We start from the raw sequence: 49,902 nt of genomic DNA, 5'->3' as shown, positions 1-49,902 counted from the left end.
CGAAGTAGATCGCGCCAACGACGAGAACGAAGGCACAGAGATACGCCATCGCCCGCCGAACGGCACCGAACCGCGGCGATCCACCCTTCGTCCGGCCGGTGCCCTCAGGGGCCGGGACGGCCCGCGGCCCGTCGGCCTCCGGGTCCTTACTTGGCACCGAGGTCGGCGACATCGATGGTCCAGACCGGGTGGAACTCCAGGCCGGTGACGGAGGCGGTCGTCACGATGTTCTGGCTCGGCTGGATGAGCGGGATGAACGGGCTTGAGGCGTTCAGCTTCGTCTGGACGTCGACGTAGGCCTGCTTGCGGGCGTCGTCGCCGAGCGCGGCGGCGGCCTTGTCACCGGCCGCCTCCAGGTCCTTGTCCGCGCCCGCCTTCCAACCGGCCCGCAGGCCCACGGTCTTGCCCGGCAGGAACACCAGGTAGTCGCTGGGGTCGGGGTAGTCCGGGCCCCACCACCACAGGCCCAGCTCCTCCTTGCCGTTGCGGTAGTTGTCCAGCGCGGTGGTGACCGGCGAGGGGGCCAGATCCACGGTGATGCCGACCTCCTTGAGGTTGGCCTGGATCCGCTCGGCGATCGTCTGCAGGGAAAGGCCGTTGAGGGTCAGCTCGCTGGGGTACTCCAGCTTGACCTTCGGGTCGGCCACGCCGCTCTCCTTGAGGGCGGCCTTCGCGCCCTCGACGTCGCGCTTGGCGGCCTGGTCGGCGGGGAGCGCGCCCAGGAACATCGAGGGGATGACGCCCGGTGACTGCACCGAGCCCTCGCCCGCCAGCTCCAGCAGGCCCGTGTAGTCGATGCCCTTGCGGACGGCCTCGGCGAACTTGGGGTTGGAGCTGATCTTGCTGACCGAGGAGTCCCGGTTGGCGAACAGGAAGACCACGTTGGCCGACGGCGTCTTCTTGACCTGCAGGTTCCCCGGGAGGCCGGAGACCTGGTCGCCGGACAGGTCGAGCGCGACCTGGCTGTCGCCGCGCGAGACGTTGAGCTTCTGCGTCGCGGACTCGACGTTGCGGAGCACGACCTTGTCGTAGACCGGCTTCTTCGGGCCCCAGTACTTGGCGTTGGCCTTGAGCACGACCTGGCTGCTGATGTTCACCGACTCGATGGTGTACGGCCCCGAGCCGAGGGAGGTGGAGTTGAGGTACTGCTCGGCCTTGTCGCCGGAGTCCGTGGTCGCGCCGTGTTCCTTGGCGGCCTTGGAGTTGAGGATGCCCAGCGCGGGGTTGGGCAGGATGTACGGCAGCGCCGGGTTGGCGTTCTTCGACGTCAGGGTGACCGTCGTGTCGTCGGTCTTGTCGACCTTCACCCCGTCGAGCAGGAAGGACGGGGTGCCCTTCATGTCGCGCACGCGGTTGAGCGAGAACACGACGTCGTCGGCGGTGACGGGGGAGCCGTCAGCGAACGTGGCGCCCTGGTGAAGCTTGAGGGTCAGCGTCTTGCCGTCCGCCGACAGCTCGAAGGAGTCGGCGAGGGAGGGCACCGGCTTGGTGACGTCCGAGCCGTCGAACGTGAGCAGCGTGTCGTAGGCGGCCTTGCCGACGATCAGGCCGGTCGGCTCGTAGGTCCGTCCCGGGTCGGCCGTCTTGAGGTTGAAGGACGTGTCGATCACGAGCGTCTTGGCGGCGGTGCCGCCGCCCTGGGACGCCGGGGTGGACGAGCCGCCGCTGGAGCAGGCTGCGAGGGCGAGGGCGCCGGTGAGCATCACCGGCAGCATTGCTGCCTTCGCCCTGGGGCGCCGGGAACGGATCGCCATTTTTGTGTCCTCCGAAAATGGGCCGTGTGGACGTTTGGTGGACGATCGTCCAGGATGAACAGGCAGAAAGTCCAGCTCATGACGCTAAGCTGAGACAAATCTGACCTGAGGGGTATGATCATGACCGAAATGTCAAGGAACTCGGCTCCAGAAGGCAGTCAGCCTGGACGGATCGGTATCGGCCTTGAACTCGACGCGACCCACCTGAAAATCCTGGAGGTCCTGCGGGAGAACGGCAGGATCTCCGTGGCGGCCCTCGCCGAGCGCGTCGGCATCTCCAGGGCGAACGCCTACACTCGCTTCGAGGCGTTGCGGGCCGACGGCGCGATCAAGCGCTTCACCGCGGAGATCGACCACGTCCGCGCGGGTCTCGGCATCACCGCGCTGATCTTCGTCACGGTCAGGCAGCAGATGTGGCGCCAGTTCCGGGCACAGCTCGCCCAGATGCCCGAGGTGGAGTACTGCGCGATCACCACGGGCCAGCACGACGCCATGATCCAGGTCCGGATGGCCGACGTGGCCGCCGTGCACACGATGGTGACCGAACGGCTGGCCAACATTCCCGCGGTCAAGGCCACCGAGACCGTCTTCATCCTGGACGAGGTTCTCAAGCGACCGTATGTCCTGCCGAGCGACCGAAACCCGGCCTGGTCCCCCCGCCGCCCGGCCCCCGACCCGGCGGGAGGCGAGGTTCCCCTGGGCAAGATGCGCTTCGTCGGAGCGGCCGAAGGCCGCGCCCAGCTCCAGCGAGACATCTGACCCCACCGGCCGCCCCTCGCGGCCTCCGCCACCCCGCCGGGCGCGGGGATCCGGTGTCCAGACGTGCCGGGAGCCTCAGGCGACCTCGGCGCAGACGCTCACGTGCAGCGTGTCGTCCCCGGCGAACTGGAACTCCTCGACCAGGCGCAGCCGTCCGTCGGGAAGGGATTCGATGCGGCTGCTGCTCTGTCCGCCCGCGCGCTCCCCGTTCTTGAGCAGGTGCACGTAGGTCAGCTCGATCCGGTCGGCGTTCCGGGTGCCGACGAAGCGTCCGTGGACCACGGTGTCGCCGGTGTAGTCGCCCCAGATGATCCCGTCGGACTCACGGTAGGCGAACTCGGTCGGCCCGGCCGGGTCCACCGCGCTCGCCGTCGAGCTGACCATGATGAATTTGCGGTCGTTGAGAAGATTATTGTCGTTCACGCCTTCGTATCGTGCCGTTCCGCGGGCCGTACGCAACCCGGGCTGGACGTTTCGGTGCGGGGACGCGACGGCGGCGATGATCCGTCCAGCGGGACGTCCGATCGGAAGGGCCCGCTGTACGAGCTGAACGTCCGGGCCGACCGCCGCACCGGCCGGAACACCGCCGGCGGCGCGATCCTGAGGAACGCCTCGAGCGGACCGGAAGGGCGTGTCGTGTTCCTCACACGAGAACTCGATCTCTGGCATCGGGTGAAAGGGGGTGACAAGACCGAGGAAACGGAGACCGAGTTTGATCACGGAGATGGATCCGGACGACGCGGAGGTGATCAGGCGTGCCCGGCGCGACCCCGCCTCCTTCTCGGTGCTGTTCGACCGGCACGCCCCCGCCCTCCACCGTTACGCGACGCGGCGCCTGGGCGAAGGGCCCGATGGGGACAAACGTCATCAAGCCCGACCCGGACGACGACGACCTGACTCCGCGGCAGTACGCGGCCAAGCTGGCCGCTCTGCCCACCGATCCGGACAGGTTGCTCGCCCACGTCAAGGGTGACGGGCACTGGGCGACGAAGCCGGAGGGCGACCCGGGGGAGAGGGAGCACCCGGACGCGAGGGCGTTCCGTGTGCTGTCGGTCTATCTCGACCAGGAGGTTCCCGTGCCGCCCAGACTTGAAGCGGCGATCTTCCGTGCGCTCGCCAAGATCCCCGGAGTGCGGACGGAGACCGGCGTGCGCGACGCGCTGGGCAGGCCGGGCATCGGCGTCGCCTATGAGCCGGGCGCTCCCGGCGCTCCCGGCGTGGGCACGGAGTACGACGGGAAAGGGCAGGTGATCGCGCGATCGTACCTCGTCCTCGACCCCACGACCTACCACTACCTCGGCAGACGCGTGGACTACCTGCGAGACGAGACCTTCCGCGGTGAGGTGATGTTCTCGAAGGGAAACTTCTACGCGAGCGCCGAAGTCGTGGCGGGAGTCGTCGACGAGGCCGGACGGCTGCCCTAGGCGCGGGGCCGGGGGCGCCGGCGAGCGTGTCCTCGGTGCGGTGGCCGCGTCCCCGCCGCCTCGTCCGCCGTTCAGTCGGTTCCCAGGGCGCCTTCGTGGGAGGTGACGCTGAGGATGTCGGGCATCTCGCCGAGCGCGGCGGTGAGCTCGGGAATCGACCCCTTGCCCTCCACGACGAGCGTCACCGCCACGGTGTGCCGCCTGCGTCGCGCTTCGAGGTCGTGGCGGTCACGACGGTCGCCGCGGTCGCGGCCCGGCTCGGTCTCCTCGGGCATTCCGCGCTCGACCGAGACCTCGGCGACCACGAAGTTCCGCTCGGTGCACTCGACCAGGACCCGGCGCAGCGCGCCGGTGGCGTCCCAGTAGACGACCCGCACCTGGCTCGGCGTGCGCCGGGAGAGCGGCAGCCTGCGCCCGAGGGTGTTGAGCACGAAGACGGTGAAGAAGTGCAGGGCGGTCACGGTCACGGCGAGCACCGGCAGCCCTCCTCCGCAGGCCATTCCGACCGCCGCCGTGACCCACACGACCGCGGCGGTGGTCAGTCCCCGTACGGCGTCGCGGCGGACGAAGATCAGGCCGCCCCCGATGAACCCGATGCCCGAGACGATCTGCGCGGCCACCCGAGAGGGGTCGAGGGAGACGTGGGGGCCGGGAACGTCGCTGAAGCCGTACTTGCTGACCAGCATGAACAACGCCGCCCCCAGGCCTACGAGGGTGTGGGTGCGCAGCCCGGCACTCTTGTTACGCGCCTCGCGCTCCAGGCCGATCACGGCCGACAGCACCAGCGCCAGAGCAAGCTCGGCGAGCTGCGGCACCCCCTGACCGGGCGACAACGTGATCACTCGGTTGTCCTACCCCGATCCAGCCGCATCTGCCCTCTGACCTGGAGTTCGTCTCGTCCGGGGTGTTTCACCCAGGGGTTGTGTTCATCGAGATCGCGCGCCGGTCAGCACGGTGTCGGCTGTGGCGGAGCGGGCGCGGATTGCGCGGTGAGCCAGTTCGGCGCAGCCCAGGGCGAGGGCGATGAGCACGGCGCCGAACAGGCCCAGCCGGTACGGCCCGGCCAAGGCCATGCCCGCCGCGCCCACCGCCGCCGCGAGCGAGACACCCACGTACACGGTCGCGGAGGCCAGGCCCGTCAGGAGCGGGGCGGCGGCGGGCAGGGTGGAGATGAGCCTGTGGGTTTGCGCGGGCAGCGCGCCCCAGCCGCACAATCCCCACACGATGAGCGCGATGACCGCGGTGGCCGGGTACCGGCTGGTCCAGGGGAGGAGGGCGAAGTCGAGCGCGGCCACGATGACCACGGTGTTGATGACGCGCCGGTTGCCCAGGCGGTCCGTCAGCACGCCCGCGCCGAGGGTGCCGGCGGTGCCGGCCAGGCCCCACACCAGCAGGAGCACGGCCAGGACGGTGCCGTCGCCGCCGGTCACCCGGTCGAAGCTGAGGCTGATGTAGGAGTAGACGGTGTAGAGACCGGTGTAGACGAGCAGCGTCGTGCCCAGCGTGAGCCCGACGCGTAGGTCGGCGATCGGCGCCAGGCGCTCACGTAGGCTCACCGCGGGTGGGGGCGCGACCTTCGGCATCAGTACGGCGACGCCGAGCATGGCCAGCACGCCGAGTACGACCACGAAATACATCGTGGCTCGCCAGTCCCCGGTGATGCCGCCGAGGGCGGTGCCGATCGGGGCGCCGAGCGCGGTTGAGGCACTGAGTCCGGTCATCACCACGGCGATGGCCCAGCCTCGCCTCTCGGGAGGCGCGAGGGCGGCGGCGGTGGCGGTGGAGGCGGGGGTGACCATCGCGCTGCCTAGCCCGGCGATCACCCGGCTCGCCAGGACCAGGCCGAAGGCCTGCGCGAACACGGTGACGAGGTTTCCCACGACGAAGACGGCCAGCCCCGCCAGCAGCAGTCTCTTACGCGGCCATCTCGCCGTGACCGCGGCCATGATCGGGGACAGGACCGCGTAGGACAGCGCGTAGGCGGTGATGAGCTGTCCCGCGGTGGTGGTGCTCACCCCGAGGGACGTGGTGATCGCGGGCAGGATGCCCGCGATCACGAAGGTGTCGGTGCCGATGGCGAACACCCCGACGGCCAGCGCCGCCAGTGATCTGTACATGAGAACTCCAGTTGTAACCAGATTTGTTACATTGGAAGGGAAAGGAAGGCCGGTTCCGCACTGGAACCGGCGACGGCGCGGTGTGCCCGTCCTCCCGGGCGGCGGGAGTCAGCCCATGGTCTCTCTCAGCACGTCGGCGATGGAGATGCCTGCGAGCTCGTCGCGCACGGCACTCTCGGCCCTGCTGTACGTCTGCCGCAGCACCGGCTGGATGCCGCGCCCCACGGGGCACGCCTGGTTGGGGGTGGCCGCGTGGAGGGAGAACAGCGGGTCGCTCTCCACGGCGGCGCGCACGGCCGCCAGGTCGATCGCCCCCGGTGCGCGGGCCAGCCGCCACCCGGCCCCTTGGCCTCGCTGTGCCGCAACCAGTCCCGCTTCGCGAAGCTGTCCCAGAATCCTGCGGACGACCACGGGGTTGGTGTTGACGCTGTTCGCCAGCTCGTCCGAGGTTATGGCGCCGCCGTCGCGCCCGGGCTCGACCAGCGCCATCCAGGTGAGCACATGGACGGCCACCGTCAGCCGGCTGTTGGAGCTCATTTCGCCCCCTTCGTTGTAACCAACTCTGTTACGTCAAGGGGGGTGGTGTCAAGATCGGGCGCTTGCGGGTGTCATGGGCCGCCGTTCGCGGTGCCGGGGCGTCCCGACAGGGGAAAGTGCCCGGATGTGCCCCGAAGACGGGGAGGCGTGCGGGGCGTGTCCCGGGAGACGGGAAGGGGATCTCGGAGGGGGTCAGTTGGTGTGGGTGTTGGGGAGGTGGTCGCCAACGTGGCCGATCCAGATCTTGCCGGTGTGGCCGCCCGAGTCGTCGTGGAAGTGGATCCTGGGGGCAGGACAGCCGCCTTTGCGGATCTTGATGTGCGCCTCCATCATCACCTTTCCCGAGGGGTGCACCTCCTCGGGGACGGCGAAGGTCCGTCTCATGCTGTACTTGCCGTTGGTGTTGACGGTCCTGGACTCGCTCATGGCGACCATGCCCGCGGGGATCGTGAGCCTGGCGGAGCTCCTGCACCATTCGAAGAATCCACCCGCGAACTCGCCGGAGGACCTGGCCCGCGCGAACGCGTCCAGGGCTCGCAGGGCGTCCCAGGTCTTCGAGGCCCATGCCCTGGCGAGCGTGGGGTAGGTGAGGTCGAGCCTGGCGGCCTCGGCGTCCGTGTCACCGATCTCCACGCGGGTGAGCGTCTCCCTGGCCATGTTCAGGGCGTCCATGAGGCTCGTCGGCTCGAAGACGGGCTCCTTCGACGTCAGCCCGAAGGCGGGCTGGCCCGCCCTGGCCAGCCTCGCCTCCAGCCAGCGGACCCGTTCCTGGAGCTTGCGGGCGCTCGCGACGGCCTCGGCGTACTCCTGCTGGAGGATCTCGTGCTCGGCGTGGAGCCGGTCCATCTCCCCGGCCAGCCTGTCGCTCTCGTCCTCCGCCTCGGCCAGCAGCTGGTCGCCGCTCTGCCGTACGACGACGAGATCGCGCAACCCCTCGACGTGCGCGCCGAGGGTGCGCATCTGACGCAGGATCTCCCCGTTGCCCGAACCGCCCCCCGCCGACGACGCCGCCAGCCCCAGTGCCGCGTCCAGCTCTCCCCGCAGCTCCTTGATCACCACGCCGGCGACCACGCGGGCGAGTTCGCCCGTGTCCAGGGCGGGCCGATCTTCGGCGGGTTCCGGCTGCGCGGCCGTGACGGCCACCGCCTCTTCGGCCTGGACGGTCTCCGCGGGGGCCGTGACGGGCTGCTCCGCCGGCGCGGTCACCGGGTCCGGGCGGGGGGACATCGCCATCATCCAGCGGCGCAGTCCTTCCCGTCCCGAACCCGCGGGGGCAGGGGCGGGCACGGGTGCCATCGCCTTCGCGAGGTCACCCGAAGTGGCCTTGCCCACCAGGATCCTGGAGACGACCCGGTAGGCGCGCTGTACGTCATCGGGCAGGGCACGCCGGGCTGTCTCTCCGACGATGCCGTCTGCCGCCAGGTCGAGGGCCTGCCTGCCCTGCTTGCGGACCATCGCGCCGCCCATCGGGCGATGCCGGTAGGGGTAGTTCTCGATGCTCGGGTCGAACGGCGCCACGTAGGTGCGGATCCCCCCGCCGAACACCCCGAGCTCGGAGCCCATCACGTCGTTGAAGCGCCGCTGGGCGCGCAGATCGGCGAACCGCACGACCACTCCGGCCCCGGCGGTCGCCCCGGCCAGATAGTCGGCCCTCGTCCTGGCCACCCGCGAATCCTGCGGGTCGATGGAGACCACGGCCAGCGGGACGCGGCGCCTGCGTTCCGACAGCGCCGAGACGAGCCGGTGGACATCATCCTCATTGATCTCGTCGGCGGCGTCGGTGAGATGCACCGCCCCATCGGTGATCCGCGCGGTACGCAGGTAGGCCTGGACGAAGATCGGAGCGTGCCCCGCGCGGCTCTCCCCGTCCTCCTCGACCGTGACGACCACCCAGCCCGCCACCCCGCCGACCTGTTCCGCATAGGCGACCCGGGTGCGGAGCAGCCCGTAGGTCCCCTCCTCCTCGACGAGGTAGCGCCCGCAGTCGCCCGCGCGTTCCATACGGACCCGGACGCCGTCCGCCTCGAACTCCTGTGACGCCCTGCCCGACTCGGGAGTGGGGAGCCCTTTGGCGACGAGCCATTCTCCGAAGGTACGCCGCAGCCTAGGAGAGATCGGCGCGGTCTTGTCCCGGAGGACCGCCTGGTACAGGCGACTTACGTTCGAGGACATGCGTGCGTCATCCAGACTCGTGAGGGCCTCGCCGCGCGGACGGGCGACGCCGGGAACGGCCGTGCTGAGCCTCGGCGGGCGCGCGTGACCGGGAGATAGGACGCGGCTCGCCGACGGTGGTGCCTAGAGCGGGAAAGTCATCAGATCACGAACGCGTGGGTGACGGCAGGCAATCATACGATTGCCGACCGGCACGACGGGAGAGTACCGACGAGACCGGCACGTGGAAAGTGTCCGTGCGATGGCCGGGCCCGGCCCCGCGGGCGCCCCACGACTTTGGCTCCTTGGCGAGAGTCATGATCGCGCTCACAATCGGACCCATGAGCGATGATCGGCCGTACGTCGGGGCCAGGACTCCGCGCAGGGAGGACCCGCGCCTGCTGGTGGGGCGGGGCAGGTTCGCCGGGGACATCAGCCTGCCCGGCATGGCTCACGCGGTGATCGTGCGGAGCCCCGTCGCGCACGGGCGCCTGACGCGGTGCGAGACCGGGGCGGCTCGCGCGGCCTCCGGGGTGCTGGACGTCCTGACCCCGGCCGACGCGGCCGGGGTCAGGCTGCCCTGCGTGGCCCTGGCGCCGGGGCAGGCCGGGCACTCCTACCCGGTGCTGGAGGAGACGGTCCGGTACGCGGGCCAGCCGGTCGCCGTCGTCGTCGCCCTGACCGCGCAGGCCGCGGCGGACGCTGCAGGGCTGCTCGACTTCGGGTTCGAGGAGTTTCCCGCCGTGGTCGGGGCCGAGCGGGCGCTGCTCGGCGACGCCCCGCTGCTGTACCCGGAGTGGGGCACCAACCTGGTCACCGACTTCGAGATCGGGGACGCCGACTGCGAGGAGGTCATCGCCGGGGCGGCGCACGTCGTGGAGATGACCTTCAGGATCGGCAGGGCCGCCCCGAGTCCCATGGAGCCGAGGGGGATCACGGCCTCCTGGGACGGTGGGTCGCTGACGATCTGGGCGTCCACCCAGGCCCCTCACCACGTGCGCGACCACGCGGCGCAGGCCCTGGGGCTCGCCCAGCACCGGGTACGCGTCATCGGATGCGACGTCGGGGGAGGATTCGGCGCCAAGGAGCACCTGTATCCCGACGAGACACTGGTCTGCCTGGCCGCGATCCGCTCAGGAAGGCCGGTCAAGTGGGTCGAGCCGCGCGCCGACCATCTCGGCGCGACCCTGCCCGCGCGCGACGCCCTGCACCGGGGACGGCTGGCGCTCGACGCCGAGGGCCGCTTCCTGGCTCTGCACTGCGACATCCTCGGCGACCTGGGCGCCCACCCGTCCAACGTCGGCATCTCCCCGATCGCGGTCTCCGCGGTCATGCTGCCGGGGCCGTACCGCTTCGAGCGGGCAGGGGCGCGGGTGCGCGCCGCCGTCACGACGACCACCCCGACCGGCTCCTACCGGGGGTTCGGCCAGCCCGAGGCGACCTGGACCCGTGAGCGGCTGGTCGACGAGGCGGCGCGGCGCCTGGGACTCGACCCGGTCGAGCTGCGGCTGCGCAACATGATCGGGCCCGAGGAACTGCCCTGCGAAACCCGCACCTGGCAGTCCTACGACTCGGGGGACTACCCCGCCGCCCTGCGCACGCTGCGTGACCTCGTCCGGGTCAGCCCCTCCCACGACGGGCGCAGGCGGGGCGTCGGCTTCTCCTGCCACGTGGAGAGCACGGGGATGGGCCCGTCGGCGGAGATGAAGGCGGCGGGCATCCAGTCGGGCGGCTTCGAGACCTCGGTCGTGCGCATGGAGCCCGACGCCTCGGTCGTCGTCTCCGCCGGGGTCGCCGGAATCGGCCAGGGCATCGAGACGACGCTCGCCCAACTGGCCGCCGACCGGGTCGGGGTGCCGCTGGAGCGGGTCCAGGTGCTGCTGGGAGACACCGCCGCCACGCCGTACTCACCGGTCGGCTCCATCGCGAGCCGCTCGCTCACGGTCGGCGGGGCGGCGTTGATCCGGGCGGCCGCCAGGCTCCGAGACAGGATCGTCGCCATCGCCGCCCATCAGCTTGAGGTGGCGCCCGAGGATCTCGAGGCCGATGGGCAGGCCGTGCGGGTGAAGGGCGATCCGGGCGCGCGGCGGACCCTGGAGGAGATCGCCGCCTCCGCCTGGCGCGGCTGGGACCTGCCAGAGGGGATGCCGCCGGGCCTGGAGGAACGGGCAACCCACGACCCGGCCGCCTATACCTACGCTTACGGCGCGCACGCGGCGGCGGTGGCTGTCGACCCCGAGACCGGGGCCGTCGAGGTCGAGGGGTACTGGGTGGTCGGCGACTCGGGAACGCTGGTCAACCCGGCGATCGTGGAGGGCCAGATCAGGGGCGGGGTGGCCCAGGGGATCGGCATGGCGCTGACGGAGGAGGTCGTCTACTCCCCGGACGGGCAGCCCCTGGCGGAGTATCTTCTGCCGACCACGAGAGAGGTCCCCGCCATCGAGGTCGTCCTGATGGAGACCCCCTCACCGGTCACGCCCGGCGGCATGAAAGGGGCGGGCGAGGCGGGCGTCATCGGGCCGCCCGCGGCGATCGGCAACGCGGTGGCCGCCGCCCTGCCCGAGATCGCCGCCCGGATCACCGCGATCCCACTGACCCCCGAGGTCGTGTGGTCCCTACTCGAGAGGGGCCGCGGGGACGACGGGGGCCACGGCTGAGAGGCGGGGCGATCGGTTTCGGATGAGGCTTCGCCGCCCACCGAATTGCACATAATGCAATTCTTGCATATGGTGCAGACCATGGATGCGGTAGAGGAGCGTCGCAGACGTAACAGGGCGCGGAAGCGACGGCTCATCGGAGACGCGGCGGTGAGCCTGGCCTTGAACAAGGGGCTGGACGGCCTGACCGTCGAGGGGATCGCCGAGGCGGCGGACATCTCCACTCGGACCTTCTTCAACTACTTCTCCACCAAGGAGGAGGCCCTGACGGTCGGCCCCTCCTGGTCGGCGGAGGAACTGGCGGCGCTGGTGGCCGCGCGTCCCGTGGACGAGCCGGTGGTCCGGTCGATGCGGGTCATGGCCAAGGAGATCGCCGAATCCTTCGTGCCCAGCCGTGAGCAGATCACGCTGTGGCGCCGCAACCCCGAACTGCTCACCCGGGTGCGCAGGCCCGCCGACCAAGAACAGATCTTCGTGACCCTCATGCGGGCCGTGGCCGATCGGACGGAGGCCGGCCGGTCGAGTGAGATCTACCCCGGCGTGCTGGTTGTCACGGCGTTCTCCATCATCGAGTGGGCCGTCCGGGCCTCCTGGCAGGAAAGCGTCGGCAAGTCCCTTGAGGAGCTGATCGACGAGGCATTCGACCTGATCGAGCACGGCCTGTAAACCCCGCCTCGCGGGAATCGGAAATCCATAGAACGCGCCCGGGACGGCCAGGAGTGGGCCGGTAGGGCGTCGAATCCAAGCCGGCGCATCGCCGCACCCTCGGGTCGGGGCACAGCCCTGGCCCGCGAGTGCCCTCGCACACCCGTCAGGCGTGGATTTCGTGCTGCCCGAATTCGGGTCCGGCGATGCGCCGGCCATCACAAACGATTAAGGAGTGAGCGAATGCTCGGAACGTCGTCACACCATGACGTCGTCACACCCCTGATCATCCGGGTGGCGACGACGGGTGTGGTCATGATCGCCGGACGGCGGCGGTGAGCGGGCGCGCACCGGCCATCTCATCGTCGTCACCGTCCCACGAGGAGGGCTCCCCGTGACAAGCACGCAAGCACGGCTGACCGCGGTCATGGTCAGGCTGATGGGTGTCAAGCGGCGCATGTACGGCAGCGCGGAGAAGGTGCACAAGACCATCGCCGCCGACCGTAGGAAAGGCCCCGCCCTGCCCGACTTCAAGGACCGGCTCTCCGTAGAGGAGCGGCGAGTGGACGGTCACCGCGTCTACACGGTGAGCCCGAAGGCCGGGCTCACCGGCCGCCACCTGCTGTATCTGCACGGCGGCGGCTGGTCCTTGTCGATCACCTCGCTGCACTGGGACCTCATCGGCACGCTGGCCGAGCGGCTGGGCTGCTCGATCACCGTCCCCCTCTACCCGCTGGCCCCCGAGCACACCGCCCGCGACGTGTGGGCCATGCTCCTGCCGCTGTACCGGCACCTCGTGGAGCGGTTCTCCCCGGAGAGCCTGACCGTGATGGGCGACTCCGCGGGGGGTAACCTGGCCCTGTCCCTGGTCATGCAGGCCAGGCGGGCCGGTCTGCCGCAACCGGCGCACCTGGTGCTGGTCTCGCCGTGCGCCGACATCTCCGTCAGCGATCCGGCCATGGTGGCGCTGGAACGGACCGACCCGATTCTCAGCATCCAGGGCGTGCGTGAGTTCGGCCGCCTGTACGCGGGAGACCTGGGCCCGCGCGATCCGGTGGTCAGCCCCCTGTACGGCTCGCTGCGCGAACTGGCCCCCATCGCGCTCTTCAGCGGCACCCGCGAGATCCTCAACGCCGACGCTCACCGGCTCAGGGACAAGGCGCGCCAGGAGGGCGTGTCCATGGAGTGGTTCGAATACCCCGGCATGATGCACGTCTGGCCCCTGTATCCCCTGCCCGAGTCCAGGCGGGCGGTCGAGGAGATCATCGCGATTGTCGAGGGGCCCCGGGCCTGAAATCACCGGACGCGGTCGGCGCCCGAGGTCTCCGATCGCCGCGGAGACCTGTCCTGATCCCATCGCTGTGACGGCGAATCGACCGCCAGGCCCGCCGTGCCTGGCGGTTCTTCGTCGTGCTGGATTCGTCATGCCGGAGAGGGCACCGGGACCTCTCCTCGCCGGGCTCCGGTTCCCGCCGATGCCCTGGTCCTGGCTCACGGGCCGGGCGAGGGGCGGGCGTGGAGTTCTTCGCGAGCCGGACGGTGCTCGTGTATGGAATGTCAGCCGCCCGTAATTACAGCTATTTCCTATCTGTATAGTATGTTTTGCGCCGTATCCCCGGAAAGGAACCGAGATGACCGTCCCGCCTGCCCAGATCCTGTGGTATCTCACGGCTCCCGACGGGCCCTACCCGTGGGAGGAGCGCGGCCGATGGGCCACCGACTTCGGCCACCTCCGCCACGTCGCGGAGACGATCGACCGGCTCGGCTACTACGGCGCGCTGCTGGGCACGGGACGCGACGACGGGCTGACCGTCGCGGCGGCCATGATCGGCGCGACCCGGCGGATGAGGTTTCTCACCGCCGTCTACCCCGGCCTCTCCTCGCCCGCCAAGCTCGCCCAGATCGCGCACACCATCGACCGCTTCTCCGGCGGACGGCTGCTGTTCAACGTCGTCAACGGCAACGACGCCACCCTCTCCCAGTACGGCCTGCACCTCGAGCACGACGAGCGCTACGACTTCAGCGCCGAGTACTGGGACGCCTTCCAGCGCGTCTACCTCGGCGAGCCGGAGCCGTACGAGGGACGCTACGTCCGCCTCGCGGGCAGGGGCGGCCCCGCCCACCCGCTGTCGCCGTGGGGCACCGCCGAGCGCCCGACGCCGCTGTGGGGCGCGGGCACCTCGCCCGCCGGGGTCGCCCACTCCGTCGGCCTGCTCGACGTCTACCTCAGCTTCGCCGACACCCCCCAGCGCCTCGGTGAGAAGTTCCGCCGCGTCGGCGCCGAGGCGGCCAAGCTGGGCCGCACCCTGACATACGGCACGCGGCTGCAGGTCATCGTGCGCGAGACCGAGGAGGAGGCCTGGGAGTACGCCGCCTCGCTGCTGCGCAGCACCTCGGTCGAGACCGCGCTCGAACTCGCCAAGTGGAACCTGCCGGAGCCGATCGAGACGTATCGGAGCCAAGACCCGCAGGTCACCCGTCGTCTTGAGGCGCTGCGCTCCGGCCGGCTGCCCGACGTGCGGGACCTGGAGATCTACCCCAACGTCTGGACCGGGCCAAGCCTGTTCGGCTTCGACGTGGTCTCGCCCAGCTCAGGGACCTACCTGGTCGGCAGCGCGGAGAACGTCGCCGCCCGGATCAGGGAGTACCAGGAGCATGGCGTCCAGTCCTTCATCCTGTCCGGCTTCCCGCTGATCGCCGAGGCCCACCGGGTCGCCGATCTGCTCTTCCCCCTGCTCGACCTCGACCACGGCTTCGAGATCCCCTCGCTGCGCGCGGCCGAGCGCATCCCCTCCGGCGCGTGACCCCCGCACCGGCGCGACCCCTCAGGAGAGACATCCCATGACCAGCCAGATGACCCGGCGGGGCTTCCTCGGCGGAGCCGTACTCCTCGGCGGGGCAGCCCTCGTCGGATGCGCCCCCCAGCAAAGCGCCGCACAGCCTGGAACGCTCCAGAAGGGTGCCGTGCCCGAGGGCACCCCGCGGCGCGGCGGCAGGCTCAGGCTCGGCGTGATCGACGGCAACAGGGCAGGCACGCTCGACGCGCACAAGCCGCTCACGATGGGCTCGATCATCAGGGGCTTCGCGGTCTACAGCAAGCTGTGGGAGTGGAACGCCGAGATGAACTGGTCCCCGGCCCTGGCTGAGGAGACCGAGGCCAACGCCGACGCGACCGCCTGGACCGTACGGCTCAAGCAGGGGCTGGAGTTCCACAACGGTAAGACCATCACCGCCGACGATGTGATCTTCTCGGCCCGGCGCCTGACCGACCCCTCGCTCGGCTCCCCGTGGGCGGCGCTGCTGTTCGCGCTCGACCGCGAGAAGATCGACAAGCTCGACGAGCGGACCGTGCGGTTCCACTTCAAGGACGGCCAGGGCTTCGTGCCGTTCCCCGACACCTTCACCAACTTCGGCGCCATCGTCCCGGCCGACTACGATCCCGCGAAGCCGGTCGGCGCGGGACCGTACAGGCTCAAAGAGTTCACCCCGGGCCAGCGGTCGCTGTTCACCCGGTTCGAGAACTACTTCAAGGACGGCCAGCCGTACGCCGACGAGCTGGAGATCATCGACTTCCAGGACGAGGCGTCGCGGATCGCCGCGCTGCAGTCGGGCCAGATCTCACTCGCCAACGGCATCGGCGCCGACCAGGTCAAGCTGCTCCAGGGCGACCCGAAGATCAACGTGATCGTGTCCGAGACCAACAACTGGCAGTCCTTCGACCTCAACCTGAGCAAGGAGCCCTTCAAGGACGAGCGGGTGCGCGAGGCGTTCCGGCTGCTGGTCGACCGCCAGGAGCTGGTCGACCGCGCGCTGTCCGGCTACGGGCGGGTCGCCAACGACCTGTACTCGCCACAGGACCCGACCTTCGACAAGAGCATCCCGCAGCGCGCCCACGACCTCGAACGGGCCAAGGCACTGCTGAAGGAGGCGGGCCAGGAGAACCTCGAGGTCGAGCTGGTCTCCGCGGAGGGCGGCGACGCCGCGGCGCTGGTCTTCGCCACCCAGGCCAAGAAGGCCGGGATCACCGTCACGGTGAAGAAGGTCGACGCGGCGACCTTCAACGGCCCGCAGCGCCTCGACTGGACGATCAGCACCGGCGGCCTGCTCACGGAGTCCTTCCTGTCCAGCGCCCTGCACCTGGACGCGCCCGTCTCGGCCGCCAACAAGACCCACTTCTCCGACCCCCGCTTCGCCGAGCTGTTCGAGCAGGCCCTCACCCAGCCGGACGTCGCCAAGCGCGCCGAGCTGGTCCACGAGATGCAGCGCATCCAGCACGCCAAGGGCGGCCTGATCATCTGGGGCTTCAACAACGCCCTCGACGCCGCGTCCTCCGGTGTCGGCGGCGTCGCCCCCGAGCACACCCAGTTCGCGACCTGGCGCTTCGAGAAGCTCTGGGTCAAGGAAACGGCCTGACGATGACCGTACCGACGCCCGCCGCCTCCCCCGAGAAGGCGTCCGGGCCGCAGACGGCGTCCGGCGCGGGACCCGGCCTCGAGGGCCGAACCGCGCCGGGCGCAGGGCCCGGCCCTGGTGGCCCTACCGCCCGCGCGGGCTGGGGGCGGTGGCTGCTGCGCCGGATGGCGTACGGCGTCACGGCGATCTGGGCGACCAGCGCCGTCGTGTTCGCCGCGACCCAGGCGCTGCCCTCCGACCCGGCCATGGCGATCCTCGGCCGGGACGCGACGCCGGAGAGCCTGGCGCGCCTGCGCCTCGAACTGGGGCTCGACCGGCCGCTGTGGCAGCAGTACCTCACCTGGCTGCGCGGCGTCCTCACCGGTGATCTCGGCCGCTCCCTCGACTCCGGGACTGACGTCGGCACGCTGCTCGGCGGGCGGCTCGCCAACTCCCTGGCGCTGCTGGTGTGCGCGCTGACCGTCGCCCTCGCCCTCGCGCTGGCTCTCGGCGTGTTCGCGGCGCTGCGCAGGGGCGGCCCCGCCGACCGCCTCGTCACCTCCGCCGCGGTCTCCTTGCAGGCCGTGCCGGGCTTCGTCGTCGCCATCGCCCTGATCATCCTGCTGGCGACGACCGTCTGGCCGGTGTTCCCCGCCGCCTCGCTGCTCGAACCGGGGATCTCGCCGTTCGCCCAGCCCTGGTACCTCGTGCTGCCCGCGCTGACCCTGGTCGTCGCCGAGACGCCCTACCTGCTCCGCCAGGTGCGCTCCTCGGTGATCGACGCGCTCGAGTCCGACTACGCGACCGCCGCCCGCCTGCGGGGCGTCCCGGAACGCCGGGTGATCTGGCGGCACGCCCTCCCCAACGGGCTCGTGCCCGCGGTACAGGCGACGGCCCTGACCACGAGCGTGCTGCTCGGCGGCTCGCTGGTGGTCGAGGTCGCCTTCAGCTACCCGGGTCTCGGCGGCGCGCTGAACGCGGCCGTCGGCGCCCGAGACATCCCGGTGATCCAGGCCGCCGCCCTGCTCCTCGCGGGCGGCGTGGTCGTCGTCAACCTGGTCGCCGACCTCGTCACGGTGCTCCTGACCCCCAGGCTCAGGACGGGGGAGCGGTGAGGGCCCGCGACGACGGGACACCTCACGCAGCCCAGGAGAACCTCCCCGATGACGGCCGGGTCCGGCAGGAGCGCGTGAGCGGAGACCGGGTACGGGGAAGCCTCACCGGGGCCCACCGCTTCCTGCGGGACCGGCAGGTCAGGGCGGGAGCGCTGGTCACCGCCCTCGTCGTGCTGGTCGCGGTGCTCGGGCCGCTCGCCGCGCCGTACGCCGCCGACGAGCTGGTCGGCCTCGCCTACGGCGCGCCCGCGCCCGGGGCGCCGCTCGGCTACGACTATCTGGGTGCCGACGTGCTGTCACGCATGCTGCTCGGCGGACGCTCCATCGTGCTGACGACGGTCTGCGCCGCGGTCCTCGCCCTGCTCGCGGGCGGCTCGATCGGCATGCTGGCCGCCTGGACGGGACGCTTCGCCGACCGGGCCGTGCTCTGGTGCGCCGACGTGCTGCTGGCGTTCCCGCACCTGATCCTCGTGCTGCTCGCGGTCGCGATGCTCGGCCGGTCCCGCTGGCTGATCGTGGCGACGGTGGCGATCACGCTGCTGCCCGGCACGGTACGGCTCGCCAGGAGCCTGACCCTGGGCGTGATGGGCCAGGAGTACGTCGAGGCGGCCCGCCTGATGGGCTACCCTCGCCGCCGGATCCTGTTCAGGGAGATCCTGCCCAACATCACCACGCCGCTGCTGGTCCATCTCGGCGCGATGCTCACCTGGTCGGCGGGCCTGATCGCCGCGATGAGCTTCCTCGGGTACGGCGTCGCCGCCCCCGCGGCCGACTGGGGCCTGATGATCGACGAGAACCGCGGCGGTCTGCGCGTCCAGCCCTGGGCCGTGCTCGGCCCCGTCGTCCTGATCGCCCTGTTCGCCCTGGGCGTCAACACCCTGGCGGAGGGCCTGGGCCGTGCCGCCGCCCGCGCCGAGGAGGAACCGTGACCGCACGTCCGCTGCTACGCGTCGAGGGGCTGCGGGTCGCGCTCGACTCGGGGCCCGACATCGTCTCCGGCGTCGACCTGACGCTCGCCCCCGGCGAGATCCTCGGCCTGGTCGGCGAGTCGGGCTCCGGCAAGACCACGCTGGCCACCGCCATCCTCGGCCACGCCAGACCGGGCGCGCGGATCGTCGCGGGCTCGGTCTCGGTCAACGGCGTCGACATCCTCGGGCTGCCGCCGCGCGAGCTGCGGCGGGCACGCGGCAAACTGGTCAGCTACGTCGCGCAGGACCCGGCGACCGCCCTCAACCCGGCGCTGCGGATCGGCACGCAGCTCGCCGAGATGCTTGCCGTACACCGCCCCGACTTGCGCGGCGCGGCGGTGGCAGGCGAGATCGACGGCGCGCTGCGCGCGGCCGGGCTGCCCCCGGGCGAGGACTTCCCACGCCGCTACCCGCACCAGCTATCCGGCGGCCAGCAGCAGCGCGTGCTCATCGCGCTGGCCTTCCTGCCCAGACCCCGCCTCGTCGTCCTCGACGAGCCGACCACCGCCCTGGACGTCACCACCCAGGCACGCGTCCTGGCCTCCGTGCGCGGCCTGTGCCGCGACCAGGGCGTCGCCGCCGTCTACGTCTCCCACGACCTCGGCGTCGTGCGTGGTCTCGCCGACCGGGTCGCCGTCATGTACGCGGGCCGGGTCGTCGAGACCGCCGCCCTCGGCACCTTCTTTTCTCCCGGTCACGCGCCCCTCGCGAACGGCGTCCCTGGGCGGCCCGCCGGGCCCCGGCACCCGTACACGCACGGGCTGCTGGCCGCCTCGCCCGACGTCGATGCCCGCAGGACGCTGCGCCCCATCCCCGGCCACGCCCCGCACCTCGGCGGCCGCCCGGCGGGCTGCGCGTTCGCGCCACGCTGTGCCCATGCCACCGCGATCTGCGAGACCGAGGTTCCCGTGCCCGACGTGGCGGGCGGGGAACACCAGGTCGCCTGCCATCACCCGCTCGGCGGCCCGCCCGGCCCCGAGGAGCCGTCCGCCAGGGAGGAGGCCACGGAGGACGCCACGGAGGACGTACGGCGCGAGAACCGGCCGATTCCAGACAGGGGGCCGTCCACCCGCGCGCCGGAGGACACGAGGCGAGAGGAGCGCTCCCGTCCCGGCGCGGGCCGGGAGCCGCTGCTGCGGGCGTCCCGCATCTCGTTCTCGTACGGCGCGCGGCAGGTGCTCCACGACGTCTCCCTCGACCTGACCGAGGGCGCCTTCCACGCGCTGGTCGGCGAGTCGGGCTCAGGCAAGACCACACTGGCCCGGGTGCTGTCCGGATTCGGCGGCCAGGTCACGGGAGAGCTGACCCACGACGGAGCCCCGCTCGCGGTCTCCGGGGCGGACAGGCCCGCCGAGCTGCGGCGACGCCTCCAATACGTGTTCCAGAACCCCTACCGGGCGCTGAACCCCCGCCAGACGGTCGCCGAGATCTTAGGCACCCCGATCCGCCACTTCTTCGGCGCCTCCCGGGACGAGGCACGGCAACGCGCCCTCGACGCCCTCGACCGGGTCGCCCTGCGCCCGGAGATCGCACGCCGCCGCCCCCGCGAGCTGTCCGGGGGTGAACGCCAGAGGGTGGCCATCGCCCGCTCCCTCGTCTGCGAGCCGCGCGTGCTGATCTGCGACGAGATCACCTCCGCCCTCGACGTCTCGGTCCAGGCCGCCATCCTGGAACTGCTCACCGGCCTGCGCCGCGACGGCCTGACCGTCCTGTTCGTCACCCACGACCTGGGCGTGGTCCGCGCCGTCGCCGACGAGGTCTCGGTCCTGCGCGGCGGTCGCCTCGTCGAGCACGGCCCGGCCGACGCCGTGCTCGACGCGCCGGGGGAGACCTACACCCGCTCCCTGATCGCCGCCGCACGGGGACGCTCCTGAGGGTGAGAACGTCTCCGGAGAGGAACGGTGACAGTGCGGTTCACGCACCTCGGCCTGCCCACCTCCCGGTGGCGCGTCCCTCGGGGAGCACGGCTCGGCCCAGAGGAGGACTTCCTTCAACGCAGGGTGTTCGCCAGGTGTTTGGCCAGGCCCTCCGAGGCGGCCCGCACCATTTCCAGGACCTCGGCGAAGCCCTCTGAGTCGCCGTAGTAGGGGTCGGGCACCTCGGCGCCCTCCGGGGCCGCCGGGTCGAAGGAGCGCAACAGTCGTACGTCGGCCCCCGGCGGGGCCAGGCGGCGCAGGACCCGGAGGTTGTCCCTGTCCATTGCCAGCACCAGGTCCACCTGGCCGAACCAGCCCGCGAGGAACTGCCTGGCCCGGTGCGCGGAGCCGTCATAGCCGTGCTCGGCCAGCATCGCCGCAGCCCGCTCGTCCATCGGGTCGCCCTGGTGCCAGCCGCCCGTGCCCGCGCTGTCGACCGAGACGAGGTCGCCGAGCCCGTGGTCGGCGAGGGTGCTTTTCAACACGACCTCGGCCATGGGGGAGCGGCAGATGTTACCCATACACACCAGACACACGCGATAGCTCATGCCCCCCAGCATGCCGCCGCCCGTGTAGTCGAGTTCCACCGGGGTGAACGTGCCGATGGGGTGCTCCCTGTCCGGTTCGGCGAGGAACTTCTCGCAGCCGACGCGTACCGTCGTAGGGTGTTCGGTGAGCGAGACGGTACCCCGGTGGCGCCCCGCCGGAGGATGTGGCCGCTGTATGCGGCCGGTTTCACCACCGCGTTCGGCGCGCACGGCATCGCCGCCAATCTCGGCCAGGCCACCGGTGATCTGACCTCCTCGCTGCTCTACCTGGGAGTTTTGCTGGCGCTTTACGACGGCGCCGAGGTCGTGCTCAAGCCGTTGTTCGGCACCCTCGCCGACCGGGTCGGCGCACGTCCGGTGCTGCTGGGCGGGTTGATCGGGTTCGCTGCCGCGTCCGCGGCGTTCTTCGTGGTCGGTGACGCGGGCTGGCTGTGGCTTGCCCGCCTCGGACAGGGCGCCGCCGCCTCCGCTTTCTCCCCCGGCGCCGGCGCCTTGGTCGCGCGGCTGAACCCCAGGGCTGGACACGGCCGGGCATTCGGCTCCTACGGCTTCTACAAGAGCATCGGCTACACCCTCGGGCCGCTGCTCGGCGGCGCCTTGGTCTGGCTCGGCGGCCTGTCTCTGCTGTTCGCCGTGACGGCCGCGCTCGCCGTGGCCGTCACGGTCTGGGCCGCGCTCGAGGTGCCCGCCGTACCGCCGCTGCCGCGCCGCAGGCAGACTCTGCTCGATCTCGCCCGGCAGCTGACCGACGGCGGCTTCCTGAGGCCGACCACCGCGCTGGCGGCCGCCACCGCGGCGCTGGCGGTCGGGGTCGGTTTTCTGCCGATCTCGGGCGCCGCCGCAGGGCTCGGCCCGGTGGCCACCGGCGCCGCCGTCTCCGTGCTCGCCGCGTGTGCCGCGGTCGTTCAGCCCTGGGCCGGCCGGGCGCTGGACTCCGGGCGGATCACCGCGCGTACGGGCGTCACCGCCGGGGCGCTGATCACCGCCGCGGGGCTGGCCGCCGCGACGCTTCCCGGACTGCCGGGAGTACTCCTGGGCGCCATCGGCATCGGCGTCGGCACCGGTGTGACCACGCCGATCGGCTTCGCCTCCCTCGCCTCCATCACGCCAGAGGAACGCATGGGACAGACCATGGGGGCGGCCGAACTCGGCCGCGAGCTCGGTGACGCGGGCGGTCCCCTGCTGGTCGGCGGCGTCGCCGCGGCCGCCGGTCTGGCCGGAGGCTACGCGGTCCTCGCCGTGGTCCTGGCCGCCGCCGCTCTCGTGCCGGTCCACCGTGCCGCAGGCACGGCAGGCCCAGCCGGGTAGGCGTCGCCGTCCAGCCTGGTCAGGCGCTCATGTGACCGTCGGCACCACGGAGACCGCGGCCTGCGAGGGTGAGGTACGGCCATGGCTTTTCGGTCATCCGCTACGGAGAACAAAGCGCTGTTTTCGTGTTCGGCACCCTTGCCGTATTTCATTACGGGGTGCGCGGGGCAGGGCGTTCACCTGGGCATACGCCTGTTCTTATCTCATCATCAAAGTCCTATCGACAGCAACCTCTCCGCGGTCCACCCACGTCTCGCCTCGGGTCCCGTGACGATTCTCCGCTCCTCGCAGAACGGCTTCTGGACCGGCACCGAGCCGAACTTCACCGGACGCTACCTGCCCATCGCCGGTCTGAACGCGGGTACCTACCGGCTGGGCGTGGAGAAACTGCGCAGCCCGCTCTCGTCGCTGTCGACCCCGCAGTTCGACATCGTCATCGTGATCGGCTGACCGAGGACAGGTAGCGGGGCCGGTCCCGGCGGCGGTAGTGCTGGCCGTACCGCCGGACTCCGGCGGGCAGGATCGATCATGACCTGCCGTCGCCGACATGCTTGCTGGCATCGCAACGAAGCGATCAAGCAAGGAGACTCCCGATGCCGCATCCCATCGTCTACACCGTCCCCTCCCGAGTGGCCAGGCCAGGCTCCGCCGGGCGGCGTGGCCTGCTGGTCCTGACCACCGCAGCCGCCGTCGCGCTGGGACCCCTGGGCCTGACCGCCACCCCGGCCAGCGCCGACGCCACCCCGCAGAGTGGCTCCGCCGACGTTGTACAGACGAGCCTGAACGGCCTGGTCCGCACCGGGGACTTCCCCGGTGCCCTGGCCTCGGTGCGGGGCCGTGACGGGCGAGTCCGCGACTACACCGCGGGCGTGGGAGACCTGGAGACGCGGGCCAAGGTTCCCGTCAACGGGCAGGTGCGCATCGGCAGCGCCACCAAGATGTTCACCTCCGTGGTCGTGCTGCAGCTGGCCGGAGAGGGCAAGATCGACCTGGACGCGTCCGCCGAGAAGTACCTGCCCGGCCTGGTGCGCGGCAACGGCAACGACGGCCGCAAGATCACGGTGCGCCAGATGCTCCAGCACACCGCCGGGCTGCCGGACTACGCGGCCCATATCCCGTCGATCTTCGAGATCCAGCACCGGTACGTCGAGCCCAGGGAACTGCTCGACATGGGCCTGGCGCACAAGCCGGAGTTCGCCCCCGGCACGAGCTGGAAGTACAGCAACACCGGTTACGTCCTGCTCGGCCTGCTGGTGCAGAAGGTCACCGGACGGCCGATCGGCGAGGAGATCACCAACCGGGTCATCAAGCCGCTCGGGCTGCGCGATACCTACTGGCCCGGCGTCGGCGAGCAGGAGATCCGCGACGCTCACCCCAGCGGGTACCAGCCCAAGACCGACAAGCCCGGCGCCGAGATGGGGGACGTCACGGAGATGGAGCCGTCCTGGGCCTGGGCGGCCGGGCAGTTGGTCAGCACGCCGCGGGACCTCAACCGCTTCCTGGGCGCGCTGCTGGGCGGCAAGCTGCTCAAGCCGGACCTGCTCGAGCAGATGAAGCAGACGGTCAAGGCGCCCGGATACCCGTCCAGTTGGTCGTACGGGCTCGGCCTGATGAAGATCGGGCTGAGCTGCGGCGGCTACTGGTGGGGTCACAGCGGCGACATCGAGGGCTACGCGACCCGTGACGGCATCACCGAGGACGGCCGGGCGGTCACGATCGCCGTGACCGCGATACCCGCAACGGACGCCGCCGCCAACCGGGCCGACGCCGCCCTCGACGCCGCGCTCTGCGCCCAGAAGTAGGATCGCGCCCCTCCACGACCCGCGAGGGGAAGAGACGCGATCCGTCATCCCGCCAGGGGGCGCCTAGGCGTAGGGGATCAGGCCGGTGTTCACTTTCTGCCAGGCGGCCTTCAGGTCGGCGAGTACGGCGGGCTCACGGGTGGCGAGGTTGGCCATCTCCCGCTGGTCGTCGGCGATGTTGAACAACGACTCGACGACGGTGCCGCCGTTGAGGGCCGAGTGGTACTTGTAGTCGCCCCGGCGCAGGGCGCCCTGCCCGCGCATCCGCCAGAACAGGTCGCGCTGGGGGACGTCCCCGCCGCGCAGCAGGTACGGGGCGAAGGAGACACCGTCGGTCGGGTGCGCGGGGTCGGGCCGGGTGCCCGCGAGTTCCAACAGGGTGGGGAACCAGTCGTAGGCGACCATCGGCACACCGGTGACCTGGCGCTGGCCGATGACGCCCGGCCAGCGGACGATCTGCGGCACCCGGATCCCGCCCTCGTACAGGTCGGGCCTGGCGGAGTCGATGCTCACGTGGGAGAAGTAGTCGACGCCTCCGGCGAAGTTGCCGAAGAACTCCTGCCAGCCGCTCTTGGTCGGGCTGAAGTCGGGAAGGAAGCCGCAGTGCCACTTGCCGCACATCGCGGTCTCGTAGCCGGTGGCGCCGAGTAGCGAGGCGAGCGTCGGATGGCCGGGGGAAATGCCGTTCTTGCCGCCTTCCAGGATGGGTTCGGCGTTCCCTTTTTTTCCTATCTGAAATTAAATATCGGATCAGATACGATTCAGTCTTGAAATATGGGTTTTTGCTGCCTCTGGGGGCGGGGTGGCGATCGGCCCGGAGGGCGACGGTTTTCGCCGTGCGGATATGTGGGCGTGGGTCTTGCGGGAGGTAGCCGCTCCACTTATCGTCGATTGTCGACGATCGACAATTGAGGAGGCGTAGTGGCAGAGAAGCTCCGCGTGCTGGTGGCGTCGCCGTTGGAACCCGAGCATGTGGAGGCCATCAGGGCCGCCGACTTCCCCGAGGAGGTCCTCTCCGAGGTCACCGTCGGCGACCCCGTCACGATCATGGCCAGAGGCCAGGGGCTGCGGCTCACCGAGCATCCCGCCCTCTCCGTGAAGAACTGCGCCCCCGAGCTGATCGAGCGGATGCCGGGCGCGACGCGCGCCGACGGCCGACTGGAGGTGCACGTGGCCGCGCGGGTGCCCGCAGAGGCCGTCGGCGCGGGCGCGGGCATGGCCTCCGAGTTCGCCAACACCGACCTCATGGGCGCGTACGCGGGCCTGTCGCCCGACCTGTCGCTCGGCCTTGAGGGACTGCGGATCGGTGACTTCGTGGCGATCGAGGACGCCGATCACCGCTTCGGTCGCGGCTACCGGCCCGGATATGTCACTATCGGCGTGATCTCCACCGGACACTGCATGTTGCACGGTCACAGCCCGGGGCCGTCGTCTCTGATCAGCGGCCCCGCCGACGCCTTCCACATCGTCCACAGCTCCGACGCCAACCTGGGAGTGATCCGATGACCGCAACCATGCTGGCCGTGCTGGCCGTGAACCTGCTCGGGATCGTCGAGCACCCGGAGATCGACGGCATGACACCGTACCGGATCGACGCTGACGGGCGGCCCTACGTCCCCGCGGGGGACGGCGGCGTCGTGCTCGGGGTACGGCTCGGCGACTCGGCGTTCGGCTTCGACGCCGACCACGCCGCGCCGGGGGCCTGCCTGGTCCACCCCGACCCGCAGGCCCGTCACGCGCTGACCGCCTACGCCTGTGTGGGCAACGAGGTCGTGGTCGCGCACGGCGACAGCCCGCTGCCCGGCCACGGCCCCGGCGTCACCCCCGTCCTCACCGGCCCCGCGGATCTGCTGGCCGTCACGGTCGATCCGGACGGCGAACCGGGACTGACCGAGGGCACGTTGAACGGCGGCCCATACTGAACCAGACAAGCGTCAACGCGAGCTACGGAGAGAGGACATCAGGGGAAGTGCTCGAACACCTATCCCTACCCGACACGGTACGGCTGGCGCTGCGACGCAAGATCCTCAACGACGAGCTGCCCGCGGGGACCAGGCTCGTCGAGGCCGGTATCGCCGAGGAGTACGGCGTGAGCCGGGCGACTGTGCGCCAGGCGCTGCGTGACCTGTCCAACGAGGGGCTGGTCGACATCAACCCCCGCCGCTACAGCATGGTCACCCGCATGTCCACCGAGAACATCCAGGACATCTGCTATGCCCGCTGTGTCCTGGAGACCGCCGCCGCCCGCGACGCCGTCACCAACCTGCCTCCCGGCCTCTTCGACCGCCTCGAACTGCTCGTCCAGGAGATGGCGGGCGCGGCGGAGGCGGGCGACATGCAGGAACTGGTGGACATCGACACCCGCTTCCACCGCGAGATCGTCCTCGCCTCGGGGCGCCGTCGCCTCGCCGAGCTGTGGGAGACGATGAACGGCCACATGTACGCCCTTATGCGCTCCTCGCTCGACCGCCAGCAGCTGACGATGTCGGAGGCGGCCGATCGCCACCGCCTCGTCATCACCGGCCTCGCCTCCGGCGACGCGGAGCGGATCGAGTCGGTCATTCACGCCCACTACCTCGAACCCACGCTTCCCGTGGGCGCGGAGCCTCGGGAGGCTTTGGAGAGGGCGGACGGGGATCTGCGGCGGTGACCTTCCGCCGGGGAAGCCAGGGGAGCCGGGGGAGCCGGGACAGGAGGCCCGCGGGCCCGCGGACGGCCTCGACGAGCGCCGTCCCGGCAGCACCGAACAGGGGTTCCCGCTCCTGCTCCGCCGTCGGCCCGGGATCGGCCCCCGCCGGTTCCGCATTCCCCGCGCGGCACGCCTCGAGCTGCGCGGCGAAGGCGATCCCGAGGAACAGCGCGACCGAGCTGAGGAACGACCACAGCAGCAGCGCCACGACCGCGGTGAGCGGCCCGTACGTGGCGCCGAAGGTGCCGCTGCGCTCGGTGTAGACGGCGAGCGACAGGGTCAGGAACGTCCACAGCACGAGCGAGACCAGGGCGCCGAACGCCAGCCAGGTGTGGCCGGGCTGCCTACGGCGGGGGGCGGCGCGGAACAGCACCGAGGCCGAAAGCAGCGCGAGCAGGAATCCGACCGGCCAGCGCACCAGCGCGAACGCGTCCAGCGTGCCGTCGTCCCAGCCGTAGACCTCGGCGAGGGCCCGCCCGATCGCCCCGCCGCCGACCATCACGGTAAAGCCGACGGTCATGAAGGCGCCCGCGGACAGTGCCATCAGCAGGGCCCTGCCGTACTTGCGGTGGAACGGCCGGTCGCGTTCGACGCCGTAGATGCGGTTGGCCCCGCGTTCCACCTGCGCCATCGCACTCGTCAGCGAGACCAGCGCGGTGGCCAGGCCGAGCCAGAGGGCCAGGGCGCCCCCGGCGTGGCCCGCCTGCCTGTGGCTGTCGGCGAGCACATTCCTGACCGCCTCGCCCCCCTCTCCGGGGGCGATCCGGCTCAGCGTGAGCTCCAGCACCTCGCCGAGCCTCTCCTGGTTGAGCACCGAGCTCAGCCCGACCAGCGCGATGGCGCCGGGGATGATGGACAGGCAGATCTGGAAGGCCAGCGCCCGCGCGTTGGTCATGCCGTCGCCGTACCTGAACCTGGCGAAGGAGTCGCGGACGAGACGCCATCGGCCGTACCTGCGCAGGGTGACCCACGCGTGGTCGGCGGAGAGCTCCTCGCCGCTCATGCTTCGTGTCTGCGGCACTTTCGTGGAGGTTCCCATAGCGGGAGACGGGCTACCCAGAAACCGCGTTGACCAACAAAACCCGCGACACCGTGAGTTCCGTTGTGAACCCCGGGTGTCCCTGGCCGGGACCGCGGGGAAAGGGGGTTGGACGACGGCACAACGGAATCGGTCTGGTTCGTCGTGATGGCCGAAGAAGCGAGGCGAACGGACGCCTAGCGTTCGGACATGCCCCGCCTCTCCTCCAGTGATCTCTACCGCATCGCGGTGCCGGGAGACCCCCGGCTACGCCCTGATGGGAGCGCCGTCGCCTACGTGGTCAGCACAGCTGACCGGGAGTCCGACGAGAACCGCTCCGAGATCTGGCTCGCCGCGCCCGGCGCCGAGCCGCGGCGCCTGACAGGCGGCCCGCGCGACTCTTCCCCGCGCTGGTCGCCCGACGGGCGCAAGCTCGCCTTCCTCCGCCCCGTCGACGGAAAACCGCAGGTCCACCTGCTGCCGATGGACGGCGGCGAGCCGCGTCCCCTCACCACCGCGTCACTGGGCGCCGGTGCCGCGGTCTGGTCGCCCGACGGCACCAGGATCGCGTACGCCGCGCCGCACGGCGACCCGAACCCGCACGCCCCGGTCGTGGCCGACCGGCTCGACTACAAGGCCGACGGCGCCGGCCTGCTGCGGGGCCTGACGACCCAGCTCTTCGTGGTCGACGCAGAGACGGGCGAGACCACGCAGGTCACCTCGGGCGACTTCCACGCGGGCGAGCCGTCGTGGACGCCCGACGGGCTGCGGCTCACCTTCGTCGCCGCCATGCACCCCGATCGCGACCTGGTCGTCGGCGGCGCCGCCTACTCGGTCGACGTCCCGGACCACCCGGCCGAGGGCGGTGTCCCGGACGGGAAGCCGGAGCGGCTCACCGGCGAGGACGTGATCTGCGCCGGAGCCTGGTGGCTCGGTGGCAGGCTGTTGATCGCCGGACTCCCCGGCGGTCCCAGCAGTCACACCCGCCTGTTCTACGCGGACGCGGACGGGCTCGCCGAGGTCGCGGCGGGGCTGGACCGTAACGTCATGGTGGGCGCGCCGGGCTATCCGGGAGCGACGCCCCAGCTCGTCGGGGACGAACTGGTCTTCTGTGCCCGCGATGGCGGTTTCACCCACCTCTACCGCGCCTCGGGAGAGAAGCTCATCGGCGGGGACCAGGTGGTCTCCGGCGTCAGCGTCGCGGCGGGCAGGATCGCCTATATCGCGGCAACGCCGTACAGCGCGGGGGAGGTCTACCTCCTGGACTTCCCGGCGAAGCGGTCCGGCGCCCCGTCGGGCGGCGCGGACGCGGACGTTCCGGCCGCGATGAGGCTGTCGGAGTACGCGCTCGACGACGTCGAGCTGTTCATCCCGCGTAGCCGTACCTTCACCGCCCCCGACGGGACGCCGATCGAGGGATTCGTGCTGCGCGACGAGACACTCACCGGGCCGGGGCCGCTCCTGCTCGATGTGCACGGCGGCCCGCACAACGCGTGGGCGCCGGTCTTCGACGGTGTGCACCTCTATCACCAGCTGCTCGCCGCCAAGGGCTGGACCGTGCTGACCCTCAACCCCCGCGGCAGCGACGGGTACGGCGAGGCGTTCTACACCGCGGCCCTGGGCGCGTGGGGGATCGCCGACACCGACGACTTCCTGAGCCCGATCGACGAGCTGGTCGCCGAGGGCGTCGCCGACCCGGACCGGCTCGGGCTGACCGGTTACAGCTACGGCGGTTACATATCCTGCTGGCTACCGACCAGGACAGACCGCTTCAAGGCGGTCATTCCCGGCGGTTGCGTCAGCGACCTGACCAGCATGTCCGGCACCTCGGACGCCGGGCACTTCCTGAAGACACACGAATGCGGCGAGGACCTCGCGGCCCAGTCGCCCATGAACGGCGTCGCCAAGGTGACCGCGCCGACCCTCCTGCTGCACGGGGAGAACGACGATCGCTGCCCCGTCGGCCAGGCGGAGCAGTGGTTCGCCGCGCTGCGTGAGCGGGGGGTGCCGGTCAGGCTGGTCCGTTACCCCGGTGGCTCCCATCTGTTCATCCTCAACGGCCGTCCCTCTCATCGGCTGGACTACAACGAAAGGATCATCGCGTGGCTGGAGCAGTGGATCCCGGTCGCTGGCACGACCGGCTCGCAGAGCTGATCGCCGAGTACGAGGTTCCCGGCGCGAACCTGGCCTTCTACCACGAGGGTGAGGTTCACGAGTTCGCCGCTGGTGTGCTCAACGTGGACACCGGGGTCGAGGTGACCACCGACTCCCTCTTCCAGATCGGCTCGATCACCAAGGTGTGGACCGCGACCCAGCTCATGCTCCTGATCGAGCAGGGCGCGCTGACGCTGGACACCCCGGTCTCCGAGATTCTGCCCGAGTTCAAGGTCGCCGACGCAGAGGTGACCAAGACCGTCACGATCAGGCACCTGCTCTCGCACACCTCCGGCATCGACGGTGACCTCTTCCTCGACACGGGCCGCGGTGACGACTGCGTCGAGAAGTACGTCGAGGCCTGCGCGGACCTCGCGCAGAACCACCCCCTGGGCGCCACCCAGTCGTACTGCAACTCAGGCTTCATCATCGCCGGGCGCGTCATCGAGCGCCTCACCGGCAAGGTCTGGGATGCCGCGCTGCACGAGCAGATCGTCGAGCCGCTCGGCCTGACCCACACCTGGACCCTGCCCGAGGACGTGTTGCGCTTCCGCGCCGCCCTGGGCCATCTCGGCGGCAAGCCCGCCCCCGTCTCGAGCCTCATGCGCTCCTGCGGCCCCGCCGGGCTGATCTCCGCCCGCCCCGCAGACGTCGTCGCCTTCGGCCGCGCCCACTTGGGCACGGACCTGCTGGCCGACCCTCGGGCGATGTGGGAGCCGCAGGTGGACATCCCCAACCCGTACACCCTCGGCAAGCAGTGGGGGATCGGCTGGATCCTCGACGAGTGGCAGGGTCACAAGGTCGTCTCCCACGGCGGCAACACCATCGGCCAGGCCGCCATGCTCTGGGTGGTCCCCGACACCGGGACGGTGGTGTGCTCGCTGACCAACGGAGGTCACACCGCCGCCTTCCACCAGGCCCTGGCGGCCGAGCTGTTCGCCGAGCTGATCGGCGTGGAGGTGCCGTCCGTGCTGGGACCGCCCGCCGAGCCGGTCGAGACCGACGTCGAGCGCTACGCGGGCGTGTACGAGCGGGCGGGCTCCCGGATGACGCTGACCGTCCGCGACGGGCGCCTGTTCCTGTACGCCGAGGCCACCGGCGCTCTCGCCGAGACGAGCCCGCCCATGGAGTTCGAGCTCATCCCGGTGAACGACACCACCTTCGTCGGCCGCCCCGAGGGGGAGCCCCAGTGGTTGTCGGCCGTTTTCTACGAGCTGCCCGACGGCTCGCCGTACGTCCACCTCGGCGTCCGCGCCACCCCCAAGATCTCCTAAAGGAGCGAGAATGCTTGAGGATCTGCAGAAACGCCTTGACGAGGCCGCGCGGCAGTACAACGTGCCCGGCGCCTCGCTGGCGATCTGGGCCGACGGCGAGCTGTTCGAGGTCGCCACCGGCGTGCTGAACCGGAACACCGGAGTCGAGACCACGCCCGACAGCGTCTTCCAGGTCGGCTCGACCACCAAGGTCTGGACCGCCGCGATGGTGATGCAGCTCGTGGACGAGGGCCTGGTCGACCTGGACAAGCCGGTTCGCGACTACCTGCCCGAGTTCGCCGTCGCCGACGGCTCGGAGAAGGTCGTCACCGTCAGGCACCTGCTCACCCACAGCGGCGGCTTCGACGGCGACCTGTTCGAGGACACCGGGCGCGGCGACGACTGCCTGGACAAGTACATCGGCTTCCTGCACGGCGCGGGCCACGTCCACGAGCCCGGCGCGCTGTTCTCCTACTGCAACTCCGGCTACTGCGTGCTCGGCGCGCTGGTCGCCCGGCTGCGCGGCACCACCTGGGAGCAGGCCATGCGCGAGCACCTGCTCGGCCCGCTCGGCGCCACGCACTGGGCGCTCCTGCCCGAGGAGGCCATCGTGTTCAGGGCGGCCGCCGGGCACCTCGGCCCCGACAACGAGGTCAACCTCGCCTGGGCGATGCCGCGCTCCAACGCCCCCGCGGGCTCGACCATGTGCCTGGCCCTGCGCGAGCTGGTCCGCTTCGGCCGCATGTTCACCGCGGGCGGCGTGGCGCAGGACGGCACCCGGCTGCTGTCGGAGGAGTCGGTCGCGGCCATGCGGACCAAGCAGATCGACGTGCCCGGGATCCCCGGACTGCTCGCCGACCGCTGGGGCCTGGGCTTCGAGCTGTTCGACTGGGGCGGCGAGGTCTTCGGGCACGACGGCGGCACGGTCGGGCAGAGCACGTTCTGGCGGGTCGTGCCGGGGGCGGACTTCGCGATCGCGATGAGCGTCAACGGCGGCGCCCTCGTCGGCGTGCTCGCCGACCTGGCGCTGCCGCTGATCCGCGAGATCACCGGCCTGGCCGTACCAGCCTTCCCCGTTCCGCCCCAGACGCCGCTGGTGGTGAACCCCGAGCCCTACCTCGGCAGGTACGAGGGGCCGATGTACGCCTGGGAGGTGACCGAGGCCCACGGCGGCCTGGACATCACCCTGATCCCCAGCGGGTTCGCGGAGAAGATGGGCCAGCAGCGGAGGACCACCCGTTTCGTGCACTACGCGGACCACTCCTTCATCGCGGCGGAGCTGGAGAACGGCATGCACGACACGGCCACCTTCGTGGTCGACGACGGCCGTGCCACCCACCTGCACTCCGGAGCGAGGACGCTGCGCCATGTCTGATGTGTCCAAGGCACTGCGTGAGGTGTTCGAGGAGGCGGACGTCGAGGGCTTCGTCCACGTCCGTGAGGTCGACGGCGACGCCGAGGTGAACTTCGGCGCCGACGATCCGGTCGTGCTCGCCTCGGTGTTCAAGCTCCCGATCCTGCTGGAGTACACCAGGCAGGCGGCGGCGGGGACGCTGGAGCGCACCGAGCGGCTGACCGTGACCGCGGCCGACAAGGACGGTGGTATCGGCACCTCGGGGTGCGCGGACGACGTCTCGCTCACCCTGCGCGACCTGGCCCACTTCATGATGACCATGAGCGACAACGCGGCAACCGACGTGCTGCTGCGCCGGGTCGGGCTCGACAACGTGCACGCCACGCTGGGCGAGCTCGGCCTGGAGCGCACCCGGCTGATCGGCGGCTGCGCCGAGCTGCTCGGAAGCGTCGTGACCGAGCTGGGCCTGTCCGGGCTTTCCGACGAGGAGGGGCTCGCCGCGGTCACCGAGGAGCAGATCAGCGCGCTGTCGGTGCGCGATCCCGAGCGGACGACCTCTAGTACGCCCCGTGAGATCACCACCCTGCTCAGCCAGATCTGGCGGGACGAGGCGGGTTCTCCTGAGGCCTGCGCGGAGGCGCGGAAGATCCTGGGCAACCAGATCTGGCCGCACCGCCTGTCCTCCGCGTTCGGCGACGAGGTGAAGATCTCCGGAAAGACCGGAACGCTCTGGGGCATCCGCAACGAGGCGGGCGTCCTGGAGTACCCGGACGGACGGCGTTACGCGGCGGCGGTCTTCCTTCGGACCCGCTCCTTCGGCCTCAGGCTGCCCAAGGCGGACGCGGCGATCGGCCGTGCCGCTCAGGTGGCAATAGAGCACGTCCATAAATAATGTCGGTTTATGTCCATTATCGTGAGCAGATGAGTAATCGGCCACGTGCCAGCATGCAGCGGATCCTGGATGACCTGGGAAGTACCGTGCTGGACGTGGCCGCCTCCCCGGGGGAGCTCGACGTCGAAGTCACCGGGGTCCATATTTATGACCCTCTCGACGAGCTCCTGCTCCCCGAAGGGGGCATCCTGCTTGCCGTCGGGGTCGACCGTGCCGAGCAGATCTGCGCCCTGCTCGACGCGGCCGGCCCGGCCGCGGGCGTGATCGTCAAACAGCCCGTCCCCGTCGACGAGCTCGTCCGCGCCAAGGTCCTGGAGACCGGGGTCGCGGTCCTGGGGCTGACCAGGGCCGCCTCCTGGGCCCAGGTGGCGGCGCTGCTGCGCTCCCTGCTGGCCGAGGGCGACTTCACCGAGCCGGGACAGGCCCCGCCCGACGACCTGTTCTCGCTGGCCAACGCCGTGTGCGCGCTGCTGGACGCCCCCGTGACGATCGAGGACCGCTCCTCGCGGGTGCTGGCCTACTCGGGGCGGCAGGACGAGGCCGACCCCGGCAGGGTTGAGACGGTGCTCGGCCGCCAGGTGCCGGTGCGCTACCGGCGGATGCTGGAGGAACGCGGATTCTTCCGGCAGCTCTACCAGAGCCATGAGCCGATCTACCTGGAGATGGACGGCGACAGCATCCACCGGGCCGCGGTTGCCGTACGGTCGGGCGACGAGATCCTCGGCTCCATCTGGGCCGCGGTGCGCGAGCCGCTGAGCGACCAGCGGCAGCGTGCCCTGGCCGACGCGGCCAAGATCGTCGCCCTGCAGCTGCTGCGGCAGCGCGCGGGGGCCGACACCCAGCGCAGACTCCGCGCCGATCTGTTGTCGACCGTGCTGGCCGGCGGCAGGGACGCCGCCGAGGCCGCGGGCCGGCTCGGTGTCGCCAGCGAGCGCCTGTGCGTGCTCGCCGCCCAGCTCAGCGGCAGGAGTGGCGGCTCCGTCGGCGACGCCGCGCGCAGGGAGAGCGACAGGCAGCGCTTCTGTGACGCGCTCGCCCTGCACGTCGGGGCCATCCACCCCAAGGCGGCGGCCGCGCTGGTCGGCTCGGTCGCCTACGCCGTGCTGCCGCTGCACGCGGGCAACAGCGGCGAGGAGGAGGCGCGGGCCGTACGGGTCGCCGAGAGCTTCCTGGCCAGGGTCGGTCCCCGGCACGCCGCCAACATCGGGGTGGGACGCCTGGCGGGCAACCTGTCGGAGGTGGCCAGATCCAGGTCCGACGCCGACAGGGCGCTACGGGTGCTGCGCGCCCGCGACGTCTCGGGCGCCGTCGTGGGCTACACCGGCGTGCACTTCGAGGCACTGCTGCTGCAGCTGTCCGACCTGGCCGAAGCCGAGGAGCAGGCCCCGACGGGGCCCTACGAACGCCTCCTGGCCTACGACGCCGAGCACGGCAGCGAGCTGGTCCCCACCCTGCGGGCCTATCTCGACGCCTTCGGCGACGTCAACGCGGCCGCGGCCAGGGTCCACGTGCACGCCAACACCTTCCGTTACCGGCTGAAGCGGCTTACCGAGATCGGCGGCCTTGACCTGGGCGACCCCGACGCCCGGCTCACCGTGATGCTCCAGATGCGGATCTTCGGCAGATAGCACGACGGACGGCCCGCTTTTTGTGATCGAGCACGAAGAAGGAACCGCGTGAAAAAGCGAGTGTGGGGCATCGCCCCCCACCTTCCTGGAGTTCCGATGAAACACATAGGATCGGCGGCCGTTCTCGCCTCCTTGAGCCTGCTGGCGGCCGCCTGTGGTGGCGCGGCGAGCAGCCCGTCCGGGAAGCCCGTCGACGGCGGCACCTTCTCCTTCGCGCTCAGCACCGATCCCGGGGTGCTCGACCCGGCCATGGCCGTGCTCTCGGTCACCAACACCGTGCTGTCGCTGGCCTACGACACGCTGGTCTCCACCACGAACGACGGGAAGATCGTCCCCGGGCTGGCCGAGAAGTGGGATGTCAAGCCGGACTCGGTGACCTTCACCCTGCGCAAGGACGTCACCTGTTCCGACGGCTCCAAGCTCACCGCCGCCGACGTGGCCGAGAACGTCAACCACGTCGCCGACCCGGCCACCAAGTCGCCCGTCTACGGCGTGCTCATCCCCGAAGGGATGAAGGCCGAGGCGGACGACGCGGCGGGAACGGTGACGCTCTCCACTCCCAAGCCGTTCAGCTTCATCCTGGAGAACACTCCGCAGATATTCATCGTCTGCGGCAAGGGGGTCAAGGATCGCTCGCTGATCGCCCGCGCCACCTCGGGAACCGGGCCCTACAAGCTCGTCGAGGCGGTGCCCAGCGACCACTACACCTTCCAGCTCCGCAAGGACTACGCCTGGGGGCCGGGCGGCGCCACCACCAAGAACCAGGGACAGCCGGAGAAGGTCGTGCTGAAGGTCGTGCCGAACGAGCAGACCGCCGCCAACCTGCTGATCTCCGGCGGCCTCAACGGCGCCGTCATCTACGGTGCCGACCGCAAACGCCTCGAGGCCACACCGGGAATGGGCAAGTTCGTTCTCCCGATGGGCAACGGGCAGTTCTTCTACCACCAGGGTGACGACCGTCCGAGCAAGGACCCGGCGGTGCGCAAGGCCCTCACCCAGGCGGTCAACCTCCCCGAGCTGGCCGGCATCGCCTCAAGCGGCACCGGCCGCCCGGCCACCGGGCTGGTGATGTATCCCAGGCCCTGCCAGGGCGACAGCGTCGCCGGCCACGTCCCCGCCTTCGACGCGGCCGCCGCTGCCGCCGCGCTCGACGCCGCGGGCTGGAAGGCCGGCGCCGACGGCATCCGCGTCAAGGACGGCAAGAAGCTGTCCCTGCGCCTGCTGTACGTCACCACCAGGGGAGCGGGCGTCCAGGCCGCCAACGAGTACCTCGCCCAGGCCTGGAAGAAGGTGGGCGCAGAGGTCACGCTGAACGGCGTCATCGACACCAAGCTGTCGGAGTCGCTCAACGCCACCCAGGACTGGGACGTCGTCTGGCTGCCGATCGGCGTCACCCTTCCCACCCAGCTCGTCGGCTTCCTGTCCGGCCCCGCCGCGCCCAAGGGCGCCAACTTCGCCCACCTGCACAACACCCGCTACGAGACGCTGATCGCCGAGGCCGTGACCAAGCCGGGCGAAGAGGGCTGCAAGCGCTGGATCGAGTCGGAGTCCGCACTGTTCGAGAACGCCGACCTGGTGCCGGTCGTGGAGAACACCGTGCTCGTCGCGCAAAAGGGCGCCACGTTCGACTTCCCCGCAGGCTCGTTCGCACCGACCACCATCCGGATGACCGAGGCGGGCTGAGTGGCAAAGAAACTTTCTGGAGTTCCGATGAAAAACGTAGGCCCCGCGGCCGTCCTCGCCTCCCTGAGCCTGCTGGCGGCCGCCTGCGGCGGCGCAGCCGACGACGGTTCGTCCGGCAAGTCCGCCGAGGGCGGCACCTTCTCCTATGCGCTCGCCGCCGACCCCGGGGTGCTCGACCCGGCCATGGGCATCATGGGGATCACCAACGCCGTGCTGTCGCTGGCCTATGACACGCTCGTGAACCAGACCTCCGATGGCAAGATCATCCCTGGTCTGGCCGAGAAGTGGGACGTCAAGCCGGACTCGGTGACCTTCACCCTGCGCAAGGACGTCACCTGTTCCGACGGCTCCAAGCTCACCGCCGCCGACGTGGCCGAGAACGTCAACCACATCGCCGACCCGGCCACCAAGTCACCCATCTACGGCGTGCTCATCCCCGCGGGGATGACGGCCAAGGCGGACGACGCGGCCGGCACGGTGACGCTCTCCACTCCCAAGCCGTTCAGCTTCATCCTGGAGAGCACCCCGCTGATGTTCATCGTCTGCGGCAAGGCGGTCAAGGACCGCTCGCTGATCGCCCACGCCACCTCCGGCTCCGGGCCCTACAAGCTCGTCGAGGCCGTGCCCAGCGACCACTACACCTTCCAGATCCGCGAGGACTACGCCTGGGGGCCCAACGGCGCCACCACCAAGGAACCGGGCATGCCCGCCAAGCTCGTGCTGAAGGTCGTGCCGAACGAGCAGACCGCCGCCAACCTGCTGGTCTCCGGTGACATCAACGGCGCCGTCATCAACGGTGCCGACCGCAAGCGCCTCGAGGCCATGCCGGGAATGGGCAAGGTCATCGTCCCCACGGGCAATGGACAGTTCTTCTACCACCAGGGTGACGACCGGCCAGGCAAGGACCCGGCGGTGCGCAAGGCCCTCACCCAGGCGGTCAACCTTCCCGAGCTGGCCGGAATCTCCTCCGGCGGGACGGGGCGCCCGGTCACCGGACTGGTCGGGGTCCCCAAGCCCTGCCAGGGGGACAGCGTCACCGGCCACGTCCCGGGCTTCGACCCGGTCGGTGCGGCCGCAGCGCTCGACGCCGCCGGTTGGAAGGCGGGCCCCGACGGCATCCGCGTCAAGGACGGCAAGAAGCTGTCCCTGCGCCTGCTGTACATCACCACCAGGGGGGCGGGCCCGCAGGCCGCGGCCGAGTACCTCGCCGCCGCCTGGAAGAAGGTGGGCGCAGAGGTCACGCTGAACGGCGTCATCGACACCAAGCTGCCGGAGTCGCTCAACGTCACCCAGGACTGGGACGTCGTCTGGCTGCCGATCGGCGTCACCCTGCCCAGCCAGCTCGTCGGCTTCCTGTCCGGGCCCGCGGCGCCCAAGGGGGCCAACTTCGCCCACCTGACCAACAGCCGGTACGAGACGCTGGTCGCCGGGGCCGCGCTCAAGACGGGCGAGGAGGGCTGCAAGCTCTGGAACGAGGCGGAGTCCGCGCTGTTCGAGAACGCCGACCTGGTGCCGGTCGTGGAGATCACCGCGCTCATCGCACAGAAGGGCGCCACGTTCGACATGCTGGCGGGCCTGTTCGTGCCGACCTCCATCCGGATGACCGAGGCGGGCTAGTGGCCGGAATCCCACGCCTACAGGGCCGCCGCCTGCTCGCGGGCGGCGTGTCCCTGGCCCGTGCGCGAAGCGCGTTCCTGCTCCGGCACCTCGTCCGCTTCGTGATCTCGCTGGCGGTGCTGCTCGTCGCGTCGTTCGCGATGATCCACCTCATCCCGGGTGATCCGGTGCGCGCCTCGCTCGGCCAGGCCGCGCCGATCGAGCTGATCGAGGCCAGACGTGCGGCGCTCGGGCTCGACCAGCCGATCCTCACCCAGCTGGGGACCTACGTCCGCAACGTGCTGTCCGGAGACTTCGGCACCTCCTTCCTCAGCGGGGAACCGGTCGGCGACGTCATCTCCGCCCGGCTGCCCAACACCCTCGCCCTCGCCCTGCTCGCGACCGTCGTGGCCCTGCTCATCGCGGTGCCGCTCGGCATGTGGGCGGGGGTCCGCACCGAGAACGGCCGCAACCGCGGCACCGAGGCGACCTTCACCTCGGCGACCGGAACGGCCATCGCGGTGCCCGAGTTCCTCTACGCCATCGTCCTGGTCGCGGTCTTCGCCATCGGACTCGGCTGGTTCCCGCCCGCGGGCAAGGGCGCCCCCGCGACCTACGTGCTGCCCATCCTCTCCCTGGCCATCGCCCCCGCCGCGATGATCGCCCGCATCTCCAGGGTGGAGACGCTGCGCGAGCTGGGCAGCGACTACGTACGGCTGGCACGTGCCAAACGGCTGCCCGCCGCCCGCATCTACATCCGGCACGTCCTGCCCAACACGCTCACCGCCACCCTCACCATCGGGGGCCTGCTGCTCACCGGTCTGATCGCGGGCAGTGTGCTCGTCGAGTACGTCTTCGCCTGGCCGGGCCTCGGCCTGCGGATCGTGGAGTCGATCACGCAGAAGGACTACCCCGTCGCCCAGGGCGTGATCCTCGTCTACGGCGCGATCGTGCTCGTGGTGAACCTGCTCGTCGACGTGCTGCTCGGCGTGCTCGACCCGACCTCCGCAGTTAAGGAGACCTGATGCGGCAGCTGCTGCGGACCCCCGCCGGGCTCGCCGGGACCATACTGGTCGCCCTCATGGTGGTCGTGGCGATCATCGGGCCGCCGATCTGGGGGGTGGAGGCCGAGCGCATCAACCCCTCGGTCATCCTCCAGGGAGCCTCGGACGCCCACCCGCTCGGCACCGACAACCTGGGCCGCGACATCCTGGCCAGGGTGATGGTGGCCGGGCGGCTCTCCCTGCTCCTCGCCCTGCTGACCACGCTCATCGGGGCGGTCGTGGGGACCGTGCTCGGCGCCCTCCCCTCGGTGCTGCCCCGCCGCGGCGCGCGGCTGGTCACCGGCACGGTCAACGCGCTGGTCGCCTTCCCCGGACTGCTGCTGGCCATGTTCACCGCGGTGGTCACCGGGCTCGGCGCGAAAGGGGCCGTGCTGGGCATCGGCGTCGCCATCGCGCCGAGCTTCGCGCGGCTCACCCAGACGCTCGCCGCCTCCGTCGCCGGGGCCGACTACGTGTCGGCCGCCCGGATGCTCGGGGTTCCCCGCATGCGGGTCATGACACGTCACGTCCTGCCCAACATCGCCGAGCCGCTGATCCTCAACCTCACCCAGGCGCTGGGCAGCGCGCTGCTCGCGCTCGCCGGGATGTCCTTCCTCGGCCTGGGCGTGCAGCCGCCGTCGTTCGACTGGGGACGGCTGCTGTTCGAGGGCTTCAACCGCATCTACGACAGCCCGGCCGTTGCCCTCGGCCCCGCCGTCGCGGTCGCGCTCGCGGGCATCGGGTTCAACCTGCTGGGAGACGCCCTGGCGCGCGCCGCGGCGCGCACCACCACACCCGCGAAGACGGCCCCCGCGCCCGTCGTCGCGCGGCAGGAGATCGAGGAGCCCGACCCCGAGGCGGTCCTGGAGGTGCGGGACCTCACCGTCACCTTCCCCGGAGGCGTCACCCCGGTCCGCGGTCTCTCGCTGACCGTCGCGCCGGGGGAGATCGTCGGCCTGGTCGGGGAGTCGGGCAGCGGCAAGAGCCTGACCGCCTCGGCGATCGGCGGCCTGGTGCCCTACCCCGGCGAGGTCACGACGGGACGGCTCCGGCTGTGCGGCGCCGACCTTGACGAACTTGCCGAACACGAGCGGCGCAAGCTGCTCGGCACCTCGCTGGCGATGGTCTTCCAGGACCCCATGGCCTCGCTCAACCCGGCGCTGCGGGTCGGCGGCCAGCTCGCCGAGGTCGCGACCGTGCACCAGGGGGCGAGCCGGGAGAAGGCCTGGGACAGGGCCGTCGACCGCCTCGACCACGTGCACATCCCCGAGCCCGCGCGGCGGGCCCGCCAGCACCCCCACGAGCTGTCCGGCGGCATGCGCCAGCGCGTGGTGATCGCGATGGGCCTGATGGGCACGCCGCGGCTCATCATCGCCGACGAGCCGACCACCGCGCTCGACGTGACGGTGCAGCGGCAGATCCTCCGCCTGCTGCGCCAGGTGACGGCCGAGACCGGCGCCGCGACCCTGTTCATCTCCCACGACATCGCCGTGGTCGGTGAGCTGTGCCACCGGGTCGTCGTCATGTACGCGGGCAGGGTGGTCGAGGAACTGCCCGTCGACCAGCTGGTCGCGGGCGCCGCGCATCCCTACACCCGCGCGCTGGTCGCCTCGCTGCCCGACATGGACACCGACAGGTCCCAGCCGCTGGCCAGCATCCCCGGACGCCAGCCCGCCCCCGCCGAGGTCGGCGCGGGCTGCGCCTTCGCCTCCCGCTGCGAACTGGCGACCGACCGCTGCTCCACCGAGCTTCCGCCCCTGATCCCGTACGGCAAGGCGCACCAGGTCGCCTGCTGGGAGGCCCAGTGATCATCAAGAACCTGACCGTGCGGTTCGGCGGGTTCACCGCCGTCGACGACGTCACCCTGGAGATTCCCCAAGGAGCGATCGTCGGCCTGGTGGGGGAGTCGGGCTCCGGCAAGTCGACCCTGGCCAAGGCGGTGACCGGGCTGGTGCGCTACAGCGGGGAGATCACGGGTGGCGACTCCCGGCGCATCCAGATGGTCTTCCAGAACCCCTATGCCTCCCTCAATCCCAGGATGACGGTGGGCACGTCGGTCGCGGAGGGGCTGAAGCTGCCCCGCGCGGCCCGTGCGGCCGAGGTCGAGCGGCTGCTGTCGCTGGTCTCCCTGCCGGCCGCCATGGCCGAACGTTATCCGCGCGAGTTGTCGGGCGGCATGCGGCAGCGGGTGGCGATCGCCAGGGCGCTGGGCGCGCGGCCGGAGTTGCTGGTCGCCGATGAGATCACCTCCGCCCTGGACGTCTCGGTGCAGGGCGCGGTGCTCAACCTGGTCCGCTCGCTGCGCGAGGAACTCGGCCTGTCGATGCTGTTCATCTCGCACAACCTCGCCGTGGTCCGCTACGTCTCCGACTTCGTCGCGGTGATGCACCAGGGCAGGCTGGTGGAGGTCGGGCCGACCGAGGAGGTCGTCGGGGCTCCCCGCGACGACTACACCCGGTCGCTGCTTGAGGCCGTACCCCGCCTCGGCCGGGTCTGAGGCGCGGTTCCCGGAACGGGGGCCCGCACCGGACGGACGAGTGCCCGGCGGGTGGTGGCGCCGGTCGGAACGGCGCCGATACGCGGCGGATGACCAGGTGCTCCGTGCCCCTCCAGGGGCCGTCTAACTCGACGGGGCGGACGGCCGTGATCGGGTGAGGAAGCGGCGCAGGCCGTCGGCGACCCCCTCGGTGGGCACGGTGACGGCGAACCACGCGGCCTCGACGGCGAGGCCCTCGTCGATGGGGACGTTGATCCCCCGGGTCACCGCGGCCAGGCACGCCCTGACCGCGGTCGGGGCGTGCCTGATGATGCGCCTGGCCAGCTCTCCGGCGGCGGTCTGCAGGTCGTCGTGCGGCACGACGCGGTTGACGATGCCGAGTTCCGCCGCCCTGGCGGCGTCGATCGGGTCCCCGGTCAGGATCATCTCCAGGCCGCGCTTGCGGCCGATGTGCCGGGGTAGGCGCTGCGATCCGCCGAAGGGCGGGGGGAAGCCCAGCGCGATCTCCGGCTTGGCGAAGGTCGCGCGCTCGCTCGCGACGGCCAGGTGCGCCGCCTCGGTGAGCTCGCACCCGCCGCCGTAGGCGAGTCCGTTCACCGCGGCGATGACGGGCTTGGGGAACTCCTCGATGCGGCGGGTGAGACCCTGCCCCCGGCGCACGATCTCCCGCAGCGCCCGGTCCGTGCCTCCCGCGATGCTCGCGGCCAGGTCCCCGATGTCGGCTCCGGCGCTGAAGGCGCGGTCCCCCGCGCCGGTCAGGATGACGGCCCCGATCGCGTTGTCGTTCTCGATCCGGCCGAGCGTCGCGGTGAGTCTGTCGATGGTGGCGTAGTCGAGCGCGTTCAGTTTCTCCGGGCGGTTAACGGTGACGGTCGCGACGGCGCCGTCGACGTCGAGGGTGACGGTCATGCGAAACTCTCCGATCGTGTCGCGGGACGTCACGGCCTGGGGGCGCCGACGGGGTTGGGGACCGGGATCACGCCGGTGTCGACGAGGTGACGGCTGAGCGGGGCCGCCAGGCCGATCGCCTCCTCGATGCCCGACTCCCCGAGGGCGGTGACCGGATCGGCGGCCAGGCGGTCGGTGGCGTCCTCGATCCTGCGGCGCAGTTCCCCGCCGGTCTTGGTCAGCCGCGAGGTGCGGTCCAGCAGCCCGCGGGCGGCCAGCCTGCGGCGGCCGTCCTCCCACTCCTCGTCGCTCCAGCCCCGGTTGCTCTGGATGACCTGCCGGGTGACCGCCCCGGTGGCCACGTGGGTGAGGGTGGCCTCCAGCCCGCGCAGCCCGGCGTGGACGGCCGCGATGACGTGCCCGTCGCCCCGGTGCTCGCGCAGGACCGTCGCGGCCAGCCACACGCGTCCCGCGGCGTCGGAGGGGGGACGAACCCGGGACCAACCGGCGGCCAGCGGCCTGCCCTCGTAGCGGCATGCCCTCGCTGCCTCCTCCAGGAGGGTCGCGAGCCGTTCGAGGGCGCCGCGCGCGGGGGGCAGCGTCCGTTCCAGGGCGGCCCGTACCGCGTCCAGACGGGTGCCGAGCACACTGCCGGGCGAGGCGTAGGCCCAGGCGTCCGGCAGCGCCCTGGCGACCATGCCCGGGGCGAATCCGTAGAGTATCGCCGTCACCGCCGGGGCGTCGAGCGGGCCGAGCGGGGCGACCCTGCCCGCGAAGTAGCCCATCCACCACCCCGGCAGTCCCAGCGCTTTGGCCGCCTGGGCGGGCTCGGGCGCGAAGTACGCCACGGAGTGCAGCGGTTCGATGGACTCCCAGAAACGCCTGGCCAGCGTGGGGCTCGGGTCCACGGGAACTCTCCTTCGGTCGGGCACCGCCCAGCGTCGCGGTTCGCCCAGCGTCGCGGTTGCCCCGGAGGAAGAACAGTGCCAATTTCGGAGAGTGGACCAGGATCTGGGATGGTGGGTGAGGATCGCGCTCGAGGGCTGGCGCGACCGCGAGGGGCCGCGTTACCGCAGGATCGCCGAGGCCGTCGCGGAGGCCGTCCAGAACCGGCTGGTCGCCGCGGGCGACCGGCTGCCCGCGGAACGGCCGCTGGCCGACGCGCTGGCGGTCAGCCGCGGCACCGTGGTCCGCTGCCTCGACGAGTTGGAGGCGGCCGGGATCGTGGAGCGCCTGCGCGGCTCGGGCACGTTCGTCAAGGCCAGGCCCGCCTGGACGGACACCCCGAGGGAAAACCCGGTGTCCGCGCTGCTGCGCCGCCAGATGGCGGGGGGCGGCGAGTCGATCGACCTGTCACAGGCCGTGCCCGCAGGCGTCGACCATCTCCCCGGGATCCCGGGGCTGGACGTCCTGGCCGGTGCCGAGGGCCACGGTCTGGAACCGGCGGGCTCGATCGCCCTGCGGACCGCCCTGGCCGACCACCTCACCCGCCGTCTCAACCTGCCGACGGACGCCGAGCAGTTGATCGTGACCTCCGGCGCCCAGCACGCGCTGACCCTGGTGGCCGCGGCGGTCGTGCCGCAGGGCCGTACGGTCGTCACCGGCTGCCCGACCTACCAGGGGCTGCCCGGTGCCCTTGCGGGGCGCGGCGGGCGCCTCCTGGGGCGGCACCTGCCCGCCTGGCGCCCCGAGCCGCCCGCCGCGGGCCTGTCGCTGTGGGTCACCCTGCCGGTGACCGACAGCGAGACCTACGCGCACCTCGCCTCCCGCTACGGCGTCATCGTCGCGCCCGGGGCCGCGCACTGCGTCGACGGCCGTCACCACGCGGGGATCCGCCTGTCGATCGCGGAGTCCCCGCACGTTCTTGAGGCCGCGGTCGACCGCCTCGCCGCCGCCTGGGAACACCACACCAGGGATCTGGCCGCGGGGCGTTCGCGGGTCGCGCCGGGACACGCCGTCTCCGGATAGGTTCCGGAAGGTTCGCGCGATCCTTCGGCAAAGCCTGTTTTCCGGAGATCAGTGTGGTACCGGGTGCCAATGGCTCGACCTGGGGGCCGAAATAGCGCATCCTCGTGTAGAGAGTAAGGTTGCCCTGCCCTAAATTAGGTAAGCCTTTGTAGTCGTCTCAGGAGTCACGGTGTTCGCCAGCTACCTCATCGGACTGCGAGAGGGCCTCGAGGCGACCCTCGTCGTCTCCGTTCTCGTCGCCTTCCTCGTCAAGAGCGATCGCAAGGACCGGCTGCCCCAGGTGTGGGCGGGCGTCGGCGCGGCCGTCGCTCTGTCGGTCGGGTTCGGCGCGCTGCTCACCTTCACCGCGGCGCACCTCAACCACGGGCAGCAGGAGATGTTCGACGCCGTCACCTCGCTGCTGGCCACCGTGTTCGTCACCTGGATGATCTTCTGGATGCGCAGGGCGGCCCGTTCCCTCTCCGGTGAGCTGCGGGCAAAGCTGACCGACGCCATCCAGATGGGCACGATCGCCGTGGTCGTCATGGCGTTCCTGGCCGTGGCGCGCGAGGGCCTGGAGACCGCGCTGCTGTTCTTCGCCTCGGTGCAGGGCGCGACGACGTCGTCCAGCCCGCTGATCGGCATCAGCCTGGGCATCCTCACCTCGATCGCGCTCGGCTGGGGCCTGTACCGCAGCGCGCTTCGGGTCAACCTCACCAAGTTCTTCACCTGGACGGGCCTGCTGCTGATCCTGGTCGCCGCGGGCATCTTCAAGTACGGCGTGCACGACCTGCAGGAGGCCAACATCCTGCCCGGCCTGTCCAACTACGCCTTCGACATCAGCTCCGTCATGCCCGCCGACTCGTGGTACGGCACCCTGATGTCCGGGATGTTTAACATCACCCCACAGCCGAGCGTGCTGGAGACCGCCGCCTGGGTCCTCTACGCGGTCCCCACCCTCTTCTTCTTCCTGCGGCCCCAGCGCAAGCGTCCCGCCGCCGCTCCTCCCGTCTCCGTCACCGACCCGCGTCCAGCGGCTTGAAACAGGGTTCATCATGCGTACTTCCATCGCCATCGCCGTAGGATCCCTCGCTCTGGCGGGCCTGACCGCCTGTTCAAGCGGTGGCGGCGCCCCCGCCGCGAGCCCGCAGGCCGCCAAGAGCTCCGCGGGCGGGCCGATCACCGTCGCCGCCAGCGACACCGAGTGCAAGGTCGCCTCAACCGAGGTCGCCGCGGGCACCTCGACCTTCACCATCACCAACGGCGGCAGCAAGGTGACGGAGTTCTACGTCTACGCCTCGGGCGACCGGGTCATGGGCGAGGTGGAGAACATCGTGCCGGGCCTGACCCGCGAGGTGATCGTGGAACTGCCCGCGGGCGTCTATGAGACCGTCTGCAAGCCGGGCATGACCGGCAAGGGCATCAGGGGCCCGCTGAAGGTGACCGGTGAGCACAAGCCGCTCAGCGACGACGCCAAGCTGGCTGAGGCGACCGCGGGTTACAAGCGCTACATCAAGACCCAGAGCGACACCCTGCTGGTCAAGACCCAGGAGTTCGTCGACGCGGTCAAGGCGGGCGACATCGAGAAGGCCAAGGCGCTCTTCCCGGTCTCGCGGACCTACTGGGAGCGGATCGAGCCGGTCGCGGAGATCTTCGGCGACCTCGACCCGGCCATCGACGCCCGCGAGAACGACCTCGCCGAGGGCGAGGAGTGGACCGGATTCCACAAAATCGAAAAGAATCTCTGGGTCACCAAGGACATCAGCAAGGACGGCCCGGTGGCCGACAAGCTGATGACCGACATCAAGACGATCGTGGAGAAGGCCAACGCCGCCGAGCTCTCCCCGGTGCAACTGGCCAACGGAGCCAAGGAACTCCTCGACGAGGTTGCCTCCGGGAAGATCACCGGTGAGGAGGACCGCTACTCGCACACCGATCTGTGGGACTTCGACGCCAACCTGCAGGGCTCGAAGGCAGCGGTCCAGGCGCTCAGGCCGGTCCTCGAGGAGCGTGCTCCCGACCTGGTCAAGACGCTGGACGAGAAGTTTGCCGCAACCGAGGCGGAGCTGGGCGCGCATCGTGCGGGCGACGGCTGGAAGCTCCACACTGAGCTGTCCAAGGACGAGTTGAAGAAGCTGTCGGACTCGATCAACGCCTTGTCCGAGCCGATCAGCAAGATCGCCGCAGTTGTCGCCAAATAGCCCATATATCGCTGTTCGCGGCACGCGAGCCGTACGGAGGAAAGCGCATGAGTGAGCGGATCAGCCGCAGGAAGCTGTTCGGGCTGGGGGCCGCAGGGGTCGCGGCGGCCGGTGCGGGTGTGATCGCGGTGCGCGCAGGCGAAGGAGAGCACGCCGCCACCTCCGCCCACGTCGCCTCGACCACCGACGCTGTGCCCTTCTACGGCGAGCACCAGGCGGGCATCGTCACCCCGGCCCAGGATCGGCTGCACTTCGTCTCCTTCGACGTCACCACCGACAAGAAGGCCGATCTCGCCGACCTGCTGCAGGAGTGGACGGCCGCCGCCGCCCGGATGACCCAGGGCAGGGAGGCGGGCACCTTCGGCGCCGTCGGCGGGGTCCCCGAGGCCCCGCCGGACGACACGGGAGAGGCGCTCGGGCTGCCCGCAGCCGGGCTCACGCTGACGGTCGGCTTCGGCGGCTCGCTGTTCGACGACAGGTTCGGCCTGGCGGCCAGGAAACCGGCCGCCCTGGCCGCCCTGCCGAAGTTCCCCGGGGACGCCCTGCTGCCGGAGATCTCCGGTGGTGACATCTGCGTTCAGGCGTGCGCACACGACCCGCAGGTCGCCGTGCACGCCATTCGTAACCTGGCCCGCATCGGCTTCGGCCGGGTCTCGGTGCGCTGGTCCCAGCTCGGCTTCGGCCGTACCTCCTCCACCTCGCGGGCGCAGGCGACGCCCCGCAACCTGATGGGGTTCAAGGACGGTACGAACAACCTCAAGCTGGAGGACGCGGCCCTGCTCAGGGAGCAGCTCTGGGTGGCTCCCGGCGACGGCCAGGACTGGATGGCGGGCGGCAGCTACCTGGTCACCAGGAAGATCCGGATGATGATCGAGACCTGGGACCGGACGTCGTTGCTCGAGCAGGAGCAGATCTTCGGCCGGGACAAGGGCGAGGGCGCCCCGCTGGGGAGGAAGGCCGAGTTCGACCCGATCGACTTCGTCGCGAAGGACGTGGCGGGCGAGCCCGTCGTCAAGACCGACGCCCACGTACGGCTCGCCCACCCCAGCAGCAACGGCAACGCCCACCTGCTGCGCAGGGGCTACAACTACGTCGACGGGTCCGACGGCCTTGGCCGTCTGGACGCGGGCCTGTTCTTCATGGCCTACCAGCGCGACCCACGCCGCCAGTTCGTCCCGATCCAGCTCTCCCTGGCGAAGAACGACGCGCTCAACGAGTACATCAAGCACGTCTCGAGCGGGCTTTTCGCCTGTCCCGGCGGAGTCAAGGACGCCGGTGACTACTGGGGCAGGGCCCTGTTCTCCTGAGTCCTTCCGGCTGCTCACGCCCGCGGACGACGGCGATCCGGGGGCGTGAGCGGTACGGGTCGAGCGGATCAGCCGGCCGCCGAGGTGCCGCGGATCGCGTGCTCGATCAGGCGTGAGGCCTCGCTCTGCGCGAGTGAGCCCCCGTCGGTTGAGCGTGACACGATCACGCTGGTACGGCCGTCCAAGGTGACGGCGTTGTCGGTCATGTATCCCGGCGTGCCGCCGGCGTGGGACCACATCGGGATCCCGCAGCTCAGCTGCTGCCGCGCCATGCCCAGGCCGAACTCCCAGCCGGGCACGCCCATGGGGATCGTGGTCGTCATCTTCCGCAGCTGCGGTTGCGGCAGCAACTGTCCGCCCAGCAGCGCCCGCCAGAAACGGCCGAGGTCGTCGGTGGTGGAGATGATCTCCGCTGCCGGGCCGCCCCAGCCGAGGCTGACCTCGGTGCTGCGAAACAGCCGGGAGGTCGTGACGTCCTGGGTGTAGCCCTCGGCGCGTGGCCTGGGCAGGAGCGGGGAGTCACCGGGCAGCGTCGTGTCCCGCAGCTCCAGCGGAGCGATGATCCGGCGCTTCACCTCCTCCCGCCAGGAGCGCCCGACGACCTTGTCGATGACCATTCCGGCCAGGATGTAGTTGACGTTGGCATAGCCCCAGCGGGAGCCGGGCGCGAAGACGGGGGGATGTTCGACGCCGAGAGTCACCACCTGCGCGGGGGAGAGGCGCATGAACTGGTGCCTGTGGAACCCCTGCTCGGTATGCATCTGCTGCTCGACGTCGTTCGGGTAGTCGTACAGGCCGCTGGTGTGCTGCAGCAGGTTCCTGACGGTGATCTCGTCCCCGTCGTTGCCGTTGCCCTGCACCAGCCCGGGCAGCCACCGCTCGACACTGTCGTCGAGAGACAGGCGTCCCTCCGCCTCGAGCTGCAGGACCACCACCGCGGCGAAGGTCTTGGTGTTGCTGCCGATCCGGAAGCGCCCGTCGAGCGGGACCGGGACGTCACGGCCCAGTACCGCGGTGCCGCTGCCTGCGGCGAGTTCACCGCACGGTGAGACCACACGGGCCTGCACTCCTACAACCCCGGCGTCGCGAATCGCGTCCAGGTCCCGCTGCAGGGCCTCCTGCCCATACCCGGCCGACGCGTGAGGGGGCTCTGCCGCCGCCGGAGAACAGTCCCCCTCCGTATTTTTCATGATCATTCAGCCTTCCGCCGGCTTCTTCCTCGAACGGTGATCAGATGAAACGGGGAAGCACCCAGAGGCGACCGTCAGGTGGAACCGGGAAGTGTCAGGGCTGCCCGGCCTCTTGTGGTGAGGGGCCGCCGGTGCTTGGGAGAAATCGGGTGGATCTGCCTGGCCAGGCCCTCAATGCGCGGGCTCGCTTCGCCAGGGGTGGCCGGCTGCGCGAGGGCGGGGCCTGCTCGTCTCCGATCTCACCGCACGGGCCGCGCCGGGCCCCGCTTCCGGGGCCCGGCCCACGCTGCCCGGCGGTTCAGAAGCTGATCCATTCGGTGGAGACGGTGACCTCGCGCAGGAGGTCGGGGATGGGGTCGACGCCGATGCCGGGACCGGTGGGTACGGGCAGGTGGCCGTCCTGCAGGACGAAGGGCTCGGTGATGTCGGTGGCGTAGTAGCGGTTGGAGCCGGAGGTGTCGCCGGGCAG

The 49,902-nt window shown here is 70.8% G+C and carries 42 protein-coding genes and 1 pseudogene; 30 read left to right on the top strand and 13 right to left on the bottom strand.

What is annotated here, in order from left to right:
- Positions 1-146: 146 nt before the first annotated feature.
- Complete coding sequence (locus AB0395_RS35410) at positions 147-1,754, bottom strand: ABC transporter substrate-binding protein (RefSeq protein WP_366288500.1); 1,608 nt, start codon at positions 1,752-1,754, stop codon at positions 147-149.
- 120 nt (positions 1,755-1,874) lie between these two features.
- On the opposite strand from AB0395_RS35410, the gene AB0395_RS35405 reads away from it, so the two are divergent.
- Positions 1,875-2,513: an Lrp/AsnC family transcriptional regulator gene (locus tag AB0395_RS35405; RefSeq protein WP_366288498.1), complete on the top strand. Its 639-nt coding sequence runs from the start codon at positions 1,875-1,877 to the stop codon at positions 2,511-2,513.
- Between the two features lie 75 nt (positions 2,514-2,588).
- Here AB0395_RS35405 and AB0395_RS35400 read toward each other — a convergent pair whose 3' ends face one another.
- Entirely contained in the window at positions 2,589-2,936 is a 348-nt protein-coding gene (locus AB0395_RS35400) for a hypothetical protein (RefSeq protein WP_366288496.1), read from the bottom strand.
- Between the two features lie 428 nt (positions 2,937-3,364).
- Between AB0395_RS35400 and AB0395_RS35395 the strand changes: the two genes are divergently transcribed.
- The gene (locus AB0395_RS35395) at positions 3,365-3,937 is read left to right on the top strand and encodes a CU044_5270 family protein (protein WP_366288494.1); all 573 of its coding nucleotides are present in this window, start codon (positions 3,365-3,367) and stop codon (positions 3,935-3,937) included.
- A 71-nt stretch (positions 3,938-4,008) separates the two neighbouring features.
- Here the strand turns inward: AB0395_RS35395 and AB0395_RS35390 are convergent, their stop codons facing one another.
- The 4 genes from AB0395_RS35390 to AB0395_RS35375 form a co-directional block, all read right to left on the bottom strand.
- The gene (locus AB0395_RS35390) at positions 4,009-4,779 is read right to left on the bottom strand and encodes an MgtC/SapB family protein (protein WP_366288492.1); all 771 of its coding nucleotides are present in this window, start codon (positions 4,777-4,779) and stop codon (positions 4,009-4,011) included.
- An 84-nt stretch (positions 4,780-4,863) separates the two neighbouring features.
- A complete protein-coding gene (locus tag AB0395_RS35385) occupies positions 4,864-6,054 on the bottom strand; it encodes an MFS transporter (RefSeq protein WP_366288490.1) in 1,191 nt (396 codons plus the stop codon).
- Between the two features lie 108 nt (positions 6,055-6,162).
- Positions 6,163-6,591, bottom strand: coding sequence for an Rrf2 family transcriptional regulator (locus AB0395_RS35380; protein WP_366288489.1), 429 nt, complete (start codon positions 6,589-6,591; stop codon positions 6,163-6,165).
- Positions 6,592-6,783: 192 nt separating this feature from the next.
- Positions 6,784-8,763: a hypothetical protein gene (locus tag AB0395_RS35375; protein WP_366288487.1), complete on the bottom strand. Its 1,980-nt coding sequence runs from the start codon at positions 8,761-8,763 to the stop codon at positions 6,784-6,786.
- Between the two features lie 320 nt (positions 8,764-9,083).
- Here AB0395_RS35375 and AB0395_RS35370 point away from each other — a divergent pair, with 320 nt between their 5' ends.
- The 8 genes from AB0395_RS35370 (at position 9,084) to AB0395_RS35335 (ending at position 20,393) form a co-directional block, all read left to right on the top strand.
- Positions 9,084-11,399, top strand: a complete 2,316-nt coding sequence (locus tag AB0395_RS35370; RefSeq protein WP_366288486.1) for a xanthine dehydrogenase family protein molybdopterin-binding subunit — start codon at positions 9,084-9,086, stop codon at positions 11,397-11,399.
- An 81-nt stretch (positions 11,400-11,480) separates the two neighbouring features.
- Positions 11,481-12,065 carry a TetR/AcrR family transcriptional regulator gene (locus AB0395_RS35365; protein WP_366288484.1) on the top strand — a complete coding sequence of 195 codons (585 nt, stop codon included), beginning with the start codon at positions 11,481-11,483 and terminating at the stop codon, positions 12,063-12,065.
- 373 nt (positions 12,066-12,438) lie between these two features.
- Positions 12,439-13,338 carry an alpha/beta hydrolase gene (locus AB0395_RS35360; RefSeq protein ID WP_366288482.1) on the top strand — a complete coding sequence of 300 codons (900 nt, stop codon included), beginning with the start codon at positions 12,439-12,441 and terminating at the stop codon, positions 13,336-13,338.
- 337 nt (positions 13,339-13,675) lie between these two features.
- Positions 13,676-14,848: an LLM class flavin-dependent oxidoreductase gene (locus tag AB0395_RS35355; protein ID WP_366288480.1), complete on the top strand. Its 1,173-nt coding sequence runs from the start codon at positions 13,676-13,678 to the stop codon at positions 14,846-14,848.
- Positions 14,849-14,885: 37 nt separating this feature from the next.
- Positions 14,886-16,457: an ABC transporter substrate-binding protein gene (locus AB0395_RS35350; protein ID WP_366288478.1), complete on the top strand. Its 1,572-nt coding sequence runs from the start codon at positions 14,886-14,888 to the stop codon at positions 16,455-16,457.
- 2 nt (positions 16,458-16,459) lie between these two features.
- The gene (locus tag AB0395_RS35345) at positions 16,460-17,551 is read left to right on the top strand and encodes an ABC transporter permease (protein WP_366288476.1); all 1,092 of its coding nucleotides are present in this window, start codon (positions 16,460-16,462) and stop codon (positions 17,549-17,551) included.
- Entirely contained in the window at positions 17,548-18,480 is a 933-nt protein-coding gene (locus AB0395_RS35340; RefSeq protein WP_366288474.1) for an ABC transporter permease, read from the top strand. Before AB0395_RS35345 ends, AB0395_RS35340 begins: the two co-directional genes overlap by 4 nt.
- Positions 18,477-20,393, top strand: a complete 1,917-nt coding sequence (locus AB0395_RS35335; RefSeq protein WP_366288472.1) for an ABC transporter ATP-binding protein — start codon at positions 18,477-18,479, stop codon at positions 20,391-20,393. Before AB0395_RS35340 ends, AB0395_RS35335 begins: the two co-directional genes overlap by 4 nt.
- Before the next feature lie 116 nt (positions 20,394-20,509).
- On the opposite strand, the gene AB0395_RS35330 is transcribed toward AB0395_RS35335, so the two are convergent.
- Positions 20,510-20,983 (bottom strand): low molecular weight protein-tyrosine-phosphatase, encoded by a 474-nt coding sequence (locus tag AB0395_RS35330; RefSeq protein ID WP_366288504.1) that lies wholly within the window; start codon positions 20,981-20,983, stop codon positions 20,510-20,512.
- A 117-nt stretch (positions 20,984-21,100) separates the two neighbouring features.
- On the opposite strand from AB0395_RS35330, the gene AB0395_RS35325 reads away from it, so the two are divergent.
- The 3 genes from AB0395_RS35325 to AB0395_RS35315 all read left to right on the top strand — a co-directional run bounded on the left by AB0395_RS35325 (position 21,101) and on the right by AB0395_RS35315 (position 24,093).
- Positions 21,101-22,291, top strand: coding sequence for an MFS transporter (locus AB0395_RS35325; RefSeq protein ID WP_366288470.1), 1,191 nt, complete (start codon positions 21,101-21,103; stop codon positions 22,289-22,291).
- A 267-nt stretch (positions 22,292-22,558) separates the two neighbouring features.
- On the top strand, positions 22,559-22,741 hold the full coding sequence (locus AB0395_RS35320; protein WP_366288468.1) for a hypothetical protein: 183 nt from the start codon (positions 22,559-22,561) through the stop codon (positions 22,739-22,741).
- 143 nt (positions 22,742-22,884) lie between these two features.
- Positions 22,885-24,093: a serine hydrolase domain-containing protein gene (locus AB0395_RS35315; protein WP_366288466.1), complete on the top strand. Its 1,209-nt coding sequence runs from the start codon at positions 22,885-22,887 to the stop codon at positions 24,091-24,093.
- Positions 24,094-24,156: 63 nt separating this feature from the next.
- Here AB0395_RS35315 and AB0395_RS35310 read toward each other — a convergent pair whose 3' ends face one another.
- The gene (locus AB0395_RS35310) at positions 24,157-24,774 is read right to left on the bottom strand and encodes a hypothetical protein (RefSeq protein ID WP_366288502.1); all 618 of its coding nucleotides are present in this window, start codon (positions 24,772-24,774) and stop codon (positions 24,157-24,159) included.
- A gap of 240 nt (positions 24,775-25,014) precedes the next feature.
- Here AB0395_RS35310 and AB0395_RS35305 point away from each other — a divergent pair, with 240 nt between their 5' ends.
- From AB0395_RS35305 to AB0395_RS35295, 3 genes are read left to right on the top strand one after another with little or no spacing between them, the layout of a single operon-like run.
- Positions 25,015-25,599 carry a DUF4438 domain-containing protein gene (locus AB0395_RS35305; RefSeq protein ID WP_366288464.1) on the top strand — a complete coding sequence of 195 codons (585 nt, stop codon included), beginning with the start codon at positions 25,015-25,017 and terminating at the stop codon, positions 25,597-25,599.
- Complete coding sequence (locus tag AB0395_RS35300) at positions 25,596-26,015, top strand: DUF4438 domain-containing protein (RefSeq protein WP_366288462.1); 420 nt, start codon at positions 25,596-25,598, stop codon at positions 26,013-26,015. The genes AB0395_RS35305 and AB0395_RS35300 overlap by 4 nt, the downstream gene beginning before the upstream one ends.
- A 47-nt stretch (positions 26,016-26,062) precedes the next feature.
- A complete protein-coding gene (locus AB0395_RS35295; protein ID WP_366288460.1) occupies positions 26,063-26,743 on the top strand; it encodes a GntR family transcriptional regulator in 681 nt (226 codons plus the stop codon).
- Here the strand turns inward: AB0395_RS35295 and AB0395_RS35290 are convergent.
- On the bottom strand, positions 26,652-27,785 hold the full coding sequence (locus tag AB0395_RS35290; RefSeq protein ID WP_366288459.1) for a YihY/virulence factor BrkB family protein: 1,134 nt from the start codon (positions 27,783-27,785) through the stop codon (positions 26,652-26,654). The two genes, AB0395_RS35295 and AB0395_RS35290, sit on opposite strands and share 92 nt — an antisense overlap.
- A gap of 225 nt (positions 27,786-28,010) precedes the next feature.
- Between AB0395_RS35290 and AB0395_RS35285 the strand changes: the two genes are divergently transcribed.
- From AB0395_RS35285 to AB0395_RS35240, 10 genes are all read left to right on the top strand, one after another.
- Complete coding sequence (locus AB0395_RS35285) at positions 28,011-29,954, top strand: S9 family peptidase (RefSeq protein ID WP_366288457.1); 1,944 nt, start codon at positions 28,011-28,013, stop codon at positions 29,952-29,954.
- The gene (locus AB0395_RS35280; RefSeq protein WP_366288455.1) at positions 29,903-31,228 is read left to right on the top strand and encodes a serine hydrolase; all 1,326 of its coding nucleotides are present in this window, start codon (positions 29,903-29,905) and stop codon (positions 31,226-31,228) included. Before AB0395_RS35285 ends, AB0395_RS35280 begins: the two co-directional genes overlap by 52 nt.
- Before the next feature lie 10 nt (positions 31,229-31,238).
- Positions 31,239-32,582 carry a serine hydrolase domain-containing protein gene (locus tag AB0395_RS35275; RefSeq protein ID WP_366288454.1) on the top strand — a complete coding sequence of 448 codons (1,344 nt, stop codon included), beginning with the start codon at positions 31,239-31,241 and terminating at the stop codon, positions 32,580-32,582.
- A complete protein-coding gene (locus tag AB0395_RS35270; protein WP_366288452.1) occupies positions 32,575-33,453 on the top strand; it encodes a serine hydrolase in 879 nt (292 codons plus the stop codon). Before AB0395_RS35275 ends, AB0395_RS35270 begins: the two co-directional genes overlap by 8 nt.
- Positions 33,454-33,482: 29 nt before the next feature.
- Positions 33,483-35,081, top strand: coding sequence for a helix-turn-helix domain-containing protein (locus AB0395_RS35265; protein ID WP_366288450.1), 1,599 nt, complete (start codon positions 33,483-33,485; stop codon positions 35,079-35,081).
- A 96-nt stretch (positions 35,082-35,177) separates the two neighbouring features.
- Positions 35,178-36,764, top strand: a complete 1,587-nt coding sequence (locus AB0395_RS35260) for an ABC transporter substrate-binding protein (RefSeq protein WP_366288448.1) — start codon at positions 35,178-35,180, stop codon at positions 36,762-36,764.
- 27 nt (positions 36,765-36,791) lie between these two features.
- Positions 36,792-38,381 (top strand): ABC transporter substrate-binding protein, encoded by a 1,590-nt coding sequence (locus AB0395_RS35255; protein ID WP_366288446.1) that lies wholly within the window; start codon positions 36,792-36,794, stop codon positions 38,379-38,381.
- Entirely contained in the window at positions 38,381-39,385 is a 1,005-nt protein-coding gene (locus AB0395_RS35250) for an ABC transporter permease (protein ID WP_366288444.1), read from the top strand. The genes AB0395_RS35255 and AB0395_RS35250 overlap by 1 nt, the downstream gene beginning before the upstream one ends.
- A complete protein-coding gene (locus AB0395_RS35245) occupies positions 39,385-41,211 on the top strand; it encodes a dipeptide/oligopeptide/nickel ABC transporter permease/ATP-binding protein (RefSeq protein WP_366288442.1) in 1,827 nt (608 codons plus the stop codon). The genes AB0395_RS35250 and AB0395_RS35245 overlap by 1 nt, the downstream gene beginning before the upstream one ends.
- Positions 41,208-41,900, top strand: coding sequence for an ATP-binding cassette domain-containing protein (locus AB0395_RS35240; RefSeq protein ID WP_366288440.1), 693 nt, complete (start codon positions 41,208-41,210; stop codon positions 41,898-41,900). The genes AB0395_RS35245 and AB0395_RS35240 overlap by 4 nt, the downstream gene beginning before the upstream one ends.
- Before the next feature lie 123 nt (positions 41,901-42,023).
- Here AB0395_RS35240 and AB0395_RS35235 read toward each other — a convergent pair whose 3' ends face one another.
- Positions 42,024-42,809 carry a crotonase/enoyl-CoA hydratase family protein gene (locus AB0395_RS35235; RefSeq protein ID WP_366288438.1) on the bottom strand — a complete coding sequence of 262 codons (786 nt, stop codon included), beginning with the start codon at positions 42,807-42,809 and terminating at the stop codon, positions 42,024-42,026.
- A 29-nt stretch (positions 42,810-42,838) separates the two neighbouring features.
- A complete protein-coding gene (locus AB0395_RS35230) occupies positions 42,839-43,696 on the bottom strand; it encodes a hypothetical protein (protein ID WP_366288436.1) in 858 nt (285 codons plus the stop codon).
- A gap of 115 nt (positions 43,697-43,811) precedes the next feature.
- Between AB0395_RS35230 and AB0395_RS35225 the strand changes: the two genes are divergently transcribed.
- The 4 genes from AB0395_RS35225 to efeB all read left to right on the top strand — a co-directional run bounded on the left by AB0395_RS35225 (position 43,812) and on the right by efeB (position 48,243).
- Positions 43,812-44,756, top strand: coding sequence for an aminotransferase class I/II-fold pyridoxal phosphate-dependent enzyme (locus AB0395_RS35225; RefSeq protein WP_366288434.1), 945 nt, complete (start codon positions 43,812-43,814; stop codon positions 44,754-44,756).
- A gap of 169 nt (positions 44,757-44,925) precedes the next feature.
- Positions 44,926-45,777, top strand: coding sequence for an iron uptake transporter permease EfeU (efeU, locus tag AB0395_RS35220; protein WP_366288432.1), 852 nt, complete (start codon positions 44,926-44,928; stop codon positions 45,775-45,777).
- A 13-nt stretch (positions 45,778-45,790) separates the two neighbouring features.
- On the top strand, positions 45,791-46,936 hold the full coding sequence (efeO, locus tag AB0395_RS35215; RefSeq protein WP_366288430.1) for an iron uptake system protein EfeO: 1,146 nt from the start codon (positions 45,791-45,793) through the stop codon (positions 46,934-46,936).
- 47 nt (positions 46,937-46,983) lie between these two features.
- Positions 46,984-48,243, top strand: a complete 1,260-nt coding sequence (gene efeB, locus AB0395_RS35210; protein WP_366288428.1) for an iron uptake transporter deferrochelatase/peroxidase subunit — start codon at positions 46,984-46,986, stop codon at positions 48,241-48,243.
- A gap of 68 nt (positions 48,244-48,311) precedes the next feature.
- On the opposite strand, the gene AB0395_RS35205 is transcribed toward efeB, so the two are convergent.
- Positions 48,312-49,439, bottom strand: coding sequence for a serine hydrolase domain-containing protein (locus tag AB0395_RS35205; RefSeq protein WP_366288426.1), 1,128 nt, complete (start codon positions 49,437-49,439; stop codon positions 48,312-48,314).
- Positions 49,440-49,731: 292 nt separating this feature from the next.
- Positions 49,732-49,902, bottom strand: a pseudogene (locus tag AB0395_RS35200) (o-succinylbenzoate synthase); the annotation flags it as partial.

It is taken from the genome of Streptosporangium sp. NPDC051023, from assembly GCF_040689595.1.
Lineage (GTDB): Bacteria > Actinomycetota > Actinomycetes > Streptosporangiales > Streptosporangiaceae > Streptosporangium.
The sequence above is the reverse complement of the archived record's forward strand: the minus strand, read 5'-3'. Positions and strand labels throughout refer to the sequence as shown.

Coding starts and splice junctions, on each gene's coding strand:
- AB0395_RS35265 (WP_366288450.1), top strand. CDS start 33,483: ATGAGTAATCGGCCACGTGCCAGCATGCAGCGGATCCTGGATGACCTG.
- AB0395_RS35275 (WP_366288454.1), top strand. CDS start 31,239: ATGCTTGAGGATCTGCAGAAACGCCTTGACGAGGCCGCGCGGCAGTAC.
- AB0395_RS35370 (WP_366288486.1), top strand. CDS start 9,084: ATGAGCGATGATCGGCCGTACGTCGGGGCCAGGACTCCGCGCAGGGAG.
- AB0395_RS35375 (WP_366288487.1), bottom strand. CDS start 8,763: ATGTCCTCGAACGTAAGTCGCCTGTACCAGGCGGTCCTCCGGGACAAG.
- AB0395_RS35255 (WP_366288446.1), top strand. CDS start 36,792: ATGAAAAACGTAGGCCCCGCGGCCGTCCTCGCCTCCCTGAGCCTGCTG.
- efeO (WP_366288430.1), top strand. CDS start 45,791: ATGCGTACTTCCATCGCCATCGCCGTAGGATCCCTCGCTCTGGCGGGC.
- AB0395_RS35410 (WP_366288500.1), bottom strand. CDS start 1,754: ATGGCGATCCGTTCCCGGCGCCCCAGGGCGAAGGCAGCAATGCTGCCG.
- AB0395_RS35405 (WP_366288498.1), top strand. CDS start 1,875: ATGACCGAAATGTCAAGGAACTCGGCTCCAGAAGGCAGTCAGCCTGGA.
- AB0395_RS35355 (WP_366288480.1), top strand. CDS start 13,676: ATGACCGTCCCGCCTGCCCAGATCCTGTGGTATCTCACGGCTCCCGAC.
- AB0395_RS35270 (WP_366288452.1), top strand. CDS start 32,575: ATGTCTGATGTGTCCAAGGCACTGCGTGAGGTGTTCGAGGAGGCGGAC.
- AB0395_RS35315 (WP_366288466.1), top strand. CDS start 22,885: ATGCCGCATCCCATCGTCTACACCGTCCCCTCCCGAGTGGCCAGGCCA.
- AB0395_RS35260 (WP_366288448.1), top strand. CDS start 35,178: ATGAAACACATAGGATCGGCGGCCGTTCTCGCCTCCTTGAGCCTGCTG.
- AB0395_RS35205 (WP_366288426.1), bottom strand. CDS start 49,439: ATGATCATGAAAAATACGGAGGGGGACTGTTCTCCGGCGGCGGCAGAG.
- AB0395_RS35365 (WP_366288484.1), top strand. CDS start 11,481: ATGGATGCGGTAGAGGAGCGTCGCAGACGTAACAGGGCGCGGAAGCGA.
- AB0395_RS35235 (WP_366288438.1), bottom strand. CDS start 42,809: ATGACCGTCACCCTCGACGTCGACGGCGCCGTCGCGACCGTCACCGTT.
- AB0395_RS35350 (WP_366288478.1), top strand. CDS start 14,886: ATGACCAGCCAGATGACCCGGCGGGGCTTCCTCGGCGGAGCCGTACTC.
- AB0395_RS35345 (WP_366288476.1), top strand. CDS start 16,460: ATGACCGTACCGACGCCCGCCGCCTCCCCCGAGAAGGCGTCCGGGCCG.
- AB0395_RS35285 (WP_366288457.1), top strand. CDS start 28,011: ATGCCCCGCCTCTCCTCCAGTGATCTCTACCGCATCGCGGTGCCGGGA.
- AB0395_RS35245 (WP_366288442.1), top strand. CDS start 39,385: ATGCGGCAGCTGCTGCGGACCCCCGCCGGGCTCGCCGGGACCATACTG.
- AB0395_RS35300 (WP_366288462.1), top strand. CDS start 25,596: ATGACCGCAACCATGCTGGCCGTGCTGGCCGTGAACCTGCTCGGGATC.
- AB0395_RS35380 (WP_366288489.1), bottom strand. CDS start 6,591: ATGAGCTCCAACAGCCGGCTGACGGTGGCCGTCCATGTGCTCACCTGG.
- AB0395_RS35385 (WP_366288490.1), bottom strand. CDS start 6,054: ATGTACAGATCACTGGCGGCGCTGGCCGTCGGGGTGTTCGCCATCGGC.
- AB0395_RS35395 (WP_366288494.1), top strand. CDS start 3,365: ATGGGGACAAACGTCATCAAGCCCGACCCGGACGACGACGACCTGACT.
- efeB (WP_366288428.1), top strand. CDS start 46,984: ATGAGTGAGCGGATCAGCCGCAGGAAGCTGTTCGGGCTGGGGGCCGCA.
- AB0395_RS35290 (WP_366288459.1), bottom strand. CDS start 27,785: ATGAGCGGCGAGGAGCTCTCCGCCGACCACGCGTGGGTCACCCTGCGC.
- AB0395_RS35330 (WP_366288504.1), bottom strand. CDS start 20,983: ATGAGCTATCGCGTGTGTCTGGTGTGTATGGGTAACATCTGCCGCTCC.